This is a genomic window from Streptomyces sp. NPDC003247 (assembly GCF_042888135.1).
GTDB lineage: Bacteria > Actinomycetota > Actinomycetes > Streptomycetales > Streptomycetaceae > Streptomyces.
On record NZ_JBIAPF010000026.1, the window covers coordinates 1 to 40,748 of the forward strand.

Below are 40,748 nucleotides of genomic sequence, written 5' to 3' on the forward strand. Positions count from 1 at the left end.
GAGTTGGGGAGTGCTCCGCACTCCCGGGCGGGTTCGCTGCGCTCCCCCGCCTGACGGTCCTTCCGGCTGCGCCTCCAGAACCTTGGGGCCCGCTGTCGCGGGCCGGGCTGGCTACAAGGGGTGGGGGTCGCTCGTTCGTGTGGGTTCCAGCGTACCGTGTGCATCAGGTTGATGCAGCATGTACCGTTGGCGGAAACACGGGCCCCCCAACCTTCCGGGGACTCCCCGGAATTCCGAGAGGAACGACCGCAGATGACCGGTCACCACGAATCTACCGGACCCGATCCCGCGCTGAGCAGCGATTCTGTGCGCCGGGTGACGCAGTACCAGACGGCGGGCGTGAACGCCCGGTTGAAGGTGTTCGCGCTCCTGGAGGCGCAGGGAGTGCCCGCGAGTGAGGCGGACGACCTGGTGGCCGCGCTGGAGGCCAGGGCGGTCGCCGGGGCGCAGTGCCAGGTGGTGGAGCTGGGCGGCATGGCGCCGCGCTCCCGTGGCCCCGAGTTCGAGGACGGCTGGGATGACGGCGTGACGGCCGTGAGCGAGGCCTTGGTGGGCATCGCGGACCGGGAGTGGTCCCGGCGCGGGGGCCGGTCGGCCGGTGCCGCTGAACTGGCCGTACACATCGCTGACGTGAGGCAACGTGAGCGGGCCGACCTGGTGCGGCTGGAGAGGTTCGTCCGGGAGAACGTGCTGCCGGGCACCCATCCGCACACCACGGCGCGCCGCCAGGTCCTGGAGGCGCTGGGTGAGGCCGGCGGTCTGTGCACGGCCCGGACCCGGAACGCAGACGGGGATGTCGTGGTCTGCACGCTCGATGCCGGGCACTACGACCCGGACGACAAGCCGCCGTTCAAGGATGGAAAGCCGGGCGGCTGGCACAAGGCGGATGCGTCGATCTGGAACGACTTGGGCGCGGCGTGCATTCCGCACGCGGCCCTCTGAAAGACCACAGGAATTGACCGCTCGGGGAGGCATGGAAATGTCAGCAATTCAGCTCAAGGAACACCAGGTCGATCAGCGCTCCGCGTTTCGCAGGTGGGTGGGATTCCCTGCAAGGTCATCTGTGCCCCCGCAGGGTGCCCGGGGCACGATCGTGTCAGCGACCGGTTCGGGCAAGACGATCACGGCCGCTGCGTGCGCACTGGAGTCGTTCGCGGACGGCCGGATCCTCGTGACCGTGCCCACCCTGGACCTGCTCGCGCAGACCGCCCAGGCGTGGCGGCTGGTCGGTCACCGGGCGCCGATGGTCGCGGTGTGCTCGCTGGAGAACGACCCGGTGCTGAAGGAACTGAGGGTGCGCACCACCACCAACCCGATCCAGCTCGCCCTGTGGGCCGGGTCCGGGCCGGTCGTCGTGTTCGCCACGTACGCCTCCCTGGTGGACCGCGAGGACATCGACGCACCCGAGGGCCAACGGAAGGTTCGCGGGCCGCTGGAGGCCGCTCTGGCGGGCGGAGAGCGGCTCTACGGCCAGCGCATGGCGGGCTTCGACCTCGCGATCGTGGATGAGGCTCACGGAACCGCTGGTGATCTTGGCCGTCCGTGGGCGGCGATCCATGACAACCAGCGGATCCCGGCGGACTTCCGGCTGTACCTGACCGCGACCCCGCGCATCCTTGCCGCGGCCCGCCCGCAGAAGGGCGCGGAGGGCCAGGAGGCGGAGATCGCGACCATGGCCGATGATCCGGAGGGCACGTACGGCACGTGGCTCGCAGAGCTCGGGCTCTCGGAGGCGATCGAGCGGGAGATCCTCGCCGGGTTCGAGATCGACGTCCTGGAGATCCGCGACCCCTCCCCCGTCGTCGGTGAGTCGGAGGAAGCCCGGCGCGGCCGGCGCCTGGCGCTCCTGCAGACCGCGCTCCTGGAGCACGCGGCGAAGTGGAACCTCAAGACCGTCATGACGTTCCACCAGAAGGTGGAGGAGGCCGCCGCGTTCGCGGAGAAGCTGCCGGAGACCGCTGCCGAGCTGTACGTCAACGACGCCACCGACGACGACCTGGCCACCGCCGACAAGCTGCCGAAGTCCTCCATCGACGCGGAGTTCTACGAGCTCGAGGCCGGCCGACACGTCCCGCCGGACCGGGTGTGGGCGGCGTGGCTGTGCGGCGACCACCTCGTGACCGAGCGGCGCGAGGTCATCAGGCAGTTCGCCAACGGCATCGACGCTGCCGGGCGCCGGGTGCACCGCGCCTTCCTCGCCAGCGTTCGCGTGCTCGGGGAGGGCGTGGACATCACCGGCGAGCGGGGAGTCGAGGCCGTGTGCTTCGCGGACACCCGCGGCTCGCAGGTGGAGATCGTGCAGAACATCGGTCGCGCGCTCCGGCTCAACAAGGACGGCTCCACGAAGGTGGCCAGGATCATCGTGCCGGTGTTCCTGGAGCCCGGCGAGGACCCGACGGACATGGTCGCCTCCGCCAGCTTCCGCCCTCTTGTAGCGGTCCTCCAGGGTCTCCGCTCGCATGATGAGCGCCTGGTCGAGCAGCTCGCCTCCCGCGCGCTCACCAGCGGCAAGCGCAAGGTCCACCTCCAGCGCGATGAGGACGGTCAGATCGTCGGGGCTGGCGGCGAGGGCGACGGCGGGGACCAGGAGCAGGACGACACCGACGCCGCTGCCGAGTCGGCCCTGCTCCACTTCTCCTCTCCCCGGGACGCGGCGACGATCGCCGCGTTTCTGCGCACCCGGGTCTACCGGCCGGAGTCGCTGGTCTGGCTGGAGGGCTACCAGGCGCTGCTGCGCTGGCGGAAGGAGAACGAGATCACCGGGGTCTACGCCGTGCCCTACGACGTCGAGGTGGAAGTGGGGGTCACGAAGGATTTCCCGCTTGGCCGATGGGTCCACCAGCAGAGGAAGGCGCTGCGAGCCGGTGAGCTGGAGGAGCGGCGCAAGGTCCTCCTGGACGCGCCGGAGGCCGGGATGGTCTGGGAGCCGGGCGAGGAAGCGTGGGAGGCCAAGCTCGCCGCGCTGCGGTCCTACCGGCGGGCGACCGGGCACCTCGCGCCGCGTCAGGACGCGGTGTGGGGCGAGGGCGAGGCGATGGTGCCCGTCGGGCAGCACATGGCCAACCTCCGGCGGAAGGGCGCGAAGAACGGCCTGGGCAAGGACCCGGAGCGGGCCGCCGTGCGCGCGGCGCAGCTGACGGAGATCGACCCGGACTGGGACTGCCCGTGGCCGCTGGACTGGCAGCGCCACTACCGGGTGCTCGCCGACCTGGTCGACGCCGACGGACAACTGCCCGACATCGCACCCGGCGTGCTGATGGACGGCGACGACATCGGCAAGTGGCTCCAGCAGCAGGCCCAGCCGGCCATCTGGGCGCGGCTCCTGCCCGAGCAGCAGGAGCGGCTGTCCCAGTTGGGCGTCACGCCCGTGGAGGCGCCGTCTCCCGCACCGGCCTCCAAGGGTGCGACGAAGGGGCAGGGCAAGGCATCGCAGGCGTTCCAGCGGGGCCTGGCGGCGCTCGCGCAGTGGGTGGAACGGGAAGGCGCGGACCGGCCGGTGCCGAGGGGCCACAGCGAAGAGATCACGGTCGACGGCGAGGCGGAGCCGGTGGTCGTGAAGCTGGGCGTATGGACATCGAACGCGCGCGCGAGGCGGGACAAGCTCACCCAAGAGCAACTGGAGGCACTGCGGAAACTGGGAATGAGCTGGGCATGATCTGGCCCGTGCGTGAGGAGCGCACGGGCCCAGCACGTTCTTCCCTCACGGCTTGCCCGCGCTGCTGGCTATCAGTCGGTGACTGAGGGCGGTAGCAGAATGTCGTAGCGCTGGAAGAGCTCCCGGAAGAAGCCTGCGACTATGCGCGGGCCGTTGTTCCGGTCCAGTTCATGGCCGCCAAAGCGGTAGACGTCGTAGCCGGAAAGGCTCAGCTGCCGGTCCTCCGACACCATCTGGGCGTAGAGCTGTGGGCTCGCTTTGCCGTCGACTGAGTAGTGCTGTTGGCCATCGACCTCCAGGACCACGCGCACTCGGTTCGGCAGCAACAGGAGGAAGTCCATGCGCTGCCGAGCGAGAGGGCCCGGCTCGGCACGGCGCTTCGCCGTATAGGGGTCGTAGTGGAGGTACACCTGCGGGATCAGGGCGGGCAGTGCATGTCCTCCCTCCCGGAAGTACAACGCCGCGTAGGTGTGGAAGAGGACCTCTTCCGGCGGGGACGCAAGCGACTCCGCAAGCCGTGCACACAACGCCTGGGAGGCAGACGGCTGATCCTTGTGCCCCGTCGGATGCGTCCGCTGCCACCAGTCGACGAGGGCTGCCCACGACAGGCCGGCGGCGTCGAGAGGTCGGGTGTACGTCAGGCAGTATTCGGCGTTGCGGACGATCTCCAGGCGGTTACTGACGGCGTCGCGCAGGACGATGTCGGGCTTGGGGCCGTTGGCCGCGAAGATCAGGTTCTTGAACTCGCCGTCGACTCCGGTCATACCCAGCGACGCGAGAATCTGCTCCAGCGCTGGAACGTCGTACTCGTCCACCACCTTGCGGGCCACGGTGGTCAGTTCCGGCACGGCCAGCGGACGCAGGCGCGTGAGAACGTAGCGGAACTTGCTCCTGAAGGCTTCGTCTTCTTCACCCGGCGCGAGCCCCAGACGCACGCACTCAGCCGGAACCTCGTAGGACTTCAACTCGGCTACAGCGCTGGCTATAGCGGAGCGCAGCGTTTCCGGTTTGACCGCATCTCCCATGGCCGGAGACTACTGGGCCCGCGTCCCGACGATCGACCGCCTTGAACGCTCACACAGCCGGAGCCCCGGGCACCATGCCTGATCTCCCGGGACTCCGTCCTGTGACGCAAGGCGCTACACGAGCGTGCCCAGGGCCTGCTCAGCCATCTGAATGCCGACCTGAGCGGCCGCCGTCGCTCCGGCTCCCACCAGCATGTCCTTGACCTGGGTCGCGAACTGCCTCATCCGGCCCGGCTCGGGGGCCGGCGACGTCGCTTCGGCATGGAGCTCCTGGGCGACGCGCTCCAGTTCCACGCGGTCCGTCTCGGGCATGCCCAGGGTGTTGCTGATCTGGCCGACGTAACCGGCCAGCCGAATGAACTCGCTCGGGTCGATGCCGGCGGTGTTGTTCTGGGTGACGTTCTGCTGCTCGCCGATGATGACGCCCTGCGCGTTCGGCAGGAAGTTGTTGTAGGTGGTGCCGGGGCGCTGCCGGTTGACGTGGTCTTGCACGCTTCCTCCTGCCAGGGCGCAGCTGACGCCCTGAGGTGTGATGGCGACGGTGACGGGTTCGGTTTCGATGTACTCGATCAGCTGGTGCTCAGACAGGTAGCCGAGCGCTTCGTGCAGCTCGGATTCTGTGATCACGGCCCCGGCGAAGAACGACCAAGGTGTGTCAAGGAACAGCACCGGGTTGATGGGCTCGCGGTCGCCTACGGTGCCGAACAGCCACCGGTGGAAGGCGTCCATGGTGTGCCGCAAGCGGGCAGCACGGTTCTTCTGCAGCTCTTTCAGCCGGTGCACCTCGACCAGGCCCTCATCGCTGAGGTGGATGGCATAGAGGCCGGACCCGGCCCGCAAGGCCCTCACCAGGCCTCGCTGTTCCAATTGAAGAGCGAGGGGAGCCAGGTCCTCCTGAAATTCCTGCTCGATCTGCGCCAGGCTGGCGCCACGCCCGCTCCGGGTGTCCAGCATGAGCAGCAACCGGGCCAGATAGCCGCTGCTCTCGGTCAGCTCACCGCCGGAAACCGCGCTGACGTTGACATCGAGCTGTGCAGACATACGAGCAGGGTGCCGTCGTTGGGCGCGCTCCAGGCTCTTCTTGGTCTCCTTCGCAAGGTTGTCCGTGAGCTTGTTCAGCTCGCGTTTATTGATCCCGTTGCGGGCCACATTGCCCTCCTGTCGCACGTGCTTGGGCGACAGGGTACGGGTGAGCACCGACAGCCCGGCCGTCAGTGAGAATGCGGCGACGGTGCGGGCACGGCCAGTGCCGGCAGTACGACCAAGAGCCTCGAAGGGCTGGTCCACAAGTCGCGGTGCGGGCCAGCCCTGTCGCGTCAGTTCCTGCGGGCGGGACGGGCGTCCAGCGCCGTGCGCAGGCGCCCCGCGATGGGCTGGTACCGCTGGACGAAGCTGAGGTCCTTCAGCCGGTCGGGCTCGGGGAGCTCCCGGTGCGGGGAAGGCCAGCGCTCGGAGATTGCCCAGCCAAGGGGGCACAGTCCGGCGCGGTTCATGTCCCGGTCGACGCCCGCCAGGTAGTCCGCGTCGACGGGCAGTTCGCCGTTCGACTGCCAGATCACTCCGTCCAGATGGATGGGCCGATGAGGGGATCCGAAGAGGAAGCCCAGACAGCGCTCGCGCAGAACTGCAGCGCTCTGCTCGGGGCTCAGCGGGACACCCATCTCTTCGCCCCTGGGACCCGGGAGCGCGGTCCTGCAGTCGGTGTGCGGGAAGATGTCGATCTCCCCGAGAACGACGTGCGCTGTCGCGTTCTCCCGGTCGGGGTAGGACCAGTACCTCGGCATGAGGACGATCACGTCGTAGGCGTCGAGGGCGTCGGTCACCGCCGCCGCGAGCGGGCTGCGGTCGGTGCGGGGCAAGCCGCGGTCACTCTCCCGCGAGGGGTGGCGGACCTCCCACATGCAGGTGTGGTGCGCCAGGACGCCGGGGCCGTCCGGTGAGGCCCACAGCGTGCTGGTCGTCGGCTCCGGCGGGGCGGCCGGCTCGATCTCCTTCTTGCGGCGGCCCCGGCCGCGGCTGCGGCGGTCGAACACGCCGTTCATGGTCCAGCGCCAGTAGTCCTCGGCTTCCTCGAGGAGCAGGACTCGCTGTCCGCTGTGCGCCCAGGCCGCCGCGATCCCGCCGGCCAGGTAGTGAAGGTTCCCCGAGCGCTCCGCCAGGAACCGCAGGACATGAGGTGCGGCTGGCGCATCGTCGGCCGCCGCGCGGCGCAGGGCTTCGGTGTACTTCTCCCCGCTCCGGCTCGCCCTGCGGGCGCTCTGCGCGGCGGTGGACTGGTTCTTCGGCATGACGTACTCCTCTGCCGAGCCGGGCCACGCCCCCGGCCCCGGCTCGTACGACTGCCGTGGACACGACGGAACGCAGAACGGGAAAGGAGCGGGCCCCGCAGGACCTTGACCCCCGCGTCCGGCGGCGTGGCTCCGGAAGCGGGCGGTGATCGGCAGTACGCCCTAGCCGGGCAGGATGCTAACCGGTGCGAGCGCACCGGCCGAAGGCACCAGCCGTCAGTTCCCTCGAACGGGCGAGGTCTGCGGCCCGCCGTGCGTGCTGGGCAATCGGGCCTAGTGCCGCATCAGGCAACGTTCGCCCTGTCGACAACAGCGCCTGATGCGGTACTAGTCGTCGGAGGGAGTGCTCCAGGGGTCGCCGTTTGACGCTGGGCGCTGCGTGCGGAGCCAGAACCCACCTGAGCCCTGGCCGCCTTCCGTGGCCAGCGAGAATTCCTGCCACTTCCCAGTAAAGTCTTCGCTAGCCATGAGGTCGATTCCGTGGACTATGGCTGCGACGCGGGGTCCGAAGCGTGTCTTACGTCCGTTGGTCTCCTGCCAGTGTTCATCCAACTCGGGTGTCGCCCAGTAGGCGTTGAGGTCAGCCATGACCTGGGCAGCCGTTACAGCTGCATCGAAGTGCGCCAAAAATCTCAGCCTGACCGGGGCAGCCCACGGATCCCGCGGGATGAGTTGCCTCACGTCATCATCGACCGCAGCCAAGAACGTGGCCACTGTCAAGCCGGGGCGCTCGTGCCGACACTCCAGGGTTATGGTCGCGCCTGCGCTGCTATCTTCCCGATGTCTCCCCTGGCTAGGTTGCCCGATATCGTCCAGTGCCGTGCGCAGGATGCCTCGGATGCGTCGGCGGGTACCCAGATCCATGAGGCCCGGATGCGCCCACTCCAGTCGCATGGCCAGGAGAGGGCGACCCGGTCCGTGGTTCCCTTCGGCAGGCGCCGATGCCTTCAAGGTGACCGGGCCGCTTCCGTTTGTATCGACCTCCCCGGACGCAGCCATCCAAAGCTTGTGAAGGCGGCGCTCCTCGGTATTCGAATCCGCCCCGGGGATTGTCCGTGCCAAGGCTTCTACCAAGACCTGGATGAGCCCCCAGTCGGCCACGCGCTGACCAGTGAAGGCGTCGTGGATGCGACTCCTGCCTGCTACGGCATCGCCGCCTATTCGGTCGACAAGAGTTCGCACTGACGGTAGTCCCGCTCGAAAGTGCAGGTCGTGAAGTGCAGCGTTCAGCTGCTTCTTCGGCCCCTCGGGCAGCTCTGGTCGCTTCAGCGCCGGCACGACTTGTTCTCCCGCCCATCCTTGTCTGATTCCGTCCGATACTGTCCGACGATACTGCTCATCGTCCGCCCGCGTCCGAGCCGCCCTACACCAACGCACCCTGAATCAGTACGCGTTGTCGATCAGAAGGACGGTAGTCATGTGGGTGTCCACGCTTCCCTGGGGCGTCATCGGCCAGGGTGCGCTGAGCGAGACGATTGGGTCTCTCGTCGCTACGGGACTCGTGACGGGTGGAGGTTGGCTCGTCCGGCGTGCTCGCCGCCGACGCAAGGGCAAGGCGGTTGAACACACCGCCGATCGCCTGCCGCCTCGCTCGGAGGATGACAGCCGCATCGACGCCTGAGTTCCGCGCCCGTCGTCGCCTCCCGGATGTGCCCCCGGGAGCCCGAAAAGTCGATCGGCGACCCCACGATGGACGACCTGCGGAGCTGGTTCGAGACGCTGTGCGATCGGAGACGCAAGAGTGCGTGCCGGGCGTCGCGACGGGGGTGGGGCGGCGGCAGGCACCTCTTGAATGCATGCCGCGTAGTCTCGCGGGGTGCATTCCCATCTGAGCTTCGAGAACCCTCCTGCGCTGCCTCACGCGGTGGTGGTTGAGACGTTGGAGCGGGCTCTTCGTGACCGCTCCGCAGAGGGTGAGGCGGCGGGAGTTCTGGTCGGGACCGCGTTGAACGACGACGACGCGGACTTCGTCGAGTTCTGGTGCGTGCAGGTCGGGACGCGGGCTGTGCCGGGGAGTCCGCTGCTGGGGCTGGCCGGCCTGTGCCTGGGACACACCGCTCGACGCTTCGGCCGTCTCAGCGATGGAGCCCTGGCCCTGGCGGAGTCGCTGGCGGCGCGGGCTGAGGTAGAGCCGACGGACGTGGACGGCCGCGCCCTCGACGGCTATGACGACGTGCGGGACTTCCTGCACCTGTGGTGATGCCGTCTGCCGTAGCGGGACAGGCGGCGTTCGCTCTGCTCACGAGGGCTTTGAGGCGCTTGTCGGCGGCGTTCTTGTTCCGCCAGATGATGTAGCGGCGGATCATGCTGCCCTGGGCCGTGTGGCTGGGGTGGTCGGTGCCGTCGAGGGCGAAATAGCGCAGGGCGGTGAACTGGGCCTCGATCCGGTTGAGCCAGGAGCTGTTGGTCGGGGTGTAAGCGATCTCCACGTTGTTCACCGCGGCCCAGGTCCCGACCCGCTGGCAGCGCTTGGTGGTCAGGTGCGGGGAGTAGTTGTCACAGATGATCGCGATGCGCGTGCTGGCTGGGTGGAGGGAGCGCAGGTAGCGGCAGAACTCCAGGAACTTGGAGCGGTTCTTGGTCTTCTTGATATGGCCGTAGAGCTGGTCCTTGCCCAGGTCGTAGGCGGCGAAGAGGTGCCGGACCCCATGCGGGCGGGTGTAGGTCGCGCGGCGTCGCCGTCGGGGTTCGCGGTCGGGGCCCTTTTGCTTCCCGCCGTGTTCAGCCCACTGGCGGCCAGGGTGGGGCTGAAGGTTGAGCGGCCCGAACTCGTCCAGGCAGAACACGACCTCGGGTTCGCCGGGCTCAGGCAGGACCTCGCCGTCGGCGATGGCGTAGAGATGCTCGACGCGGGCCTTTTTGACCGCGTAGTCGGGATCCTTCGAAGTCTTCCAGGTCTTCAGGCGCTGAAAGGTGACGCCTTCCTCGCGGAGCAGGATGCGCAGGCCCTCGTGGCTGATGTCGTCGACCACCCCCTCGGCGACCAGGAAGTCGGCCAGCTTGACCAGGCTCCAGGTCGAGAACGGCAGGCCGTGCTCGACCGGCCTGGACTTGGCGATCTTCTTGATCTCGCGCCGCTCGGGCAGCGTGAACGTCTTGGGCCGGCCGCCCTTGTACTTCGGGTAGAGCGAGGCGAAGCCGTCAGAGTTGAAGTTGTGGATCACGTCCCGGACCCGGTCCGGGCTGGTAAACGTCACCTCGGCTATCTTGGCAACGTCCATGCGCTGGGCCGATAACAGCACCATCTGGGCCCGCCTCCAGGTCACCACCGACCCGGCGCCCCGGCGGATGATCCGCAGCAGCCGCTGCCCGTCGTCGTCATCGATCTCGCGGACCCGGACACGCTCAGCCATCCGCTCAGCATGACGCACAACGGGCCGCCCGGATCACCATCCCGACGGCTCGTCAACAACAGGGCGAACGTTGCCTGATCCGGCACTAGTGTGATGCGCCATAAATCCTGAGGGTTAGCTCTGCTCTGTTTTCTGGCCGGTGGTTCCGACCTTGGTGAGGTAGTCGGCGAGGGAGTTGAGGATCTCGTCGGCTGTTTTGGTCCAGGTGAAGGGCCGCGGGTTCTCGTTCCAGGTGTCGATCCACGCCGTGATGTCGTCCTCCAGTGCCTTCACGGAGGTGTGGACGCCGCGGCGGATGAGCTTGTCGGTGAGCAGGCCGAACCACCGCTCCACCTGGTTCATCCAAGAGGAGCCGGTGGGGGTGAAATGGATGTGGAAGCGGGGGTGTTTGCCGAGCCACGTCCTGATCTCGGCGGTGTTGTGGGTGGCGTAGTTGTCACAGACGAGGTGCACGTCGAGCCCGGCGGGCACCGCCTTGTCGATCCGGATCAGGAATTTCTTGAACTCGATAGCCCGGTGGCGGCGGTGCAGTGCCGATATGACGGTGCCGTCGGCGATGTTGAAGGCGGCGAACAGGCTGGTGATGCCGTGCCTCAGATAGTCGTGGGTGCGGCGTTCGGGCATGCCCGGCATCATCGGCAGCACCAGCTGGGACCGGGCCAGCGCCTGGATCTGGCTCTTCTCGTCCACGCAGAGCACGACCGCCTTCTCGGGCGGGTGGTGGTACAGGCCGACAACGTCGACGACCTTGGCGACGAACTGCGGATCGGTGGACAGCTTGAAGGAGTCCTGCAGGTGGGGTTTGAGGTCGAACCGCTTCCAGATCCGCCCGATCGTCGACTTCGACAGGCCGGTGCGCTGGGCCATCGAGGCCCGTGACCAGTGCGTGTCCCGGTCCGGGACCGACTCTAGGGTGGCCACGACGACCTCCTCGACCTGGTCGAGGAGGATCGAAGGCGGCCGCCCGGAGCGCGGCTCGTCGTGCAGACCGTCGAGGCGTTTTGCGATGAACCGGGCCCGCCAGCGGTCCACGGTCGACCTGTCGATGCCGAGGTCGACCGCGGCCTGCTGGTTCGTCCCGCCCTCCGCGCAGCGCAGCACGATCTTGGCCCGTAATGCGAGGAACTGGGCGGTTTTGGCCTGTCGCGCCCACTGCTGCAGCTGTCTGCGCTCAGCATCGTCGAGGATCAGGTCGGCCTTCGGCCGGCCAATCCGGCCAGCGTCCTCAAGCCCAGCCATCCGCTCTGCGGCGAATGCCCGACGCCACTTGCCGACCGTCTTGGCCTGGACACCGACGAGCCGTGCGACACCCGCGTTTGACATGCCGTCCGCACACGCCAGGATGATGCGGGCCTTCTCGGCCGAGCGCCGGTGCGGCATCTTCGTCCGGCGCACCAACTCGACGCGCTCGTCCTCGGACAGCGTGATCTCCACAGCAGAAGGCCCTGGATGCGACATACCAACAGGGTACGTACTAACCCTCAGGATTTCTGGCGCATCACACTAGAAACCAGGTGATCTCTACCCGCTGCTGGAGTCGGTGACATCACCCAGCAGAGAACGGCCGCTGCGGCACTCATATACCGCGAGCGACAGTTCCTTCACGGCAGCGCGGGCACGTTCGGCGTCCACTCTGTCATCAAGAACCTCCAACGCGGCGGCCGCCGACACGCGAACGGAACGGGGCAGACCGTCGTAGGCGGAGAGCCGGTACGCGACGGTGCGACGGGCCTCCTGCTCCTCATCGCTCACCCCGTCAGGGGTCAGTGGGAAGACCGCTGCCTCGTACATCGAGATGCTCAACAGGACAGTGTCGGCGATCCCTTCCGCATAGCCGTCGCCGCTGACGGCCTGGACGGAAGTCACCGCGGGCCGCGGGCGGACAAGCATGCCGAATCCCGCGCCCAGGCTGGTGGTAGTCGCGCCCACCACGGCGCCCACCCAGCCGTCCAGGACGAAGCCGAGGCAGGCTCCGCTGCCCGCCACGGACACCAGCACCGCGACGGTCATCACGTATACGCGGGTACGGAGCGGGGTCGTCATGGCCAGCAGTATGCCCAGGCCCTCAGGAGGTGCGGCCGGGGCCCTCATGCCGTATGCCGTTGGCGAGCGGAGTTGTACGTCGCTCGCCGGGCGATGCGCAGCCACTCGGGTGGCGGACACGGCGGGTGGAAGGGATGGGAGGTGACCTGGACGCTACCGGAGCCGATGCTGACCACCCCCGTGTCCGTGCCCGATCTGCGGCCTGGCTGTGCTGCGGAGCCGAAGTGGGACGGATTTCGGGCTCTCATCTCCGTCGACGCGGGCCAGGTGGCCTTGCGCTCGAGGCGCGGCACCGCAATGGGGCCGTCGTTTCCGGAGGTCGTGGCCAGGGCCGTGCAGCTGCCGGACGCGACCGCGCTGGACGGCGAGCTGGTCGTATGGGACGCCGCGGGCCGCCTCGCGTTCGAGCAGCTACAGAACCGGCTTGCCCGACGTGGTGCCGGGGCGCTCCGGGCGGCGGAGGAGTGGCCGGCCCACTTCGTCGCGTTCGATCTGCTGCGGCTGTCCGGGACGGACACAACCTCCTGGCCCTACCGGCGGCGCAGGGCCGCACTGGAATCGGTGTTTGCCGCCCGCCGACTCACCGCGCCATGGGCGCTGTGCCCGTCGACCACCGAGGCCAACGTCGTGCGCGAGTGGCTGACGTGGGCGTCGGTCGGGATGGAGGGCGTGGTCTTCAAAAGGCTCGACGGCGCCTACAAGCCGTCGGTGAGGGGGTGGGAGAAATACAAGGTCCGCGAGACCAGCGAGGCGATCGTCGGCGCGGTCACCGGCTCCCTGGCAGCTCCCCGCACGCTGCTGCTCGGCAGGTACGACACCGAAGGCCGCCTTCAGTACGTCGGCCGCACCACCACCCTCGCCCGGGTGGCAGGTGCTGCGGTCGCCGGCCTGCTCGCTCGAGGACAGCGCGGTCATCCGTGGACAGGCTGGTCGTTCTCCGCCGGGTGGGGCAGCCAGGAAAAGCTGGTCGTCACCCTGGTGGAACCCGAGCTGGTGGTGGAAGTCGGCGTCGACGTCGCCCGCGACGCCTCCGGCCGGTGGCGGCATCCCGCACGCTGGCACCGCGCCCGCCCCGACCTCTCCCCCGCCGACGTCCCCCGCCTGACGCCGCCGCCGCGCTGACGGCGGCCGGGCGCGGCGACCCCGGCCGACGCGCAACCGGCTGAACGCGCCCCGATCCCCGGCCGCGGCCGCGCCGCCCATCCCGCCCCTCCCTTCCTCTTTCACTTCAGCCAAGGGACATGGGCAGAGCAGCCGCAACGGGGATGTCAGCGATCCGACCACGGCAAAACGATGCGGTGACCTGCGCGGACAGAGGGCCGGTCCTGCGGGCCGCGCAACACCTAGCGCAACCCTTGGCGCAACCTCCAGCGCAACAGATAGGCGCAACCCCCAGCGCAACCTCGTGCTCCTGGTCGACTGGGGCGGCCGGTCACGCGGCCCGGACGGCTCCGTGGGTGCGGGCGAGGTGGCGCAGCTCGGACCGTGCCGCCGGCACCGAGGGGACGGTCTCCCAGTAGGGGTGCCACCACAGCCGTACGGACAGGCGCAGCAGGCGGCGGCGCAGGGCTGTGGTGTCGCGGGAGCGTGGTGCGGCGAGTGCTTGGTAGGTGGCGTTCCAAGCGGCTTGCGTCTGCACCAGGTCGTCGGGGAAGTCGGTCACGTCCATACCGGCATTAGATCGCTTGTTCGAATTGCGTGTCACTTCGGACACGCCCCTGTCCGGCGCTGTGGTCGGGGGCGCGACCAGCGTGGTCGGCCTCATGGTCGGGCCTGTGGTCGGCCCCGACCACTGTGGTCCGGCCCGGCCTGGAGCGGCACCCGGGCCGGTGATTTTCCTTCGCGCACGCGGGCGCAGTCCTAGCTCCGCCCGTCCAACTTGCCTTTTTCCAGGAGGCATTGACAGCTTTTCGTGTGTTCTGTCATGTTCTGTCCCGCCGCTTCCGGCGAACGAGCGAGAGGTGATCTCATGCGACGAACCGAGTACGACGCGAGCCAGGCCGCCAAGCGCCTGAAGGTGCCCGCAGCGGCCTTCCGGTGGGCCCGGCACACCGGCCTCATCCCCGACCCGGACGCGTCGTCCTACCAGTGGTCCCGGGCCGCTGTGGAGGCACTGGACGCCGACGCCATCCGGGCCGCGATGCCGTCCCCGCCGATCGGCGGCGGCGCAGCGGCGGACCGAATCGCCGAAGCGCTCGGCACCCCGAACGTGATCGGCGAGAAGGCGAACGTCACGGCCTTCGTGGTGCGGCGGTTCGTCGACCGCGGCCTGCTGGTCGACCTGAGCGCGAACCCGGACGGGACGCTGCACCACCCCGGCCAGGTCGCGGAGATCTGCCGCCGCGAGGACCTGGCGGACCTGGTCGCCGCCGACACCCCGCTCGGGCCCGAGCAGGCCGCCGCCAGGCTTGGGGTGCGCAGGGTCGAGTTCGACCACATGGTGCGGCTCGGCTGGGTCCGCTCCCCGCAGTCGATCGAGGTCCGCTTCGGCACCAGCCGGGCCGGAGCCGTCGACGTCGCGCTCTACACCACCGCCTCCGTCGACGCGATCGTCCCCGCCCACCCCGAAGTCGACTGGGAGCAGCTGCGCGCGGTGGAGAAAGGCCGGCGCTCCCCGCTCGCGTCACTGCGCCCGGCACCGGCACCCGCCTGAGCGCCCCCGCGCCCGTACAGCACTACGAGGGTGCTCCCCCGCCCGCAGCGTCCCAGCCGTCCAGGAAGGCGGCCAGGGCGCGGCGTTGCTCTTCCTCACGGGCGATCTGCCGGGCGAGAACGTCGCGGTCGATGTACGGGGCGACGGCGGCGAGGACCAGGCGCCGGAGTTCGGCCGGCTCGAGCGCCTCCACCTCCCACTGCACCGGGCGGCGGGGGTCGAAGCCGTAGCGGCGGGCGAAGGCCGGCCACCTCGGATCGCCGCGCTTGCCCTCGGTCGCGGGCAGCTCGTAGGCGCGCACCTGCTCGTAGGTCAGCAGCACCCGCTCGGTGTGGCTCCAACAGCCCGTGCGCACTACCCAGTCCCGCTCGATGTCCTCGCCCGAGCAGTCGAAGTCGCCGACCACCAGGAGCACGGCGGGGCGCGGGTCGGCGGTGACGCGGTCGTGGACGACGTCGGCGTACGACTGGGAGCCGAAGCCGCGGACCACCAGGACCGGGATGCCCGCGTCGGCGAGCCAGCCCGTCAACTGCTGCCGAAGGGTGTCCTTCTCCGCAGCGACGTACAGCGCGTGCTCCTGGCCCTCGGTGCGGTCGAGGCGGAACCAGTCGGGCATCTCCGCGAGGAACGCGTCCGCGCCCGTCCAGGCCGGCGGGACGTGGACCTCCCGGACGGTGTCGATCAGGTCGGGGAACCGGCCATCCCGGCGGGCCTTGGCCAGCTGCGCGGACAGACGGCGGTACATCGGCGCCGTGTGCGGCAGCGTCCCCTCGGAGACCAGGCGATACATCACCTGGCGCAGCGTGACCTTCATCGGCGCGTACCCGTTCACGATCTCCCGCGCCCGGTCCACCACGGACGGCCACCGCACCCGCTCACGCGCCATACCGGTACTTGTACCCCTCTCTGCCCTGCGGCCCCAATTCGGGGTTATCCACAGGCCCAAGCGTGATCGGCGGTTCCTTCGTACGCTGCTGCCCGAATCGATCACACGGGGGTGCGCGGGATGCGGTACGGCGTGGTGGTGGAGGAACTCGCGATCGAGGTCATGGCGCAACTGCCGGACGACCAGGCCCGCCAGGAGGTGATGGCGCTCGTGGAAGTCGCGCGACTCGATCCTCGGGCCTGGCCCGACGTCCGCGACCCGGGCTCCGTGGAGGAGATCCGGGAAGCGTTCGGTCGGCGGTGCTGGATCCAGTTCATGCCGCACGCCGGAGCGATCGAGGTCCGCGACATCGGGTGGGTTGGGCTGACCCCCTGCTGACACGAGATGCCGCGCCGCTGACACGAGGCCGACCGGCCACTGACACGAGAGCGAGACAGCCTCGGCTTCAGCTCAAGCGGCAGCTGAGGAGCGCGAGGCCGGCTGCCGCCGCACGGTGCTGGTAGGCGCGCAGTCCGGGTGCGCCAGGAGGTGCGGGCTGGCGGGCGTTGCGGTGCCAATGGCCGGTGAGCGCGGCGAGGAACGCGGTGGTGGCCTCGGGGCTGCTGGCGGTGGCGGGATGATCGCGGAGCAGCCGGGCGACGTCGGCGGGCCCGTGTCCGGCGAGGATGAGCTGCGGGGCGAGGGAGGCCGCGTCGATGCAGGCCGGACCGGTGGTGGCGTGTGCCCAGTCCACGAAGGTCACGCCAAGGTGGTGGTCGCGGACCATGTTGTCGGCCCGCAGGTCGCCGTGGACGATGCGGTCGCCATGGGCGAGGCCGGGCCAGGCCGCCTCGAGTTCGGCGAGCTGCCCCAGGCGGTCGCGGGCGGCGGGGGCGAGGTCGGCCGGCGGATCGGCGAGCAGTTCCTCCCAGCCGTGCAGGGCCGCCGTAGTGGAGGACGTGCCGTTCACCGCTGCGGCGTAGGGGGCCGGGGCGGGGCTGGAGGTGAGCTTGTCCAGCAGCGCCCAGGTCTGTTCGGCGTCGCCGGAGGCCGGGGAGAAGTCGGGGTGCGGGCCGTCCAGGTGGGCGATGACGACGGCGGTCCAGTCGGCGGCGTGGTGGATGCCCAGCAGGTCCGGGGCCGGGGCGCCGGGCGGCAGCGAGCCGAGGACGGCGGCCTCGTGGACGTTGGCGGCGGTCAGCGGGTCGTCGTCGGGGGCCGCCTTGACGAAGGCCCGTGTGCCGTCGGCCAGGGTGAGCGCGGCGGCGAGCTGGTGGCCGAAGCCGCCAGAGGGGGTGACCGTGTCGGTGACGGGTGCGCCGAGGGCGTCTTCGAGGCGGGCGCGCAGGGGCGTGGGGACGTCGGTCCATTGCAGACGGCCGCTGGTGGGCGGTACAGGCATCGGGGCAGCTTTCAGAGGTCCGGGAAACGGGTGGCGGGTGATGGGGTGCGCGCCGAGCCGGACCGCGAGTCGGGGCTGAGGAGGGGGGAACCGCTCGCTCAGTGCTCCAGCTCGACGCCGGGCGCTCGTCGCCGCATCACGCGCATTCGCCTGTGTCCTCTGAGTGCAGAAGTGCAAAGGGGCGCCCGTAGGGGCGCCCCTCCACTGTAGTGGTGGCGCTGGGTCACGCGCTGCCGATTAAGGGCAGGTGGTGCAGCAGGGACGGCCCGATGCTGGCGGGCTCGGGCAGGAGGTGATCGGCCCCGGCGGCGCGCAGAGCTGCGGGAGGGTGCCAGCCCCACACGGCTCCGAGCGCGACGACTCCGGCGGCGCGGGCCGCGGTCATGTCGGTGGGGCTGTCCCCCACGAACACCGCGCGCTCCGGTGGGACGTCCAGCTGGCTCAGGGCGGCGTGCAGTCCATCCGGGGCCGGTTTGGGCCGGGTGTCCTGGCGGGTGATGACGACGTCCAGCAGTTCAGCCACCGCCGGCGGCAGCAGCCACCGCAGGCGGTCGGGATCCTGGAGGGTGACCGCGCCGGTGGCCGTGCCCTGCGCACGCAGGGCCAGCAGGCCCGAGAGCACGCAGGGGAACGGCTTCACGGGGTGAGCCGACATGGCGCCGTCCCACCAGCGGTCGCACGCGTCGTCGGGATCAGCGACGTCCATGAGCGCCAGGACCTCGATGCGGGGGCGGCGCAGCGCGCCGGGCGGAAGGTCGCCCGGCGTCACACGGCGCCCGAGAGCGCAGGTGGCGACCGCCGCGAGGGTGGAGCGCACCGCGTCGGCACTGTCCAGCAGCACCCCGTCCAGGTCGAACAGTGCCGCTTGGCGGGAGTCCGTCACCGGGCACCGTCCGGGTCTCGGACCAGGGCGCGCAGGACCAGGTGGTGGTCGGCGAGCAGGGCGGTGGCGCCCGCGTCCCGGTCCAGGACGCACACGGCCGTGCCAACCAGCGCGCCGCCGATACGCAACAGGCGGGCGCTGCGCAGGAGGCTGGTGCCGCTGCGGGCGGTGTCGTCCAGCAGGACGGTCCGCCGGCCTCCCAGGTCCGCGCCCTCGATCTGCTGCCACGTGCCGTGATCCTTCGGTGCCGGGCGCAGGAACGCGGCGGGCAGACCGGTGTGCAGGGACACCGCCGTGACCAGCGGGACCCCGGCCAGCGCCGGACCGGCCAGGGCCTCGGTGTCGTCGGGCAGCAGTTCCGCGAGCGCGGCCGCGGTCTCCGTCAGCAGCTGAGGGTCTCCTGCCAGCCGATAGGGGTCGAAGTAGCTGTCGAGCGTGCCGCCGTCAGGGAGCCGGTAGGGGCCCGGCCGGTAGGCGACGGCGGCGATCCTCTCCGCGAACGGGGCGGTGGCAGGCGGGTTCATGGCGCGCACCGCCCGGCGGCGAGGGCCTTGAGGTCGGCGGTGAGCGCTTCGGCGTCGGGGAGCTCTCGCAGGAAGCCCAGGGGCCGGGTGGGGCTCTCGGTCAGCCAGCCTTCGGCCCGCAGGAACGTGCTCAGGCGGCACGCGGTGGGCCCGAGCAGCCGTACGGGAACGGAGCGGATCGTGGTGGCGTAGTACAGGGCGGCGGTGAGTTCGTGCAGCGTGCCCACGCCGCCGCCCATCGCGACGACCAGGTCGGCGTCATCGAGGTAGGCGTGCAGCCGCTCCCCCATGGTCGGGGCGTACACGGTGGTGGTGACGAACGGGTTGAGCGCTCCCCAATCGGGCCGGTCGGCCAGCGTGATCGCGGTGACCGGCGCTCCGTGAGGTGCGGCACCGCGCGCGGCGGCCTCCATCAGCCCGTTGTAGCCGCCGTGCCGCAGGGCGTACCCGGCTTGGGCCAGGGCGGCGCCAGCCGCCTCCGCTAACGGTTCCTCGCCGTCCGGCGGGACGACCCCGGCGAACAGGGCCACGGTCAGGTCCGTGGCGTGGTCGGTGCGGGTCATGCCAGTCCTTCCTCGTGCTGCTGGTAGGCGCGGTACGCGGCGATCTCGTTGGTCAGCGAGTCGGTGGCGTGCGGGGCGATCCGCTGCGCGAGGCGCACGATGCGCTCCAGGGCGTCGTCGGCCTGCGCCACGGTGGGAACCGGCGGGCTGGTCAGCGCCTCGGTCAGCTCGGTCAGGCACTCCCGGCCGGTGGCGGTCCGGCCGACTTCGTCCGGGAGGTGGTACCAGCCGTGGTGCCGGGAGTGCGGGACCAGCGCGGTGCGGATCACGTCCCGGCAGGTGGCGTTGAGGTCGTGCAGGAGGCCGTAGGCGATGTACTGCTGGCCCCGGGCCAGGCGCTTGCGGAGCATCGCGTGCAGCACCATCGCCTGGACCAGCAGCTGGCCGCAGTCCGCCGGCGCCTGTGCGACCCGGGCGAGTTCCTGCGCCGTGCGCTGCTGGGTGCCGGCGTCGGTGGTGTCGTCGGCGCCGGGGCCCTGCCACAGCAGGCGGGGGCCGATCCTGCGGCGCAGCGCCCCGACCGCGCTGGTCGGGCACAGGTACAGATCGAGCTGGAGCAGGTGGCCGTCGTGCGGCAGCAGGTAGACGAACCCGGCGCCGCCCAGGTTGCCGACGATGGTGTCCCGCCAGCCGGGCAGCAGCGTGCCGAAGGTGGTGGACATCAGCGCGTCCAGACTGTCCATCAGGGCGGGCAGCGTCTCGTCGCGGACGCCAACGACCAGGTCGACGTCGGATAACCGGTCTGCGGTACCGGTGGCGAGCGACCCGCGCACCAGCAGGTGCGTCACGGCCGTGGTGGCCGACAGTGCCTGGACCAGGTCGCCCAGCACGGCGAGCTGCGCAGGCCGGTGGGCGTGAGCCAACTCCTCCAGCGGAGTCAGCTCGGTGGGCGGAAGAACGGCGGTGGGCATCGGAGTCCTCTCAGGTGAAGGGATCGGGGCCGGGGTCAGGGGCGAGCGAGCAGGTGCGATTTCGCCGCCCGCCACCGGCTCACGTCGGCGTCCGCGCCGCGGGCGGCGTGCAGGTCGGCGATCAGGTCGTACGCGCCGCCCTCCGGCAGCGCGTAGGTGTAGAAGGCACGCAGCAGCGTCTGTTCGGCCGCGCCGGTGAAGCCGAGCTCCGCAAGCTGTCCGGCCTTCTCCAGGAGCCCGGCCCGCTCCGCCTCCGTCATCTCCGGCAGGTCCGTCGCGTCCCCGTCGCGCAGGTGCGGGCGGGCGGCGAGCGCCTCATAGGCGTCGTCCGCGTAGACGTCGGCGATCAGGTGGAGCCGGTCCGGGCCGGTGGTGTTGCAGACTCCGTGGCCCTGCGAGGGCGTCAGCCGCCACAGCGCCCCGGCCGCCATGTGGACCCGGACCCCCGCCGTGACCAGGACGGCGGAGGGGTTGGTGACGAGCGGGATGTGCAGGCGGTGCCGGCCGGTGTCGCGCAGTTCCGCGTAGTCGCGGTGTTCCCACAGGTAGGAGTGCGGTTCCAGGCGGGCCAGGCGCACGTACATGAAGTTCAGCCCCAGCGAGTGGAGGAACTGCGCGGTGGCCGGCATCTCCTTGAGTAAGGAGGTGGGCCGGGGGCGTCCGTCGCCGATGACGACGTCGTGCGGGTCACCGGAGTCGGAGTGGTTCATCAGCGACGTGGTCCACCAGCCGCCGGACTGGTACTCGCCGTACGCGACGACGCCGCGCGTCGGCGCTCCCAGCGCCTCAGCCCGCATCTGCTCGATCGCGGACTCCTCCAGGTCGACCAGCCGGGCGACCTGGTCAAGCACTTCCGCCCGCCCGGGGCCGGTCTGCGCCGCCGTGACGGCTGCGGGGAATGTGGTCGCCATCGGGTCCTCCTGACACGTCGTCGAAGCGCGGCCCTGTCGGGCAGCCGTGCAAGGACACCGCAGGCGCGAACTGCCACACAGAGCGGGGGCGTTGCCGCCCGTTGCGGGTGGTTGCCGCCGGTTGCCGTTCACCTCGGGCGGCCTTCCCCCGCCCGCCGGGAGCCGGAAGACTGGTGTCGCCCGCGCCCGCGAAAGGGATGGGTCCGTGACCACTGACGCAGCCGAACGCCACCCGCTGGCCTACCTGCTGGCCGTGCGCGGGACGAACGCTGAGGCGTACCTGCTCCGTGTTGCCGTGCAGCACCAGCGCATGGGGTACGGGCAGATGGCGTACCGCAAGGAGAAGGCCTCGCGGTGGATCGCGGGCCTCTACGCGCCCAGCTACCACACCCAGCTCGCCATGGCCGCGCTCGAAGGCATCCCGCCCGAGGCGATCCACGCCCACGGCTGGCCGGGCTGGCTGCTGTTAGCCCTGCCGGACCACACCCTCTTCACCCTCCCGTGGACAACCACGGGAGCGGTGCAGGCACTGGAGATCACAGGAGGTCCGGTGGACCGCAGGAAGTTTCTGATCACCACATCCGTCACCCTGGGCGCCACCGTGGCGCAATGGTCCGCCGCCGCACCGGCGGGGGCCGGCCCCACTGCGGGCAGCCGGATCGGCGCGGATGTCCCCGACCACTTCGAGCGGCGCCTGGAGAGCCTGCGCCGGCTCGATGACACCGTCGGCTCCGGCGACGTCTACGACGCGGCCCGCACCGAACTCCGCATGATCAGGGCCACCCTCAAAAACGCGTCCTTCGGCGAAGGTGTTGAGCGCCGCTTGTTCGCGGCGGCGGCAGAGGCGTCCCGCAGCGCGGGCTGGACGGCCTACGACAGCGGGAAGGCGGCCGCCGCCGAACGCCACTACTCCACCGCCCTGCGGGCCGCCGCCAGCGCCGACGATCCCGTGGTCGCAGCGAACACCCTCGCGTTCTGGGCCATCCAGCACTACTCCACCGGCGACCCCCGCGGCGCGGTCGACCTCGTCGAAGCCGCCCTGTCGCAGGCTCCGAAGACGGGATCAGCGCGCCTGACCTCCATGCTGCACGCCCGAGCGTGCCGGGCCCACGCGCACGCCGGCGACGCCCGGGCCGCCGACCGGTCCGCCAACGCCGCCCTGGACGCCTACGAGCACGCCGGACCCATCGATGACGATCTGCCGTGCGTGTACTGGTACAACCTCGGTGAGGCCCACCAGCTCATCGGCAGCTCCGCCCTCAATCTTGGCAACCCCAAGCGGGCCGTCGTCCACTTCCTGGAAGCCTCCGCCGTCCACACCAGCCAGGAGGTCTACAACGGCGACGCCTTCCCGCGCGGCCACGCCATCTACCTGGCCCGGCTCGCCGAAGCCCACCTCAGCCTGGGCGACGTCGACGCCGCCGTGGCCACCGCCCACGACGCGGTCGACCGGATGGGCGGCGTCACTTCCGCGCGCGGCACCAGCACGCTGGAAGACCTGCGCAAGAAACTCGCCCGCCGCCGCGGCATCCCCGCCGTCGCCGACTTCCTGGACTACACCGGCACCGAGTAAGCCCCGAGTGCCGATGTCTCGGGCCGTTGGTGCAGCGCCCGTTCGAGCCGGGCGCGGTCCCGGGCAACGGCGGTGACGGGCGCTTCGGGCGCGGTGGTCGAGCGCGGGCCAGTAGTGTCTGTGACCTCCAGTGGTGACGGACAGGGAGCGCGCGAATGCAGCCTGATGAACCATCCCGGCGGGGTGCCGATCCCTGGCTCGGTCACTACGCGGAGCGGGCGGCGGGGATGGTCGCGTCCGAGGTGCGGGCCCTGTTCGCGGTGGCGTCGCGTCCCGAGATCGTGTCGCTGGCCGGCGGGATGCCCAATGTGAGTGCCTTGCCCATGGATGCCGTCGCCGGGTTGATGGCCGACCTGGTGACGGAGCGCGGGCCGGTCGCGCTGCAGTACGGATCCGCCCAGGGCGATCCGAGCCTGCGGGAGACGATCTGCACGGTGATGGCGGAAGAGGGCATCGATGCCCACCCGGATGACGTGGTGGTCACCGTCGGCTCGCAGCAGGCGCTGGACCTGGTCGCGCGAGTGTTCCTCGATCCGGGCGACACGGTGGTCACAGAGGGCCCGACGTACGTCACCGCGTTGGGGACGTTCGCCGCGTACCAGGCTCGCGCCGTCCACGTGGACATGGATGAACGGGGCGTGCTGCCCGAGGCGTTGGCGGAGACGTTCGCGCGGCTGGAGCGCGCCGGGCGGCCGGCGAAGCTGTTCTACACGGTGCCCACCTTCCAGAACCCGGCCGGGATCACGCTGGCTGCCGAGCGGCGGTTACGCGTCCTGGAGGTGTGCCGCCGGGCCGGGGTGCTGGTGCTGGAGGACAACCCCTACGGGCTTTTGCACCTGGAGGGCGAGCCGATGCGGGCCCTGCGCGCCGACGCCCCCGCGGACGTCGTCTACCTGGGCTCGTTCTCCAAGACCCTGGCCCCGGGGCTGCGGGTGGGCTGGGCGCTGGCGCCGTCCGCGGTGCGGGACAAGCTGGTGCTGGCCGCGGAGAGCGCGATGCTGTCCCACTCCGCTTTCGCCCAGCTCGCCGTCGACCGGTACCTGCGCACCCAGCCGTGGCAGGAGCAGCTGAAAGCCTTCCGGGAGATGTACCGGGAACGGCGCGATGCGATGCTCGACTCCCTCGAACAGCACATGCCCGCGGGGGTGTCGTGGACACGGCCGGGCGGCGGCTTCTTCGTATGGGTGACGCTGCCCGAGGGGCTGGACTCGAAGGCCATGCTGCCCCGGGCGGTCCAGGCGCGGGTGGCCTACGTGCCAGGCACCGGCTTCTACGCCGACGGCGACGGCCGCCGGGCCATGCGCCTGTCGTACTGCTATCCGCCGCCGGAGCGCATCCAGGAGGGTGTACGGACCCTCTCCGAGGTGATCGGCACCGAGCTGGAGCTGTGGGAGACCTTCGGCACCACCGCGCACCCGCACAGCCCTGGCCCGCAGACCCCGGGCCCAGACCACTCCTGACGCCCCTGACCGCAGAGGAACGGAATCAGCATGAGCGACCTGAACGTCACCGTCATCGCCGGGGGCCTGTCACCGGAACGCGAGGTGTCACTGCGCTCGGGGTCGAAGGTGGCCGACGCCCTGCGCCGGGCCGGGGTCGAGGTGGAACTCCGCGACGTCGGCAAGGACCTGCTGCCCGCGCTGGCGCAGGACCAGCCGGGCGTGGTCTTCCCCGTGCTGCACGGCATCGCCGGGGAAGACGGGACCATAAAGGAGGTCCTGGAGCTGGCCGGAGTGCCCTACGTCGGAGCCCGGCCCCACGCGTGCCGCACCGCGTTCGACAAGACCACCGCCAAGGCGATCCTGGACCAGGCCGGGCTGAAGACTCCCGAGTCGGTGACGCTGCCGAAGCAGGCGTTCCACGACCTGGGTGCAGCCGCGCTCACGGCCCGGGTCGTGGAGCGGCTGGGTGCTGAGCTGTTCGTCAAGCCTCGCGCGTGCGGCAGCGCGTTCGGCGTGAGCCGGGTGGAGTCCGCCGGGGACCTGCCGCAGGCCCTGATGGCGTGCTTCGCGTACCACGATGAGGCGCTGATCGAGCGGCGTGTGACGGGCACGGAGATCGCCGTCGGGGTGGCCGATCTCGGCGACGGACCGCGCGCACTGCCCGCAGTCGAGATCGACGCGGGGACGGGCCTGTACGACTACACCGCCCGCTACACCCCTGGCGCGGTCGACTTCCACTGTCCGGCCCGCCTGCCCGCCGAAGTGGCCAAGGAGGCCGCCCGGGTGGCCGTCGCCGCGCACCAGGCGCTGGGGCTGCTGGACCTGTCCCGCACCGACGCGATCGTCACCGAAGCCGGAGAGGTCGTCGTCCTGGAGACGAACGTCGCCCCCGGGATGACCGAGACCAGCACCTACCCCATGGCACTCGAAGAGGCGGGTCTCGACTTCGGCGTCTTCTGCCGCGATCTCGCAGCCTTGGCCGCCCACCGGCACGGTCTGTCTGCCTGACGACATACGGCGGCCGCCGCACCCTTCGCCCGGGTGCGGCGGCCGTCGCGCGTGCTACTGGTCCTGTCCGGCGAGCCGGTACAGCGAGATGTGCCGGCCGCTGGTGTCCGTGTCGTAGGGGGTGCGGTCCCAGTCCTCCCACCGCTCCCTCAGCAGCAGCCCCGCCTCGCCGGCGAGCGCGTCGATCTGCTCGGGCCGCCAGTAGCGCATCTGGCCGGGCAGCACCCGCACCGGTGCTCCGTCGCGCAGGACGACTTCGGAGTAGTGGAACTCCTGCTCGGCGTCGTGGTTCTCGGCGGCGAAGACCACCACGGTGTCGGTGGTCCGGCGCTTGAGCACGACCACGCTGCGCCCCTCGGGGAACACCCCCGGATGCGGGCCGTCAGGCAGACGCTGGCCGGGCCGCGGTACGAAGGTCTCGATCAGCAGCGTGCCGGTGTCGGTGAGCATGCGCGCCGCGTTGCGCAGGAACGCCCGCTGCGTTGCTTCGGAGGCCAGCAGGAAGAAGGTGTTGAAGCAGGCGAACACAAGGTCCACGCGCCGTCCGGCCAGGTAGTGGGCGGCGTCTGCGGTGATCGGGGTGATGGGCAGGGTGCCGGTCTTCTTCGCCAGCTGGCGGGTCATCTCCTCGGACGCGTCGACCGCGAGGACCGGAACGTGTTCGGCCAGCGGCAGCGTGATCCGCCCGGTGCCGGAGCCGATCTCCACGGCAGGCGTGTCGCCCGCCAGCTCGGCAAGTAATCGGATCTGCGCGGCTGGCGGCACGAAGTCGCCGTAGAGCACGTCGTACTCGTCAGCGGTGCGCTCGCCGTAGGTGTCGCTGCCGTACGTCATGGAGATCCCCCTCGTCGGGCAGTTGGGAGATGGCTGTCTTCGCGGTCCGTCAGCTGTACGAGGTCACCCGCGCCCGATGTGCCGGGCACGGCGTCCTTCTCCTGCGACGTCTTGCTCTGCGTCTGGCGACGGCGGCGCCGCTGGACGGCGTCGATCGCGTGCGCGCTGCCCTCGCCGTCTTCGACCCGGGCCTGGTAGTCCGCCCAGTCACTGGCGGTCCAGGCATCCAGCCCGGCCGGGAAGTCGTCGGTGCCGGCGCGGGTCACTGGTCCGCCTCAACGGCCGGGACGCCGTACATGGACGCGCACGGGTCGCAGGCGAACAGGGTGTCACCGCGCAGTATCGGCACCGGGAACCTGGGGTCCGGGGTCCCGCTGCACCAGCAGCACGAGCGGCCTGCGATCTGCTGCGGGCTCAGCCGCTCGCGGTGAACCGCCGGGGCGTCCACGTAGGCGCCGGCAAAGGGCTGCGTGCTGCGCGTCGTCATGTTGGTGCCTCGCGCTCGCGGTCGGGAAGCTTGTGGCGGCCATCTCCCACGGGGGAACGAGAGACGGCCGCCAGCGCCGGGGTGTTCACCGGGGCGCGTGTCCAGTCCAACGCCGGAGCGTGGTCAAGGGGTAGGAAAAGTGGGCCGGTTGCTACTCGCGGTGACCGGAAATTTCGGCGGGGCGGGATCCGCGCAACCCCTCCACGCTGCATGATCACGCGGCTACGGTGAGTGTGTGGAAGAAAATTTCCGGTTACAGGCCCACATGACCGAACACGCCTACAGACAAAGCGTGTTGGCCGACCGGGTGAACGATGAGCTGAAGGCGGCCGGTCACAAGGGGACCGTCGGGGACCGCACGGTCCGCAACTGGGTGACCGGAAAATCCCGCTGGCCGCACCAGCGCCAGCGAGACGCCCTCACGGCAGTATTCGGATGCACACCCGCATGCCTTGGCTTCTATCCCCCCGGCATGCCCGCACCGCCCTACGAGGACCCCTCAGCCATGCTCCGCCGCCGCTTCTGCACCGCCGCCACGTCCGCGCTCGCCGCCACCGCCCTGCCGGCCGTCGACACCCGTCCCACCGCCGTGGGCACCTCCGACGTGATCCGCCTGCGGGAAGGCCTGGACCGGCTCACCCTGCTCGATCAGAAACGCGGCGGACACGCCACCCTCGAACGCGCCGCACTCGCCGGCGCAGCCGAGGCGGTCGGCCTGCAGACCCGGGCGTCCGCTTCGCAGACGATCCGTCAGCGGCTGTTCGGTGTCGCCGCCGACTACACCACGGCCGCCGCCTGGTCGTGCATCGACGCCCGCCAGCTCGATCACGCCCGCCTGCACCTGAACGAGGCCCTTCGCCTGGCCGGGCTGTCGCAGGACCCCGTGGCCTTGATGCGGGTGTGGAACTCCACGGCGATCCTCGCGTACCAGCTCGGTCACTACGCCGAAGGTGTGGCAGCGGCACAGGCGGCTCAGTCCTGCGCGATCACGCGCCGCGATCCGCTGTTCGGATCCCTCGGGCACGCCCGTGCCGCGGTCGGGCACGCCTACCGGGGCGACGGGCAGGCCGCCGTCCGTTCGATCGGATACGCCGAAGAGGCCCTGGCGCGAGCCGAGGCACGCACCCGTCCGTCCTGGGTCGCCTTCTACGGGCCCGCGGAGCTGCACGCGCTGACCGGGATCGTCCGCGGCCGTCTCGGTCAGCCCGTGGAGGCGGAAGCGGCCTCGCACCGCGCCCTGTCCGCGCTCCCGGCCGCCTACCGGCGTAACCGCGCCATGACGATCGTGGACCTCGCCATGGCCCAGCTCCACCAGGGCGATGCCGAACAGGCCTGCGCCACGACCGAGGACGCTTTCACCCTGATGTCCGGAAGCCCGTTGCCCGGCCGGCTGCGTGTCCTTCTCGGCGACTTCTACCGTGATCTCCTCACGCTCGCGCCCTCCACCACCGTGGCGCGCGAGTGGGCCGACCGTTACCGATCCGAATGGAGCCCCGCGTGACCCCGGCACCCGCCATCGACCTGCGCCGCTACGGACACACCGACCTGCCCGGCATCCGGCAGACCCTGCTCGATGTCCATGCCGACGCCTACTTCGAGCGGCGGCACGAAGAGTTCGTCCAGCGCTTCCCCTGGTTCGTGGACCACTGGGGCGGCCGTGAAGGCTTCGCGTGCGTGGTCGCCTACGAAGACGGGCAGCCCATCGGCTTCACCTACGGGGCACCGGGCGAGCCGGGCCGCGAATGGTGGCGCGATTACCTGGCCGAAGAGCCAGCCGACCCGTCGACGTTCTCCGTCTCCGAACTGATGCTCAGGCCGAAATGGCGCAAGCAGGGCCTCGGACAACGACTCCACACCACGCTGCTCGCCGACCGGCCCGAAGCCCTGGCCGTGCTCACAGTGGACACCAAACGGCCCCGGCTCCAGGCCCTCTACGAGGGCTGGGGGTACCGGAAGGTCGGCGAGCGCCAGCCGTTCCCGGACTCCCCGCTGTATGCCGTGATGCTGCTCGACCGCACGCACACAGCCTGACTGGCGCCACCGACCGTGGAGAGGATCCGATGAAGCGCCGCAACCTTCTGCGTGGTGCGCTGGCCGCCGGCCTCACCGCTCCGGCCCTCGCCGCGCTCACCGCCGCCCGGACCGACGTCGACCAGACCCTCCCCCCCGGTGCTCCCCAGGACCTGGCCGACCTCGAGGCCGCAGCCGAGAGCTACGGGTACGGCTACCACGGCCAGGCACCCACCCGCGTGCTCGCCGGCCTGGTCACCGACTTCACGGCCCTGCGCCCGCTGCTCGCCGTCCCGCAGCCCGCACCGGTCCGGGCGCGGTTGTGCCGGACGGCCGGGCAGATGGCCGGGATGACCGCGATCGTCCTACACGATCTGGGTAGCCGCCGGGAGTCCCGTGCCTGGTTCGCCACCGCTGCCCGCGCCGCTGGCGAATCCGGCGACCAGCAGCTGCACGCGTGGGTGCTGGCCCGGGAGGCGATGGTGCCGCTCAACTACGGCGCTCCGAGGGCGGCGGCCGACCTCGCCGACCAGGCCCGGCAGGCGGCCGGCACCAGGCCGACCGCCGCCGCGGTGCTGGCGGCCGTCGTCGCCGCCCGCGCCTACGCCCTCAACCATCAGAGCGAGCAGGCCCGCGCCGCGCTCACCGCCGCGGACGCCCTCATGAACCGGCTCCCCGAGTCCGAGCGGTCGGACACCTGGCTGACGTACGGGGAACAGAAGCACCACGTGCACCTCAGCCACGCCTTCACCACCCTCGGGGACACCCGCCGCGCCCGGGAGAGCCAGCAGCGGGCGCTGGAGCTGTCCGCGCCGACCAGCACCATGACGCGCACCCTGCTGACCATCGACGGCGCCGCCTGTGCCCATCACGACGGCGACACCGAGCAGGCGTGCCGCCGTGCGGTCGACGCCCTGACGGCGCTGCCCGCCGACTTCCGCACCGGCCTGGTCCGCCGCCGCGCCCTGGACCTGTACGAGGCGATCCCCGCCCAGCATCACCACGAGCACGCCGTACGGGAACTACGCGACGTCGTGACCGGCTGAGAACGACGGCTTCCACAGTGGGCGGGCCAGGCCGGTCCCTCGGCAGTGATAGCAGTTCCCCTCTCCGGGGCCACTGCCCTCGCCGATGGTGCCGAGGGCATCCTGCACGAGCCGGGTGAGGCCTGCGACGTGGGCGATGTGCAGCGGCAGTTCCTGCCGCACGCCGATCATGAGCTCCAGGGCGACGTCGGGCACGAGGGCGTACTCGCCGAGCCCGCCGTCCCCGGCGAGGCGACGCGACACCGTTTCGATCACGTCGTGAAGTCGGCTGATCGGCTCATCCTCGAACAGCTCCACACGCGCCGAGAGGAGGATGTCGTTCGGATCCGCGATCGACAGCCGTGCCGCCGGCCGCTCGAACGGCACACTGAGGCCGACCGGCTCGGGATGGGTTGCGTGGAGACGTGCCATCGCGTGCCACAGGTCTCCCGGGTCACCGTGCCTGATCGGCGTGTCCGCGTTCTGCTGCGTGCTGTGGTGCCTGTGAAGCCTCATGGCTGCCTTCCGGTTGATGACGTCGGAATACCTGAGTACGCCGTGGCCAGGGCGCAGTGCGCGCCGTGGCCCTCGTCATCCCGCCAGGCAGCGCGGCGACTTCGGGAGCCGTCCCGTCGGGCGGGCGGTCACGACCGGCGGGTCGTCCTCAGCCTCCTTGAGGAAGAGGGCAGCAAGAGTGCGCGGCAGGTCGGGCAAGCCGCCGTTGCGGGGCGGCTTGCCCGACTCTGTCAGCGGCCTGCCGGCTCGGGGTATCGCTCGCGGCGCCGGTCCGGGTCGTCGACGCCGATCTCGTACCAGGGCTCGCCTCGCTGGAGCCGGGGCAGGGTGTTCACCCAGACCGCGACGGCGATGCCCTTCACGTCGTCGGCGAGCGCCTGGAGGCGGTTGTCGAGCAGGTGCTCCTCCTTGCCCGCCAGGACGACGTGCAGCCGCGGAAAGGTCTGGGAGCGCGTGTAGCGGTGGCGCTGCCAGAACGGGAACGTGCTGCCGATCGTGCCGCGGGCTCCTTCCCAGACGCGGTGCCCGGCGTAGCGCTCGTAGTCCCAGACCTCCTTGGCGAGCCGGGCCTGGGACATTGTGCCGTTGTCGAGCTCGAAGAGGCGCACCTCGCTGGTCTTGGTCGGCCACGCGAGGACGGCGTCGGTGTTGAAGCTGAGGCCGGTCTCCTTGATGGCGTGGTTGACCTCCACCTGCCAGTCGGTCAGATGCTTGCGGCCTCCGAAGGCCAGGATCATGTCCGTCACCGCGACGCCGTGCGGACCGAACCCGGCAAGAACGGCCTTCGCTCCGGTGCCGGCCTTCGGTCGGGGAGGCAGCTCGTTGCCGTCGGCCAGAGCCTTCTGCCCCGCCGGGGTCAGGTTCCAGATCGGATGCCGACCGTCCTTGCCGTTCGTCTCCGCCAGCCCGAGCTCCGCCAGCTTCCTCATCGCCCTGCGCACGTACGACCGGCCGTCCCGTTCCTCCGCCGTGATCACCTCAGCCATCTGCCGCACCGTGGCTATCCGCACGCACCCCAGCATCCGCAGCGCATCGGCCCGCACCTTCCCGGCCGTGGGAGTGGACTTCTTCCCCTTCGCCGACGTCTCAGGGGAAGGGAGAGAGGTGTCAGCGTGCCGGGAGGCCCCCTGGCGGGCGGTGTGAGCTGCGGTGATGCGCACGACGTTGGAATCGTTCGCGACACCGTTCACGGCACTGGATTCCTGGCCGCTTCGAGGCCGCTCGGCACCCCTTGACCGGGTCGGGCGCGGCTCCGGCTCGGGCTGCCGGGCGCTGCTGGCGTACGTCATGACGAAGCTCCTCACGCAGGTGGCGCGGGGGTCCGGATGGAATCCCCCGTCACCTGGTAGAGGTGTGGCGAAAGTCGACGGTGTGACATTCCGCTGAGTGCCGTTACCGATCCGTGATCATCCGGCGGGCGCGGCGCAGAGCTCGGAGACGATCGTGAACGAGGTCGTCACCATCGGCACCGCCATGGCCGGCGGCATCACCGCGTGGGTGGTTTGGCCGTGCGCCATGCCGTTGCGGATCTGCCGGCCATAGTCGAGGTACTCCGCCTGCCGGGCCGTCAGGAGCCCGTCGGCGGCGCCCTGCTTGATGAGCTGGTGCAGCGGCTTCTTGCCCGCGTCCGGGATGCGGTCGCGCAGCACGATCTCCACCGCGATCAGGGAGTGCATGACCGCCACGGTGGAGAACTCGTAGCAGTAGTACGACTGGCGCAGCAGCTCGCGGGCCGTACGCAGGACGGTCGCCGCGGCCTCGGGAGCGCCGTCGGGCACGACCAGGTCCTCAACGAGGTCGTGCATGTCGGCGTAGCTGTCGAAGAAGAGGTGGGCGCGTTCGTCCGGGACCGGGGACGCAGGCCGCTGCGTGGTCATCCCCGCAGTCTCCCAGCGGCACGCCCCGGGCGGCAGCGCCTTTTCCCCGGGACGTCGCGCAGCGCGGCGGGACGGAGATTTCTCCCTGCCGAAATGGGCGGAATGTCGCAGGTAGCGGAAGTAGACAAGGGGACAGCGCGAGCGCCTGGACGTTGCTCGGTAGTTGGCGAACTTGTGCGCGGTAGTTGGCGAGCCGGGGGCACCGTCGGTGCGCGAACTCTATCCACAGGCACCCGCCCCGAAGATCGCTTCTGAGGCCGCCACGATCAGCGCGGCGGCCCGTCGACAGTGAGGAAGCGTCATGGAGACGACTGCGCCGAAGGTTTCCCAGCTCGCCCCTGAGCAGATCGCGCGAGCCGCCGACTACGTGGAGCTGGTCTGGCGGGGCCAGGGCAGCGAGCAGGACAAGGCCGCGCTCGCCGCATTCCACTCCGACGGGTCCGAGCTCGCGCGGCTGATCGGCGAGTTCGGCGAGCTGCTGCTGACCGACTACATCACCGCAGTGCCCGACGAACACGCCGACTGCGAGTCCGCGTACGCCCTGCGGCAGATGGTGACGGTGGCGAGCCGGTACCTCAAGCGGTGGTGCCTGGCGGGCGGTGGGGCGCAGACCGCATGGATCGCGGCGGGGTTCCTGATCGAGTGCATGCAGGAGGGCGACCAGGTCTCCCAGTTCCTCGCTGACGTCCGCGGCAACGTCGCCACCGAGTGCCCGACCACCGCCTGAGCCACCGGACGGCCGCGCCTCGCGAGCCCCAACCGGCAAGCCGTCATCAGCCACATCCAGCCCTGCCGGGCCAGCCAACAACGTACGGAGCCGTCATGCCCAAGAAGAACACCACCGCCACCACCGAGCCGTTGGCCCCGATGCACCCGGATGATGTCGCCGACGCGTTCGCCTACATCCGGGCGTTGCAGGCCCGCGACATCGACACGGCTGGCGCGGTCGCCAACAACATAGGCCCGGAGCTGCGCGAGCTGCTCCTGGACGTCGCCGCGCGCATCTTCATCCCCGTCACCGCCGTGGACGACTGCGACGGGGAGCCGTGCGCGCACTCCTTCCTGGCCGCGGCGCTCGGGCGACTGCTGCTGGAGGTCCTGCGCGACGGCGACGGCGCCTGCCTGGCCTTCCCGCCGGGCATCGCCCAGACCATCATCCGCTTCACCGAGAACATCCTCACCGAGGACCACGGCGACGTCGCCGACGTCCTGCGCCAGCTGGAGGCCGCAGGGATGAGGCAGGCGATGGAGGCACATCCGGCGCACCGCACCACCGCGTAGCCGCACCTCCAGGACGGCGGTGGTGCGGTGCGGCGAGCATCGCAGGCGCGCCACCGCACCACCTTGGTGCGGTCCCACCGCATCGCCGCACCGCACCGGGCGCGCGCCACGACCGGGCGGGCTCCTCTATCACACACCCCCTGACCGCGACCTGATCGCGAGCAGAAACGGGCGATGTCAAGGGAAAACGTCGCGGTAGCAGAGCCGGACAAGGGGGGTGCGCGCCCGGCCGCACCCGATGGAGGGGGCTGCCGGCGGTGTGCGCACCGCTGCGGTGCGGAGCATCGGATGCGGCGCACCGGCGCGCGAGAGTGCCGGGCATCGCCGGACGGTGCGGCGCACCGGGTGCAGTGGCGCACCGATGCGGTGCGCTCCACGGTGGCGTCCATCGTCATCCGGCGCACCGGAGTGGACTCCACTCGGTGGAGCCCATCGGGTGGAGCCCACTGAGTGGAGCCCACTCGATGTCGTGCATCGCCACTGGATGCAGAACATCGTGGGCCCCACTCGGTGGACGATGCCCAGCATCGTCACCACAGCCAGGCGTTGGAATGCCGCACCCGGGACAGGGCTCGGGCATCGCGGCGCGCGGCCGCGTTCCCGATCCGGTTCTGTCGGGAGCGAGGCCGGCGCGAGTTCGCGGCGGCGAGGCGTCGCTTCCCGGCTTCCTGGAGTCGCTTCCGCTGCTTGCGCAGTTCCGCCTTCTTCGCGGCCTTCGACTTCGGCTTCCGGGGGCGCTTCCAGATCGGCTGCCACCCCAGGGGCTCATCGGGGTCGGGCTCCTGGTCCTCGTTGAGCGCGGCGGCCATCTGCTCGCGGGCGGCACGGGCGCGGGCGAGTGCGTCGTCGGGGTTGGGGCGTTCTTCTGGGGGGTTCACGTGAGTCCTCCTGTGGTTCGACCCGGCGCGGGTTGGATGCCGGGTTGCTGGGTGTGCGGCGACGGGGCCGTCGCCGGGGTGGGCTGCGGACGGGGGCCGTGGGTGACTTCGCGTGCCCGCCGGCTGTCCTGGAGCGTGGCGGCCACCTGCGCGGCGGCGGCTTCCAAGGTCTGGCGCGTCTGTTCCACCGTGTCGACGCCGGTCTCCGGCTCCAGGAGGCGCCCGTTCTTCGGGCCGGTGCGGAACGGCCGCAGGTGCGTCCTCGAGGCGGCGGGCACGGCGACGGTGCGCGGTCGGGTACGGGAGCCCAGGCGCTCCGCACGGCGCACCGCATGGACCCGGGCGGCCAGGGCGTCGGCGGCGAGGCGGGCTCGCTCGTACTGTGGGGCGGTCCGCTTTCGGGTCAGCGGGCGCAGCACGGCCTGGTCCTCGGTGTCGCGCGGGTAGAGGGCGCGCAGGCCAGCGGTCATCATCCGCCGACTGGCTGGGCGGGTGTAGTCGTCGATGACCGTCTGCACGATCTGTTCGTCCAGGCCGGGCTCGTGGGGCCGGCCGCGCAAGACGTAGGAGAGGTGGCGGCGGGCTTCGGCGAGCAAGTGGTGCCGCTTGAACGCGCCGCGCATCACGTACACCACGGCGACGGTGTCCACGGCGGCCAGGACGACGTCGACCACCGGCCGCACCCGCGCCCACACCGCCGCGGCCGCCGCTCGCGCCCGCTCCGCGAGCCGGTAGACGGTGCAGGCACCAAACGCCCGGATCGCGGAGGCGCGCCATCGCGTCCGCAGCTCGGTCAGCGACAGCAGCTCGGTGCGTTTGGGCGGGCGGGTCTGGTCGGCGGCCTGGCAGGCCAGCGCGTAGGCGGCCCGCTCCCCCGGCGCGTGCCCCTGCCGTTCCTCGTAACTGGCGATGAGGACGGGCAGCGCGTCCTCGATCTGCTGGCGGCGGGTCGACTGCCAGCCGATGAGTCGCCGGTCGATGCCCGCGATGTCCATGACGGGCCGGCGGCCGGGCGTCACCTCGCGCGGCTCCCACGCCCACCCGAGCCGGGCCGTCACCTCCTCCATGAAGTGGAGGGTGTAGAGGGTGTCGGCCGCGACGATGTGGGTCATCAGTGAGTCCGCCGACAGGTTGCCCCACTTCCCGTCGTGCGGCCGTCGGGCGCGGATCGACACGACCGCGTGAGTGTGAAGAAGTGGCCTCGATTCCGTGGCTCTGGACTCGTAGTGCCGGAACACCGCGACGACCAGCCCGTCCTTGACCCGGGCGCGCTGCTTGCCGCCGGCCTTCCAGCGGATCTCCGCGACCGACTCCTCCAGCCACGCCAGCGTCTTGTCCTGGGCGATGTCGTCGCACAGCTCCAGCACCCGGCGATGCTCGTCGTCCATCAGGGCCCACGCGATGTGTGCCGTCGGCGGGGGCCGGAACACCAGGTCGAAGGCCAGCCAGGGGGTGCGCTCCTTGGCTTTGTCGGTCTTCGGTGAGCGGTTGTGCTCGATGGGCCTGCCCAGCACGGTCGCCCGCCTCGCCTGCGCCGGGCTCTTGCCCTGCGCCAGGAGATCGCGCTCGATCCGGTCGGAGTCCGGGTGCCGGCCCTCCCCCAGGAGGAGTTCGGCCTGCCGCTCGGTCACCACGTCCCCAACCGCCAGGCCGAGCGCGGCCAGGCCCCGGCCCTTCCACACGCCGGGCGGGACACCGGCTTCGTCCTGGGCGGCGCGCAGCGGCGTGCCCGTCCGGCGGTGGCCGTCGCCGACCATCACGTCACGGGTGAGGTAGCGCCACCCGTTCCCCGGGCTGACCTTCGATTTGCTGATCACCGGCCCATGAAACCTCGGGCCTGACCTGCGCAAAAGCGCGATCCGGGGTCCTTCCCGCCGGGCGGGAGGGCATCACCAGATCTTTACCGGAGCGCCCGCCAGGCGGGCCGCCGGGCCAGCCCGAGACGGTAAGTCGCCGGCGTGTGCACAGTGCGCCGCATGTTGAAGCAACTGATCTACGCAGACCCCTGCCCGCTGTGCTCGCGACCGATGGAGCCCGAGTTCCGCAGCGCCGGCCGCTCCGGGCAACAGGACCACCCGGCCCGCACCGACTTCATCCGGTACCACTGCGACGGCTGCGAGGCCGCCCACCCCCAGAAGTTCTACGACGTGATGCGCGCCCGCTACGAGAGCTGACGGCCGCCGTGCGAATGCTGCGCGCCGACCACGTCAGCACCACCCACCACGGAAACCGGCTCCAACCGACGACTCCAACGTCATCCAACACGCACCAACGCACCACTGCCCCGACCACCCACCACTGAGCACACCACGTCACCGACGCCCTTCAACACGACCAGCCACTAACGCCCCCGGCCGACCGGCCGGGGGCTTCGTGCGTCCTGGAGGAGTTCGCCGTGCCCACGTACGAGACCCTGCCCCGCTTCGCCACCGACCTGGACCGCCTCACCCCCCAACAGCGCCGCCGATTCCGCCAGACCGTGGCGACCTTCGTCGAGGACCTGCGCACCGGCAGCTTCCGCCCTGGCCTCCGCGTGAAGGGCGTCCGGCGTGCGCCCAACGTTTTCGAGCTCACCTGGGACAGGAACGGCCGCGCCACCTGGTCCTACGGGCCACAGATAGTCCCGGGCCAGCAGCACATCATCTGGCGCCGGATCGGCACCCACGACATCCTCACCGGCCCGTGACGCTGTACGCACCGCAGAGGGAGCGGAGGCGAGGGGCGCCTCACCCGCTGGCAAGCTCGGCGCCTGCTCCGAAAGGCGGGACATCCGTGACCGCGGTGTCCAGACGGAGCCGGGCGAAGCGCACCGGATGTCTCCACGCTCCGCGCTCCAGCGCCGTGTCCACCATGATCTCGGCGACCAGTGCCGGTTCCACAAGCCCGACGTCAAGCGGCGTCCGTGACCTCCAGGAGGTCGTGAACCGTATGTTGTCCCATGGATGTGCGGACCCTGCCTGCGTCAGCCGCTCAGCCAGGTCGCGCGTCGCGTCCGGCCGGAGCGGCGTACTGCGGCCGACCGGTCGCAGCGCCCCGGCCCCGTCGATGCGGCCCAGCACGAGTGTCTGTGGCCGGCTCACGGTGCCGGTGATCCCGCCGATCACTGCCTCGGTGGTGTCCCGGCGGCGCACCTTGTAGAGCGCGCGGGCTCCCGGCAGATACCGCTGGCCACTCCCCCGGATCACCAGTCCTTCGACGCCGGGCACCTGCGTCCAGGAAGTGAGCCACTCCTGCGCCGTCGCCACATCTGTCGTCTCCGGGCAGAGCGTCCACGGAGCACTCAGCCCGCAGTCTATGAACAGCTGCTCCAGCCGCGCGCGCCGCTCGCCGTACGGGACGTGCAGCAGTTCCTTCCCCTCGATCTGGAGGAGGTCGAAGGCGATGAAGTGCGCCGGCATCTCCTGGGCGAGCCGCACAGCGCTCCGGCGACCGGAGACCGCTCGCCGCTGGAGCGCCTCGAACGACATGCTGCCCTCCACCCACACGACCATTTCGCCATCGAGGACCAGGCCGTCGGGCAGGTGCGCGGCCGCGTCCACGAGATCGGGGAAGCGGCTCTGCATGAGGCTGCCGCGGCGGGACTGCACCAGCAGCGGACCAGGCACTGGCCACGGGGTGAAGACGATCGCCCGGTAGCCGTCGAACTTCGGCTGGAATCTCAGCTCACCGGGCAGCGCGCCCGGCGCGGGCACCGTGTCGCGGGCCTGCGCCAGCATCGGTTCCACCGGCGGCCGAAGGACCATACGTCCGGTTCTACGGGCTGCCCGGTGTCCCCGCGACCGGGCGCGGCCACCGGTGTCGAGGGCCTGCGGCCGATAGCTGCGCTGCCGCGAGTTCCGTGCCGGTGGAGTGGATCGCGGACGTCATCATGTGATCAGCGCGCACGACGTTGCGCGACCACACCTCGTTGGGCGGGACATGAAGCTGACTACCGAGCCGGGCAAGGTGGAGGCACTGGCGGAGGAGGCCGTCGTCGCGGCGTGCACACTGGCCGACGCCGCCGATCCGTCGCGGTGGAGCGCGGGCGCGGTGGAGGGACGTGGCCGCCGCCCTCCAGGTCCTGGCCGGCGCCCTGGCCCAGCTCGATCCGGAATACGCGGAGATCCTCGCCGTCGTGCCGGTCGCGGCGGCCGCCGTCGTCGAGCGCGCCGAACAGGCCGGAGCCGGAACCGGCTTGAGCGAGGCCGCCGGCGGCCAAGCCACGGCCGGGACGAGTGCGGTGCTACGCCAGGCGCTCGCCGGTCATGGCCTGATCCGGAATCGCGTTCACCAGCTCGGGGCCGCGCTGGTCACGGTGACCCTGGACGCACCCGAGGCGCAGGCCCTGGCCGTGCTCCTCAGCCGACGCGACGCGCTCCCCCAGCAGGCGCAGCACAGGGATGATGACGGCTGGGGGGCCGGGCCGGCGGAGACTGCGGCCGCCGCGCTCACCGACGCGCTCCGCACGCACGGCACCGGCGCGTACGCCCGGGTCCTGGCCTCCGGGCAGGTGAGCGCCGGCCTCACCCCCCAGACCGCCCACGCGGTGATCGCGGCCCTCACCGCTCGGCCCGGCGCCGCACCACGCGGCAAGCGGCGCGGACTCGGGTCAGGCTTCAAGGGCCTCACCGCCCGGTAGCCGGAGCGCTGCCGGTCCTTCCGTGTCCCCGCGGGAAACGCGCCCTCGTACGGAACCGGCCGCCACCACGCAACGTAAGTAAGTAGATGAACGCAGCCACGGCGAGACGTCGGCGGCTAGTAGGACTCCGTTAGGTCTTCCGGTCGGGCCTGTTCCTGGGCATGTTGGACGGGTGGACGCACATGCGGTGAACCGGGTCCGGGCGAAGTTGGCGTTGTTCGTGGCGGATGTGTTCGCCTCGGTGCCGCGCAAGGACCAGCGGGCCAAGGGCGACTGCTATCTGCGCGGACTGATGCTGGACGGCCGCCGCAAGTCCATTCAGGCCATGGCCTCGCGATTACCGGACGGCAACGAGCAGAACCTGCAGCAGTTCGTGAACCAGTCCACTTGGGATCCGGTGCCGGTGCAGCGCCGGATCTGCGAACGGATGCTGCCGCTGATCGGTCCGGCGGCCTGGGTGATCGACGACGTGTCGGTGCCCAAGGACGGCTGCATGTCGGCCGGGGTGGCCCCGCAGTACTGCGGGGCCTTGGGAAAGAGGGCCAACTGCCAGGTCGCGGTCAGCGTCCACGCCGCGACCGATATCGCGTCCTGTCCGCTGCAGTGGCGGCTGTTCCTGCCCGAAGAGTGGGCGTCTGACACCGTTCGCCGGGGCCTCGCCCGTGTTCCGTCCGAGATCACGCACCGAGAGAAGTGGCGCCTTGCCCTGGACATGCTCGACGCGTTGGCAGGCTGGGGCATGAAGCCGCCCGTCGTGGTGGCCGACGCGGCGTACGGCACCAACGCCCACCTGCGGACCGCGCTGTCCGAGCGCGGACTTGTCTACGTCCTGGCCGTCCGGTCGGATGTGAGCGCCCACTCCTTCGAGACGAAGCCCATCGCTCCGGCACGCAAGGGGGCCGTCGGCTGCTGGCCCCAGCCCCGCTACCGCTACCCCGCACCCTCAGTGGCCGCCCTGGCCGCCGGCCTCGGACAGGAGGCATTCACCTCCCTCACCTGGCGGCAGGGCTCGCGAGGAGAGTTACGGTCCCGCTTCGCTGCAGTGCGTGTCCGCCCTGCGGGCAAGACCGTCGAGCGTCCGATCCGGTCCGCTGCCTCGGCCGAGCAGGGCTGGTGGGACGGCACCCTGCCCGACTGCTGGCTGCTGGTCGAATGGCCGGACGGCGCCGAGGCTCCCACCGACTACTGGCTGTCCAACCTGCCGGCCGACACCCCGATCGCAGACCTGGTCCGTCTGGCCAAGGTCCGCTGGCGCATCGAGCACGACTACCGCGAACTCAAGCACGGCCTGGGCCTGGACCACTTCGAAGGCCGTTCCTGGCCCGGCTGGCACCACCATGTCACCCTCGTGACCGCCGCCCACGCGTTTCTCACCGAACAGCGTCTGGCCCCAAAAGCTCCCGCGCCAGGCTCACTCTCTACCAGACCCTCGACGCTCTCCAGGCCGTCCTGAAGTGCTGGACCGGCATCTGCTCCACCTGCCACCAGCCCTTGCCCAGCAGGCCGCACTCGACATCAAGATCGAGAAAGACCTAACGGAGTCCTACTAGGCCGTTGTTCGGATCACCTGATCGTTGGTCCGGGTGTGCCGTTGGCTGATGCGTTGGGGGCCCGGGACATGACGATGTGACGGACGTGGACATCAACGTGTTCGCGGGGTCGGCCGCAGAAGCTGAGCCCGTATACGTCCGTCAGATGACTTCCTTCTCCTCGGTGACCATCACGGCTACCGAGTCCGTGTCGATGAAGCGTGCTTCGTCAGGCTTGACCAGCGTCCGGTAGTTCTCGGAGGCGAAGAAGGCGTCGTGGTTCTCCCAGTCCTCGAACCAGATCTCCGTCAGGCCGTCGTAGGCCCGAGGCGGGTAGTTCTCGGCGGGAACCGGGTGGGACACGGTGTATTTGCGCACGTAGCGCTCCGCCTCCGGGATGGAGGTGAACAGCGGCGCGTGCCGGTCCCGGTGGTGCTCGACGAAACGCTCGTACGACATTCCCTCAACGCGGTTGATCATGAAGATGAGCTTCAGCATCGAGTTAACCTAAAAGCTCACATCAATGTCAGGGGCAAGTGAGTCATGAGCATGTGAGGAGTTCGACATGCGGATCGGTGAACTGTCCGCCCGGAC

40 protein-coding genes and 1 pseudogene are annotated in these 40,748 nt (G+C 70.6%); 17 read left to right on the plus strand and 24 right to left on the minus strand.

The annotated features are described in order from the left end of the window. The first annotated feature begins 252 nt into the window (after positions 1–252). Together ACFYWQ_RS42730 and ACFYWQ_RS42735 are read left to right on the plus strand one after the other, a co-directional pair. Complete coding sequence (locus ACFYWQ_RS42730) at positions 253–942, plus strand: hypothetical protein (protein ID WP_389526011.1); 690 nt, start codon at positions 253–255, stop codon at positions 940–942. Positions 943–979: 37 nt separating this feature from the next. Continuing rightward, a complete protein-coding gene (locus ACFYWQ_RS42735) occupies positions 980–3,655 on the plus strand; it encodes a Helicase associated domain protein (RefSeq protein WP_389526014.1) in 2,676 nt (891 codons plus the stop codon). Positions 3,656–3,726: 71 nt separating this feature from the next. On the opposite strand, the gene ACFYWQ_RS42740 is transcribed toward ACFYWQ_RS42735, so the two are convergent. From ACFYWQ_RS42740 to ACFYWQ_RS42765, 6 genes and pseudogenes are all read right to left on the minus strand, one after another. Then, positions 3,727–4,680, minus strand: a complete 954-nt coding sequence (locus ACFYWQ_RS42740; RefSeq protein WP_389526016.1) for a hypothetical protein — start codon at positions 4,678–4,680, stop codon at positions 3,727–3,729. Between the two features lie 114 nt (positions 4,681–4,794). Further along, the gene (locus ACFYWQ_RS42745; protein ID WP_389526019.1) at positions 4,795–5,967 is read right to left on the minus strand and encodes a hypothetical protein; all 1,173 of its coding nucleotides are present in this window, start codon (positions 5,965–5,967) and stop codon (positions 4,795–4,797) included. A 29-nt stretch (positions 5,968–5,996) separates the two neighbouring features. Further along, positions 5,997–6,968: a hypothetical protein gene (locus tag ACFYWQ_RS42750; protein ID WP_389526022.1), complete on the minus strand. Its 972-nt coding sequence runs from the start codon at positions 6,966–6,968 to the stop codon at positions 5,997–5,999. Between the two features lie 2,222 nt (positions 6,969–9,190). After that, positions 9,191–10,321 (minus strand): annotated as a pseudogene (locus tag ACFYWQ_RS42755) (IS630 family transposase); the annotation flags it as partial. 114 nt (positions 10,322–10,435) lie between these two features. Further along, positions 10,436–11,779 (minus strand): IS630 family transposase, encoded by a 1,344-nt coding sequence (locus tag ACFYWQ_RS42760; protein ID WP_389526025.1) that lies wholly within the window; start codon positions 11,777–11,779, stop codon positions 10,436–10,438. 63 nt (positions 11,780–11,842) lie between these two features. After that, a complete protein-coding gene (locus ACFYWQ_RS42765; protein WP_389526028.1) occupies positions 11,843–12,364 on the minus strand; it encodes a hypothetical protein in 522 nt (173 codons plus the stop codon). Between the two features lie 141 nt (positions 12,365–12,505). Between ACFYWQ_RS42765 and ACFYWQ_RS42770 the strand changes: the two genes are divergently transcribed. Beyond that, complete coding sequence (locus ACFYWQ_RS42770) at positions 12,506–13,486, plus strand: ATP-dependent DNA ligase (RefSeq protein WP_389526031.1); 981 nt, start codon at positions 12,506–12,508, stop codon at positions 13,484–13,486. A gap of 310 nt (positions 13,487–13,796) precedes the next feature. On the opposite strand, the gene ACFYWQ_RS42775 is transcribed toward ACFYWQ_RS42770, so the two are convergent. Then, entirely contained in the window at positions 13,797–14,033 is a 237-nt protein-coding gene (locus ACFYWQ_RS42775; RefSeq protein WP_389526034.1) for a hypothetical protein, read from the minus strand. A gap of 300 nt (positions 14,034–14,333) precedes the next feature. Between ACFYWQ_RS42775 and ACFYWQ_RS42780 the strand changes: the two genes are divergently transcribed. Continuing rightward, entirely contained in the window at positions 14,334–15,017 is a 684-nt protein-coding gene (locus ACFYWQ_RS42780) for a hypothetical protein (RefSeq protein WP_389526037.1), read from the plus strand. A 22-nt stretch (positions 15,018–15,039) separates the two neighbouring features. Here ACFYWQ_RS42780 and ACFYWQ_RS42785 read toward each other — a convergent pair whose 3' ends face one another. Beyond that, entirely contained in the window at positions 15,040–15,903 is an 864-nt protein-coding gene (locus tag ACFYWQ_RS42785) for a hypothetical protein (protein ID WP_389526039.1), read from the minus strand. A 120-nt stretch (positions 15,904–16,023) separates the two neighbouring features. Here ACFYWQ_RS42785 and ACFYWQ_RS42790 point away from each other — a divergent pair, with 120 nt between their 5' ends. Further along, a complete protein-coding gene (locus tag ACFYWQ_RS42790) occupies positions 16,024–16,281 on the plus strand; it encodes a hypothetical protein (protein ID WP_389526116.1) in 258 nt (85 codons plus the stop codon). A gap of 67 nt (positions 16,282–16,348) precedes the next feature. On the opposite strand, the gene ACFYWQ_RS42795 is transcribed toward ACFYWQ_RS42790, so the two are convergent. The 6 genes from ACFYWQ_RS42795 to ACFYWQ_RS42820 form a co-directional block, all read right to left on the minus strand. After that, positions 16,349–17,284: a phosphotransferase family protein gene (locus ACFYWQ_RS42795; protein ID WP_389526041.1), complete on the minus strand. Its 936-nt coding sequence runs from the start codon at positions 17,282–17,284 to the stop codon at positions 16,349–16,351. Positions 17,285–17,507: 223 nt separating this feature from the next. Then, positions 17,508–18,167, minus strand: coding sequence for an HAD family hydrolase (locus ACFYWQ_RS42800; RefSeq protein WP_389526044.1), 660 nt, complete (start codon positions 18,165–18,167; stop codon positions 17,508–17,510). Continuing rightward, positions 18,164–18,691: an orotate phosphoribosyltransferase gene (locus ACFYWQ_RS42805; RefSeq protein WP_389526047.1), complete on the minus strand. Its 528-nt coding sequence runs from the start codon at positions 18,689–18,691 to the stop codon at positions 18,164–18,166. Before ACFYWQ_RS42805 ends, ACFYWQ_RS42800 begins: the two co-directional genes overlap by 4 nt. After that, entirely contained in the window at positions 18,688–19,254 is a 567-nt protein-coding gene (locus ACFYWQ_RS42810) for an LOG family protein (RefSeq protein WP_389526050.1), read from the minus strand. Before ACFYWQ_RS42810 ends, ACFYWQ_RS42805 begins: the two co-directional genes overlap by 4 nt. After that, positions 19,251–20,165 (minus strand): hypothetical protein, encoded by a 915-nt coding sequence (locus ACFYWQ_RS42815; protein ID WP_389526053.1) that lies wholly within the window; start codon positions 20,163–20,165, stop codon positions 19,251–19,253. The genes ACFYWQ_RS42810 and ACFYWQ_RS42815 overlap by 4 nt, the downstream gene beginning before the upstream one ends. Before the next feature lie 35 nt (positions 20,166–20,200). Then, positions 20,201–21,076 carry an aspartyl/asparaginyl beta-hydroxylase domain-containing protein gene (locus ACFYWQ_RS42820; protein WP_389526056.1) on the minus strand — a complete coding sequence of 292 codons (876 nt, stop codon included), beginning with the start codon at positions 21,074–21,076 and terminating at the stop codon, positions 20,201–20,203. A 205-nt stretch (positions 21,077–21,281) separates the two neighbouring features. On the opposite strand from ACFYWQ_RS42820, the gene ACFYWQ_RS42825 reads away from it, so the two are divergent. The 3 genes from ACFYWQ_RS42825 (at position 21,282) to ACFYWQ_RS42835 (ending at position 25,099) form a co-directional block, all read left to right on the plus strand. Then, positions 21,282–22,649 (plus strand): transcriptional regulator, encoded by a 1,368-nt coding sequence (locus ACFYWQ_RS42825; RefSeq protein ID WP_389526059.1) that lies wholly within the window; start codon positions 21,282–21,284, stop codon positions 22,647–22,649. Between the two features lie 155 nt (positions 22,650–22,804). After that, a complete protein-coding gene (locus tag ACFYWQ_RS42830) occupies positions 22,805–24,109 on the plus strand; it encodes a PLP-dependent aminotransferase family protein (RefSeq protein WP_389526062.1) in 1,305 nt (434 codons plus the stop codon). A gap of 30 nt (positions 24,110–24,139) precedes the next feature. Next, positions 24,140–25,099 (plus strand): D-alanine--D-alanine ligase, encoded by a 960-nt coding sequence (locus ACFYWQ_RS42835; RefSeq protein WP_389526065.1) that lies wholly within the window; start codon positions 24,140–24,142, stop codon positions 25,097–25,099. A 54-nt stretch (positions 25,100–25,153) separates the two neighbouring features. Here ACFYWQ_RS42835 and ACFYWQ_RS42840 read toward each other — a convergent pair whose 3' ends face one another. Genes ACFYWQ_RS42840 through ACFYWQ_RS42850 form a run of 3 tightly spaced genes read right to left on the minus strand, consistent with a single transcriptional unit; the run spans position 25,154 to position 26,420 of the window. Continuing rightward, complete coding sequence (locus tag ACFYWQ_RS42840; protein ID WP_389526067.1) at positions 25,154–25,933, minus strand: class I SAM-dependent methyltransferase; 780 nt, start codon at positions 25,931–25,933, stop codon at positions 25,154–25,156. Then, a complete protein-coding gene (locus ACFYWQ_RS42845) occupies positions 25,930–26,199 on the minus strand; it encodes a hypothetical protein (RefSeq protein WP_389526070.1) in 270 nt (89 codons plus the stop codon). Before ACFYWQ_RS42845 ends, ACFYWQ_RS42840 begins: the two co-directional genes overlap by 4 nt. Next, positions 26,196–26,420: a hypothetical protein gene (locus ACFYWQ_RS42850; RefSeq protein WP_389526073.1), complete on the minus strand. Its 225-nt coding sequence runs from the start codon at positions 26,418–26,420 to the stop codon at positions 26,196–26,198. Before ACFYWQ_RS42850 ends, ACFYWQ_RS42845 begins: the two co-directional genes overlap by 4 nt. Positions 26,421–26,655: 235 nt before the next feature. Between ACFYWQ_RS42850 and ACFYWQ_RS42855 the strand changes: the two genes are divergently transcribed. From ACFYWQ_RS42855 to ACFYWQ_RS42865, 3 genes are read left to right on the plus strand one after another with little or no spacing between them, the layout of a single operon-like run. Next, positions 26,656–27,921 (plus strand): hypothetical protein, encoded by a 1,266-nt coding sequence (locus ACFYWQ_RS42855; protein WP_389526075.1) that lies wholly within the window; start codon positions 26,656–26,658, stop codon positions 27,919–27,921. Continuing rightward, on the plus strand, positions 27,906–28,451 hold the full coding sequence (locus tag ACFYWQ_RS42860) for a GNAT family N-acetyltransferase (RefSeq protein ID WP_389526078.1): 546 nt from the start codon (positions 27,906–27,908) through the stop codon (positions 28,449–28,451). The genes ACFYWQ_RS42855 and ACFYWQ_RS42860 overlap by 16 nt, the downstream gene beginning before the upstream one ends. Positions 28,452–28,480: 29 nt before the next feature. After that, positions 28,481–29,476, plus strand: coding sequence for a hypothetical protein (locus tag ACFYWQ_RS42865; protein ID WP_389526080.1), 996 nt, complete (start codon positions 28,481–28,483; stop codon positions 29,474–29,476). Here ACFYWQ_RS42865 and ACFYWQ_RS42870 read toward each other — a convergent pair. The 3 genes from ACFYWQ_RS42870 to ACFYWQ_RS42880 all read right to left on the minus strand — a co-directional run bounded on the left by ACFYWQ_RS42870 (position 29,453) and on the right by ACFYWQ_RS42880 (position 31,848). Beyond that, entirely contained in the window at positions 29,453–29,887 is a 435-nt protein-coding gene (locus ACFYWQ_RS42870; RefSeq protein ID WP_389526083.1) for a hypothetical protein, read from the minus strand. The genes ACFYWQ_RS42865 and ACFYWQ_RS42870 overlap by 24 nt on opposite strands. Positions 29,888–30,201: 314 nt before the next feature. Then, positions 30,202–31,260, minus strand: a complete 1,059-nt coding sequence (locus ACFYWQ_RS42875; RefSeq protein WP_389526086.1) for a replication-relaxation family protein — start codon at positions 31,258–31,260, stop codon at positions 30,202–30,204. A gap of 117 nt (positions 31,261–31,377) precedes the next feature. Then, positions 31,378–31,848: a hypothetical protein gene (locus ACFYWQ_RS42880; protein WP_389526088.1), complete on the minus strand. Its 471-nt coding sequence runs from the start codon at positions 31,846–31,848 to the stop codon at positions 31,378–31,380. 301 nt (positions 31,849–32,149) lie between these two features. Between ACFYWQ_RS42880 and ACFYWQ_RS42885 the strand changes: the two genes are divergently transcribed. Both ACFYWQ_RS42885 and ACFYWQ_RS42890 read left to right on the plus strand, forming a co-directional pair. Next, positions 32,150–32,575, plus strand: a complete 426-nt coding sequence (locus ACFYWQ_RS42885) for a hypothetical protein (protein ID WP_389526090.1) — start codon at positions 32,150–32,152, stop codon at positions 32,573–32,575. A gap of 95 nt (positions 32,576–32,670) precedes the next feature. Beyond that, positions 32,671–33,129, plus strand: a complete 459-nt coding sequence (locus ACFYWQ_RS42890) for a hypothetical protein (protein WP_389526093.1) — start codon at positions 32,671–32,673, stop codon at positions 33,127–33,129. Between the two features lie 530 nt (positions 33,130–33,659). Here the strand turns inward: ACFYWQ_RS42890 and ACFYWQ_RS42895 are convergent. After that, positions 33,660–34,007, minus strand: coding sequence for a hypothetical protein (locus ACFYWQ_RS42895; RefSeq protein WP_389526096.1), 348 nt, complete (start codon positions 34,005–34,007; stop codon positions 33,660–33,662). Continuing rightward, positions 34,004–35,764, minus strand: a complete 1,761-nt coding sequence (gene mobF / locus ACFYWQ_RS42900; RefSeq protein ID WP_389526119.1) for a MobF family relaxase — start codon at positions 35,762–35,764, stop codon at positions 34,004–34,006. The genes ACFYWQ_RS42895 and mobF overlap by 4 nt, the downstream gene beginning before the upstream one ends. A 219-nt stretch (positions 35,765–35,983) precedes the next feature. On the opposite strand from mobF, the gene ACFYWQ_RS42905 reads away from it, so the two are divergent. Together ACFYWQ_RS42905 and ACFYWQ_RS42910 are read left to right on the plus strand one after the other, a co-directional pair. Beyond that, positions 35,984–36,181, plus strand: a complete 198-nt coding sequence (locus ACFYWQ_RS42905) for a hypothetical protein (RefSeq protein ID WP_389526099.1) — start codon at positions 35,984–35,986, stop codon at positions 36,179–36,181. A gap of 221 nt (positions 36,182–36,402) precedes the next feature. Continuing rightward, complete coding sequence (locus ACFYWQ_RS42910; RefSeq protein ID WP_389526102.1) at positions 36,403–36,693, plus strand: hypothetical protein; 291 nt, start codon at positions 36,403–36,405, stop codon at positions 36,691–36,693. A 40-nt stretch (positions 36,694–36,733) separates the two neighbouring features. Here ACFYWQ_RS42910 and ACFYWQ_RS42915 read toward each other — a convergent pair whose 3' ends face one another. Continuing rightward, positions 36,734–37,723 (minus strand): ATP-dependent DNA ligase, encoded by a 990-nt coding sequence (locus tag ACFYWQ_RS42915; protein ID WP_389526105.1) that lies wholly within the window; start codon positions 37,721–37,723, stop codon positions 36,734–36,736. A gap of 323 nt (positions 37,724–38,046) precedes the next feature. Between ACFYWQ_RS42915 and ACFYWQ_RS42920 the strand changes: the two genes are divergently transcribed. Continuing rightward, the gene (locus ACFYWQ_RS42920) at positions 38,047–38,625 is read left to right on the plus strand and encodes a hypothetical protein (RefSeq protein ID WP_389526108.1); all 579 of its coding nucleotides are present in this window, start codon (positions 38,047–38,049) and stop codon (positions 38,623–38,625) included. Between the two features lie 172 nt (positions 38,626–38,797). Further along, positions 38,798–40,078: an IS701 family transposase gene (locus tag ACFYWQ_RS42925; RefSeq protein WP_389526110.1), complete on the plus strand. Its 1,281-nt coding sequence runs from the start codon at positions 38,798–38,800 to the stop codon at positions 40,076–40,078. A 238-nt stretch (positions 40,079–40,316) separates the two neighbouring features. On the opposite strand, the gene ACFYWQ_RS42930 is transcribed toward ACFYWQ_RS42925, so the two are convergent. Next, positions 40,317–40,652 (minus strand): EthD domain-containing protein, encoded by a 336-nt coding sequence (locus ACFYWQ_RS42930; protein WP_389526113.1) that lies wholly within the window; start codon positions 40,650–40,652, stop codon positions 40,317–40,319. Between the last annotated feature and the right edge of the window lie 96 nt (positions 40,653–40,748).

Bases quoted from the DNA above. Each gene is read 5' to 3' on its own strand.
- ACFYWQ_RS42730 (WP_389526011.1), top strand. From the start codon at position 253: ATGACCGGTCACCACGAATCTACCGGACCCGATCCCGCGCTGAGCAGC.
- ACFYWQ_RS42735 (WP_389526014.1), top strand. From the start codon at position 980: ATGTCAGCAATTCAGCTCAAGGAACACCAGGTCGATCAGCGCTCCGCG.
- ACFYWQ_RS42740 (WP_389526016.1), bottom strand. From the start codon at position 4,680: ATGGGAGATGCGGTCAAACCGGAAACGCTGCGCTCCGCTATAGCCAGC.
- ACFYWQ_RS42750 (WP_389526022.1), bottom strand. From the start codon at position 6,968: ATGCCGAAGAACCAGTCCACCGCCGCGCAGAGCGCCCGCAGGGCGAGC.
- ACFYWQ_RS42760 (WP_389526025.1), bottom strand. From the start codon at position 11,779: ATGTCGCATCCAGGGCCTTCTGCTGTGGAGATCACGCTGTCCGAGGAC.
- ACFYWQ_RS42765 (WP_389526028.1), bottom strand. From the start codon at position 12,364: ATGACGACCCCGCTCCGTACCCGCGTATACGTGATGACCGTCGCGGTG.
- ACFYWQ_RS42775 (WP_389526034.1), bottom strand. From the start codon at position 14,033: ATGGACGTGACCGACTTCCCCGACGACCTGGTGCAGACGCAAGCCGCT.
- ACFYWQ_RS42780 (WP_389526037.1), top strand. From the start codon at position 14,334: ATGCGACGAACCGAGTACGACGCGAGCCAGGCCGCCAAGCGCCTGAAG.
- ACFYWQ_RS42785 (WP_389526039.1), bottom strand. From the start codon at position 15,903: ATGGCGCGTGAGCGGGTGCGGTGGCCGTCCGTGGTGGACCGGGCGCGG.
- ACFYWQ_RS42790 (WP_389526116.1), top strand. From the start codon at position 16,024: ATGCGGTACGGCGTGGTGGTGGAGGAACTCGCGATCGAGGTCATGGCG.
- ACFYWQ_RS42795 (WP_389526041.1), bottom strand. From the start codon at position 17,284: ATGCCTGTACCGCCCACCAGCGGCCGTCTGCAATGGACCGACGTCCCC.
- ACFYWQ_RS42805 (WP_389526047.1), bottom strand. From the start codon at position 18,691: ATGAACCCGCCTGCCACCGCCCCGTTCGCGGAGAGGATCGCCGCCGTC.
- ACFYWQ_RS42810 (WP_389526050.1), bottom strand. From the start codon at position 19,254: ATGACCCGCACCGACCACGCCACGGACCTGACCGTGGCCCTGTTCGCC.
- ACFYWQ_RS42815 (WP_389526053.1), bottom strand. From the start codon at position 20,165: ATGCCCACCGCCGTTCTTCCGCCCACCGAGCTGACTCCGCTGGAGGAG.
- ACFYWQ_RS42820 (WP_389526056.1), bottom strand. From the start codon at position 21,076: ATGGCGACCACATTCCCCGCAGCCGTCACGGCGGCGCAGACCGGCCCC.
- ACFYWQ_RS42830 (WP_389526062.1), top strand. From the start codon at position 22,805: ATGCAGCCTGATGAACCATCCCGGCGGGGTGCCGATCCCTGGCTCGGT.
- ACFYWQ_RS42835 (WP_389526065.1), top strand. From the start codon at position 24,140: ATGAGCGACCTGAACGTCACCGTCATCGCCGGGGGCCTGTCACCGGAA.
- ACFYWQ_RS42840 (WP_389526067.1), bottom strand. From the start codon at position 25,933: ATGACGTACGGCAGCGACACCTACGGCGAGCGCACCGCTGACGAGTAC.
- ACFYWQ_RS42850 (WP_389526073.1), bottom strand. From the start codon at position 26,420: ATGACGACGCGCAGCACGCAGCCCTTTGCCGGCGCCTACGTGGACGCC.
- ACFYWQ_RS42860 (WP_389526078.1), top strand. From the start codon at position 27,906: ATGGAGCCCCGCGTGACCCCGGCACCCGCCATCGACCTGCGCCGCTAC.
- ACFYWQ_RS42865 (WP_389526080.1), top strand. From the start codon at position 28,481: ATGAAGCGCCGCAACCTTCTGCGTGGTGCGCTGGCCGCCGGCCTCACC.
- ACFYWQ_RS42870 (WP_389526083.1), bottom strand. From the start codon at position 29,887: ATGGCACGTCTCCACGCAACCCATCCCGAGCCGGTCGGCCTCAGTGTG.
- ACFYWQ_RS42875 (WP_389526086.1), bottom strand. From the start codon at position 31,260: ATGACGTACGCCAGCAGCGCCCGGCAGCCCGAGCCGGAGCCGCGCCCG.
- ACFYWQ_RS42880 (WP_389526088.1), bottom strand. From the start codon at position 31,848: ATGACCACGCAGCGGCCTGCGTCCCCGGTCCCGGACGAACGCGCCCAC.
- ACFYWQ_RS42885 (WP_389526090.1), top strand. From the start codon at position 32,150: ATGGAGACGACTGCGCCGAAGGTTTCCCAGCTCGCCCCTGAGCAGATC.
- ACFYWQ_RS42890 (WP_389526093.1), top strand. From the start codon at position 32,671: ATGCCCAAGAAGAACACCACCGCCACCACCGAGCCGTTGGCCCCGATG.
- mobF (WP_389526119.1), bottom strand. From the start codon at position 35,764: ATGGTCGGCGACGGCCACCGCCGGACGGGCACGCCGCTGCGCGCCGCC.
- ACFYWQ_RS42905 (WP_389526099.1), top strand. From the start codon at position 35,984: ATGTTGAAGCAACTGATCTACGCAGACCCCTGCCCGCTGTGCTCGCGA.
- ACFYWQ_RS42915 (WP_389526105.1), bottom strand. From the start codon at position 37,723: ATGCTGGCGCAGGCCCGCGACACGGTGCCCGCGCCGGGCGCGCTGCCC.
- ACFYWQ_RS42930 (WP_389526113.1), bottom strand. From the start codon at position 40,652: ATGCTGAAGCTCATCTTCATGATCAACCGCGTTGAGGGAATGTCGTAC.